The sequence below is a fragment of the Bacillus sp. NH11B genome (assembly GCF_001884205.1).
Classification (GTDB): Bacteria; Bacillota; Bacilli; order Bacillales; family Bacillaceae_G; genus Bacillus_A; species Bacillus_A proteolyticus.
The window spans coordinates 1-57,671 of the sequence record NZ_MAOG01000088.1; the positions used below are offsets into that span (position 1 = coordinate 1).

A 57,671-nucleotide genomic window follows, 5' to 3' on the forward strand; every position below is an offset into this window, starting at 1 on the left:
GGACCCGTTGCTCCTGTTGCTCCCGTTACTCCTGTCGCTCCCGTCGGACCCGTTGCTCCTGTTGCTCCCGTTACTCCTGTCGCTCCCGTTGCTCCTGTTGAACCTGTCGCTCCCGTTGGACCTGTTGAACCTGTCGCTCCCGTTGGACCTGTTGCTCCCGTTGCTCCCGTTGCTCCCGTTGGCCCAAGCTTAGGAACTGTCCCATCGCAACTAAAACAGCACGAATCAACATGTAAACCATTTTGATTATTACATCCACAATATCCATTTGCATTATTACTCCATAAAGACATGTTGACCCTCCTTCGTGTTCAATCGTTTAAGTACAGCCCACTAATTAAAAATATCTTTCTAATATAAATCAGTTTTTATTTTCCTTATCAACTACCCGCTCTGGAACAAACCTTTTATAAACAAAGTTTTTTTCCTTACATTCTAATAAATATTACATGCAATACGCTCTCCTTTCGCTTGTACTTTCGCCTTCCTCATTAAAGGAATTTCAGCTCCTTCAACTTTGATACACGTATGCATTTTAATATGACATATTAAAATCTATATAAATCGTTATTTTTAGTCTAAATTCCCAAAAAATATTGACACTTAAAATGCCCTCATAGTATGATTTGGATGTTTTAATTGATAATGACTTTCACCATCGTACATATTGCAAATAAAACATTTTATTTTTGGGCAGAAGATGAAGAAAATTATCGGTATTTTCATAGCAGTTCTTCTATTCGATGTTGGATGTGGTCAGCAAAAAGAGGAGAAAAAAGAAACAAAAGCGGACAATAAAAATCAAGCTATAGCAATTAAACACGCTGAAGGGGAAACGAAGTTAGATAAACCAGCGAAAAAAGTTGTTGTACTTGAGTGGGTATATTCAGAAGACTTATTAGCACTTGGTGTTCAGCCAGTAGGGATGGCAGACATTAAGAATTATAATAAAATGAAATAACTCGACGTTCTTGTGCTTGGCGATGATTTAGCAACCGGACTCGGGCAGCCTGTAAATAAAACGCATCTTGCTCTAATTGTGTTAGCGACACTACTTGCATCAATTAATATTGCTGCTGTCGGTACTATCGCCTTTTTAGGCCTTGTTGCACCGCACTTAGCGCGAATCGTTGTTGGCATGAATCATCAAAGACTATTCGTTTGTTCAGCACTGTTTGGAGCAATCCTTCTTTCCGTTGCTGACTTACTCGGACGAACGATTGCATATCCGAAGGAAATTCCTTCTGGGCTTGTTGTTGCTGTACTTGGAGCACCGTATTTCTTATGGTTGATGAGGAAGAGTGGGAAGAAGGTTAGTTAAAAGACGGCTTCATATATGTGAAGCCGTCTTTTTTATTATGGCATAAAATTAATATAAGCTTTGTACATAAAGTATATAACAAGTGAGTACATGATTATATTAAACACACTTCGTTTTAAAGTTAACCGTCTCTTTAATTTCTTATCCTGTAACCTTAGTTCTATTCCGTTTGCTATTTTCAATCTACCTACTATTTGAAATAACTCTCTGTAATCATCAGCATTTCCCAATAATACGTATTCCTTATCATTTTTATACTTTATATGCAGAAACTCACTTCCACCTTTACGGTCTAATATTGTTTTCATATAAGCTACTTCATTCAATACACATACTTTTAAATCAACTTCATTATAATAACGATCCATAAAAAACACATACAACCGTTTATTTGTAACGATTAACACATTATTAATACCGAAGTTCATTGAAAGAACGCCTACCCCTAAGCTCATCGCTGTTCCTGTCTGCCAATTTTTCACGCGAGGATTTTCAGCAAACATACTATATAAAATCTCTTCGCTTCCCTGTAACTCTTCTTGTACAACCTCATAACAACGTTTCATTAAAATTGTTTTTGTTACAACTTCTTTTGTACGATCTATTTTCTTTTTATCTATTTTCTCATCATTTCTATAATCATCTACAAAATTATCGCTATACTGCAAGTTATTTAATTCCTGAAGTAACTTTTCTTTATTCATTTCTTTTCCCCCCCAACATCTTCTTCAATTTTTTTCTCCCTCTTGAAAGCCTGCTATATACCGTATCTCGTGTCATACCGAATTCAAGCGCTATTTCTTGTACGCTATATTCATCTAAATACCTTTTTATAAAAATTTTCTTATCTTCTTCATTCAATTCTTTAATTAAAACGTAAAAATTATAATCTCGCTCTTCTTTTGTTAAATTGACATTTTTTCTATCTTCATATATTTCTTGCTGAAACTCTTGTAATTGATAAGCCTTATTACTTTTTCGTTTATAATCAATGGCTTTAAATTTAGCGACAGATATAAGCCAGTTTCTAAATTTCCCACGATTTTCATCATAACTACTAATGTTGTACCAAACGATTAATAAAATATCATCAACACATTCGTCCACTAACACCTTACTCTGTGCCGTATCTAAAACACTATGAACCACCTTATAAATTAAATCCCCATATCGATCAATTGCTGTATGTAATGCTAACATATCTTGCTTTCGAAGACCTTCTACTATTTCTATATCCTTCACCCTTATCACCACTCTTTATTCCATTCTTTATCCCATTCTTTATCCATTATATATACGAATGAATACATTCGTTTTCTGACACTTTTACAAATATTTTCTAATTATTTTCATATTGTAGCAATGCTTCATTAATTATTTCTTGTGGAACAGGGATTATATTATCTCTCACGAATTTAATCTATGAACAAAAATAGGAGGGATAACAATGTACCAAACAATTGAAGGCTTCTTACAATCATGGACATACGAGGCTGAGTCTACTCAAAAGATGCTCGATACATTAACAGATGAATCTTTATCACAAGAAATTGCACCTGGGCACTGGACGTTAGGGAGAGTCGCTTGGCATATCGTTACAGCACTTCCTGTTATGCTATCTGGTACAGGGCTTAAGTTTGAAGGGGAAACGAAAGATTATCCTGTTCCAACTTCAGCAAAAACAATTGCAGATGGGTATCGTAAAGTAAATGCGGCTTTTGTTGAAGCACTTCAAAGCGAATGGACTGATAAAGACTTAACTACTATTAATGATTTCTTTGGTCGCCCTATGCCGAATTCTATATTTTTAATGACGCTCATTAATCATCAAAATCACCACCGCGGACAAATGACAGTTTTAATGCGCCAAGCTGGCTTAACAGTTCCTGGCGTATATGGTCCTGCAAAAGAAGAATGGGCTGCGGCTGGAATGGAAGCTCCTAAAATGTAACTACAGAAAAAGACAAGGTGTTTACAAACCTTGTCTTTTTCTGTAACTTGTTTCATGTGAAACTATTTTCTATTAAATGGTTGTTTTATGGAAAAAACACGTTAAAATGAATACATATTATAAGGAGGCGCAACCAAATTGAATACAAAAAATAAAAAAATAGTTATGGGAACTATTTTACTAACTTCTATTATTGGAGTTATTAGTGTATCTCTTTATTTCACATATTATGGTACCCCTTGGGAAAAACAAACAGCAATTACGGAATCAAAAGAATATATTACAAAATACTTTAATCTAGATGCGGAAGTCAAAAATACTTCTTACGATGCTAAAATGGATAGCTATGCGGTCTCCTTTGAAACAAGTGGAGACGGAGAATTTACTATCGAATATAAAAGTCCTAATAACTTTAACATTTCTCCAGGAGTGCAAGAGTATTTGAGTAAACACTACAAATTTACAGAATAGTAACAAAGCATACATATACAAAAAAAGAGTTGGTGTAACGCCAACTCTTTTTTCTTATTCTTGTCACGCTGTTACATCTTCCCTCTCTATATTTTTAATTCCGTAATATGCAATCGCAACTCCAATCACTGCAAATGCTAGTTGAAGGGGAAGAAAGGTCGCTATAGGAAATATTGGTGGGTTATTAATTGCAATTAGTACAACGATAATAGACGAAACAATAGTAGTTGGCACTGAACGTTTACGCATTCCGAAGTATAGAGGAATTAAGCTTATTCCAGCAGTGGCAATGGCTAAAGGAACGAGATTTATCCCTTCTTGAATCAATTGATCTACTGTAAATGGATTAGAAAGAATCGAAAAATAACTATCTACTCCAATGAAAATTCCTACTACAAAAATATTGGATAAAATAACTGTTATGAATGTTAATATTGCTGTAATAGCCAACTTACTAATCATTATTTTCTTTCGATTAATTGGATAAGAAAACATGAGTAATATTGTTTTGTTTTTATATTCATCAATTATTAACTTAGCTATTAGTACAGCACCAAAAATAATAAATGTTGCTCTTACTATTGCACTAGCCATTAACAAAATCGCCTGCGGATCTCTTATTTCTGGATCTCCCTCTATTTGAGAAACGATGCTGACAAAAATCAATAATGCCAGTATAACAAGATTTGCAATTACTGCTCTCTTCACGTACCAGCCAAGTTTAAATTTCTTCAGTTCTAGCTTCATAAGACGTAGCATGATAGTCCTCCTCTCGTTTAAGACTTAATCAATATAAATTGCTCCTGTTTCACTTAAAATCTTCACTTCATTTGTTGCATCACCAATGATTCCTTCTATTATCTTTTCAGTATTCTTGTCTTTCTTCAATCCGTTTACATTCACCATTATGTCATTCGAATTACTTTTAGCTGTAAGTTTCAATGAAGCTGGAACACCTTTATACCTTACGCCAATATCTCCTGATTTTGTTTCTACAAATAATGATTTTCCTTCTGTCATATCTTTCAGTAATACTTCACCGGATGTTGAATTGATGTTCATATTGAAGTTGTTTACATTTGTTATATAGTTATCACCAGTCGTAGACTTTATGTTTAACTCTTGTACTGAACTATCTTTTACAGCTAACTCTCCACTTTGCGATATGAATTCGCCTTTCTCTGCCGATAGTCCTAAAATCATTTCATCTCCAGATTTGCCTTTTGTCACGATACTTTTTACTACTATATCGCTTATTTTCACATCACCAGATTTATTATTTAATACAATTTTATCTATTTCTTTCTTCGGAATAGCTATAGATATACTATTTTTCTTCCTAAACGTAAAACCATTAAAAAATCTGATCGCCTTTTGTTTTTGTTTAATCACAATTTTCTTTCCGTCATTTTCTATTTTGACAGGCTCTAAATCGTTATCTACTCGTTGACCTTGAGCAGAAATTACTATTTTGTTACCATCTGTACTTTTAAATTCAATATCCCAGTTCTCATTATCCACTTCTATTTCTTTTATATTATTTATCTCAAAAGACTTTTCTTTCTTAAAATCTTTCCCCTGAAATGTCTTAAAACCAAAAACCACACTAGCAATTGTCAGAAATAAAATTGCAATTACTATTATTTTTTTCAACATTCATACCCCAGTTCGTTGTTGTTTTAAACTTACTCTACGCCACATCAACCTTGTCGATTTTACGATATGAAAGATAACTAATAAAAATCCCTAATAAACAGAGCACTATTGGGATAGCTATAAAATTATAAAAACTTACTTGATTGTTTCCAATGTTACTGTTCATTATCATCCCAATTATTACTGCAGAAGTAATCGTTGTCGGTGTCGATTTCTTTCTCATCCCAAAAAATAAAGGAATTAAACTTATACCGGATATCATAAATGCATTTATAAAAGTAGCTGGAACGGTAGCTATTATTTCCCCCATCGTAACAGGCGTTTCAATTACTCCCATCATTGGATTCATAAAAAGTATGAGCAAACTAATAGTGAAAGTAGCAATAATCATGCTCACAAAACAAAAACTAAAAACGATTGTTAATTTCGCCCTCATTAACATTTTCCTTTGCAATGGATACATAAACAATAGTTGCATTGTTTTGTTCTTATACTCATCAATTACTAAACGTGATAAAATGACCGAACTAAAAATAAGAAATGTCATCCTAATAAAGATGTTTGCTAAGGTCATATATTTTGTAAAATCAGTGAGCGCCGCATCTTCTTCCAATTTCGCTCCCAACCCCATAAGACTTACCGCAGCAAAAATTACTATAATACAAATTGCTACACCTTTAAAGTAACTAGATAATTGATGTTTCTTCCATTCGAGCTTCATTAGTTTAAACATATAAGCCACCTCCATTAAGCATGAATACCTTCTCTATCCATTACATTCAAGAAATATTCTTCTAAGGAGCTATGCTTCTTATTAATACTTTCAATTTCTACATCATTCATAATGAGTGCTTTTGAAATTGCTTGCTGCGTCACCGCCACTTCATAAACACGAATCATGTTTCCACTCATTATTTTGTAATTTTTTATACCGAGTTTATCTTCTAGAATATAAGCTGCACGTTTTACATCAGGAACAGTGATTTCAATGTACTCTGTTTGTTTTCCATTAATACTCTTCATTGAAACTTCTTTTATTAGTTTCCCATTTTGAATAACACCAATTGTATCTGCCATTTGTTCCATCTCGCCTAAAATATGACTAGAAACTAATAAAGTAATGCCATATTCTTTGCAGAGCATTTTAAATAAATCTCGCAATTCTTTAATACCAATTGGATCTAAACCGTTAATTGGTTCATCTAAAATGAGAAGCTCTGGTTTTGTCATGATTGCTCTTGCAATACCGAGTCGTTGTTTCATCCCTAATGAAAAATCTTTTACTTTTTTATTATCAATGCCGTGCAGTTTCACTAAATTTAAAGCATGATCAATTGCATTTTTATCGTAATAGCCCATATATTCACAATGTAATTCTAAGTTTTCCTTTGCTGTTAGCTTCTCATAAAAAACCGGATATTCAATAATTGTTCCCATTCTTTTTAATACTTCATAAGAAGTGTCTGTTAACTTCTCACCGAAAATTTCAATATCACCGCTCGTCGGTTTGATTAAATTTGTGATCATTTTCATAATCGTTGTTTTACCTGCACCGTTCGGTCCTAAGAAACCGTATATCTCTCCTTTTTTCACATGCATGTTAACGCTAGAAATAACTTCTTTTCCTTTAAGCACTTTCGTTAACTGATTCGTTTTTAATATATATGTCATGTCACTGTCTCCTTTCGCACTACTTTATATTTCTATAATAGACAACGAAAATCTCTTTTTTCTTACCCGTTCCTTACAAATTTCTTACGCTGAAAAAAAGCTTGTAGAATCTACTTCTCTACAAGCTAAAACTGCATCTTTGTTAATACAACTGTAAAAATTGTTTTTTCATACGGCCTACTAGAAAGATGAATTTTTCCATCCATCGCTTCCACAAGCCTTTTTGTAATCGTTAATCCTAGACCGCTTCCTTGGTACAATCTATTTCTTGAATCTTCAAGTGTGTACATACGCTCAAACACTTTATCAATATGAGATTCATCAATTCCTTTTCCTGTATCCCATACATCTATATACACACTCGTTTCATCATCTCTTAACGTCATACCGAGTGTCTTTCCATCGTCTCCATATGTAATCGCATTTGATATTAAATTATTCAATACTCTACCTAATACTTCTACATTTCCAAGTGCATATATATTTCTTTCTGGTATATCAATATGAACATGAAAACCTTTCGTCGTCACTAAATCATAAAAAGATAAAATCTTCTCGCGGCAAACTTCATTCATATTTACTTTTGTCATCTCGATTGCCTTGTCACCAGATTCTAATTTCGCCAAATCAAAAAACTTATGAATCAGTTCCATCACTTCCAGCGTTTTCATATGCACCTTTTCAAGTAATATTCGCCGTTCTTCTTCATTTATCGTTTTATCCGCATTTAACATTTCTGTATATCCAAGAATAACGGTTAATGGCGTCTTTAAATCATGTGAAATATTTGAAAGCATTTTTCTCATCGAAATTTCTACTTTCGCATGATCGGCATTCGTTTTCTGTTTTGCATCTAATAATTGATTAATTGCTACTAATAACCTTTGCAATTCTGGATCATCTGTCATAACGAGTAACTTCTCACCTGTTTTTTCATTTACAATACTTTCTAGCTTTTCATATGTGTACCGTAAATTCCTGCTACTGTTTTTTCTCATTTTATATTGTATGTAAATGACACATAACAATATAAAAATAATGCCTATTAACAGATTGGCCATATTACATCACTTCCAACTTATAACCGATGCCCCATAGTGTTTTAATATATTCCGGATTAGATGGATCACTTTCAATTTTCTCACGTAATCTTCTCATATGAACATTAATAACATTATCATCACCATAATATTCTTCATTCCAAACAAGCGTATATATTTGTACTTTCGTAAAAACACGATTTTGATTCTTCACGAATAGCTTTAAAATCTCAAATTCTTTTAAAGTAAGTTTAAGCTGTCTTCCCTTTTTCTCCACAGTAAAATTAATTGGGTCAATTATTAAATCACCAATCTGGATGGCCTCATCTTTCGATTCCACAGCTGAATACTTTGTAGACCTTCGAATAGCGGCTTTTACACGTGCTACCAATTCAATCATAGAAAACGGCTTACAAATGTAATCATCTGCTCCAAGTCCTAACCCAACAGCTTTATCAACATCTGTATCTTTTGCCGACATCATTAAAATCGGCACCGCACTTTTTTCTCGAATGATTCGCACAACCTCTAAGCCATCTAGCTTTGGCATCATAATATCGAGGATAATCAAATCAAATGAACCTTTTAAAAATGCGTTAACCCCTTCTTCTCCATCAGATGCGATTGTAACGTGAAAACCTTCTTTTACTAAATATGTTTCAACCATCTCTTGAATTGAGATGTCATCTTCAACTAATAAAATATGATGTGACATATTTCTATCCCCTTTTTTTACAAACATTAACATTTTAATTGTATCGTAACGAAGGAATGCTGGAAAGAATTATATGAATTTTCAAACCAACTTCCCTTCCTTCCTTAACAATGATATGATAAAATTCACTACTATTGTTCATAATTAACTTTATATAAAGGAGACTTATCATGTCAGAAAACAAAAAAGTAAGCTTAGCTGATTTAATGCGCGAACAACTTGCAAAGAAAAAGCAAGGAAATGGAAATGCTGCAAACAATACGAATCAAAGCCAAGCAACGAAAAAATTACAAAACCAACAAACGAAGAAAACAAACAACCAACGTAGACGTACAGGTGTGTAAATGAACGGACAAAAACGATCTAACATTTCATCAGGTCTTGAAGTTGATATTGTATTAAAACAAGATCAACGTACAGGCAAGCTAACAAGAGGAATTGTAAAAGATATTCTAACTAACTCCCCCTCTCATCCGCACGGTATTAAAGTACGATTGCAGGATGGGCAAGTTGGCAGAGTACAAAATATCGTTCAATAAGAAAAGGAGCTCATTTAAACTTGAGCTCCTTTTTCTGTATTAACCTTTAATTTTCTCGATGAAAACTACTTTTAAATAGTCTCCCTCTTTAAACTGATCAATTGTACGGAAATCTTCTGGTAAAGAATGTTCTTCTAATATTTTATATTTTCCATTCATTTCTTTAAATGCTGTATCGATAAAACCTTTAAACTTTTTCATATCGAACGCGCTACAATTTGTAGAAGCAACGATAATACCGTTATTTTCTGTAATCGCGATTGTTTCTTTTAATAAGTTTTTATAGTCTTTCGCTGCGCTAAATGTATATTTTTTAGAGCGTGCAAAACTTGGAGGATCAAGTACCACCATATCAAATTTCATCTTTTTCTTAGCTGCATATTTGAAATATAAAAATACATCTTCTACAATAATGTCTTGTGCTTCGTAATCAATTTCATTTACACTGAACTGCTCAATCGTTTTACTTAAACTACGATTGGCAAGGTCAACACTTGTTGTTTTACTTGCGCCGCCAAGCGCTGCAAATACAGAGAACGCTCCTGTATAAGAGAACATATTTAAAACAGTTCTTCCTTGTGCATATTTATCACGAATTTGTTTTCGAACGTTACGTTGATCTAAAAATACACCAACCATCGCCCCGTCATTTAAATATACAGCAAAGTTTACACCGTTTTCTTTTACGATAAGTGGGAACTCACCGCGCTCTCCCGCTACGAAATCATCATCTTCAATGTATTTCCCTTTCGTATCAAAACGCTTTTTCTCATAGATACCTTTAAAGTTCGCTACTTTTTGAAGAGCTGCTACAATTTCATCTCTGAAAGTATAAATCCCCTCACTATACCAGCTCACCACGTAAAAACCGTCATAATAATCGATGATTAAACCGCCAAGACCGTCTCCCTCACCATTTAGGGCACGGAATGCCGTTGTATCCTTTGATTTATAGAACTGCTTTCGTTTATGTAACGCGGATTTGATTTTACTTTCAAAGAAATCCTGATTAATTTGCTCTTTTTCTTTTCTCGTTAAAATCCAGCCATACCCTTTATTTTGTTTTCCATAATAGCCTTTTCCGATAAATTGGTTCTTTTCATCTACTACTTTGATGATTGTTCCTTCTTCACGAACATCATTTAAGTTTTGAATTGCATCTTTTAAAATAAGCGGATATCCACTTTTAATTTCTTTTATAAATTTCGGTTTTATTTTTATAGTTACTTCAGATCGCATGTAATGTCTTCCTTTCCATTTGAATGCTTTCTATTAGTAGGAAGCATATAAAAAAGAGGCTAAAAAACAGCCTCGTTTCACTATACCATATTATTGCTTTGCTAGTACAACTAGCTCATCTCCTGGCATAACTGTTATATATTTATACAATGTCGAAAACGTAAGACTACCGTCATTGTGACGAATCAATAATAGTACATCCTCTGAATAGATCTCTTCTTTATTAATTTTTTGTTCTTTCTCAACTTGTATCGTTTTAAATGTATAACCATCTTCAATCTTTCTATTTAACTCTTCATAAATTTCATTTTTCCCAAACAGTAAATGCGCTTTTTTCGAAAGAGAAATGCGCTCTTGTTCAATTTTTTCCACATCATGAATTGGGAGTAAAAATGTATTATGATGTCCAAACTGCGGAACATACGTATTGGCAACCAATACGTTATATGAATCCGTATCTGTAACTGCAATTAAGTATTCATATTGATTCATATCAACTTCAAATTGCAACTGTTCTGAGAGTATTTGGCCATTATAAGTATTAAGCTCTTTTACTTTCGCACATTGCAAATGTTCTTCTGATACATCTACAATTAAACTCGGAATACTCATCTCTTTACAATGCAACGCAAAAGCAGCTGAGAATGTACTCGCGCCTGAAATTAAAATACCTGGTGGCTCAGTATTCGCCAATCCTAATTTCTTAGCTAAAAACCTAATTGAGAATCCGTGAGCGCAAACTGTCGTAATAACGAGCGCAAATGTAAGTGCCGTTAATATTGAAGCATCTTTATAACCTTCTTGTAATAACTCAGTCGCAAAATAACTAGAAACAGTTAATGCAACAATACCTCGCGGCGCAATCCAACCAACTAAAGCCCGTTCTGATTTTGTTAACTCTGTTCCAATTGTCGATACCCAAATCGATAAAGGACGAACAACAAATAGCATCATAAGTACAAAACTTATAATAGGCCAGCTAAAAATCTCCATAATAGTCGTCCTTGGAAGCGAAGCTGTTAATATGATAAAAACAGTCGACGTTAATAGTACTGAAATATTTTCGTTGAAATGTCGAATATCACCGATGGATGAAATATATTTCTTCATCCGAGCAAGCGTAATCCCCATTACCGTTACGGCTAACATACCTGTTTCATGCATCACTTCATCTGCAATACCGAAACATAATAATACCGTAACGAGCAAAAGCGGCGCCTTTAAATACTCTGGTACTTTTCCTTTTAAAATCATATAGATCATAAAAATACTACATGCATATCCGAGCACCATTGCGAATAATGAACCAGCAAAGAAATATAGTAACGTATGCAGTTGTACAGTTTCTTTCGTTAAGAAATTTACAATTTGAAAAGCAAATACAGCAAGTAAAGCTCCAAATGGATCAACGATAATCCCTTCCCACTTTAAAATGGCAGCTGTTCTTGGTTTTAATCGCGCTTGACGTAATAACGGAATAATTACCGTTGGACCCGTCACAATGAAAAGTCCTCCAATAATAAATGCAACCGCCCAATCCAGCGACGAAATGAGCTGCAAGGGATCCAGCAATCCAAGCAATAAACGCACCAACCGTAACAATACGAAATACAGGTTTTGACAATCCTCTCAGTTCACGTATATCTAAACTTAAACTACCTTCAAATAATATAATGGCAACAGAAAGTGATACGAGCGGACTAAAAATATCTCCGAGTACCTCTTTTGGATTAATAATACCGAAAATGGGACCAATCAATAACCCAGCGACGGCCATAACAACTATAGCTGGAAGCTGGAAGCGCCATGCAGTCCATTGTGAGGCGATGCCCAGTGTAATAATAATAACGATACTAAGTAAAAGTGATTCGACCATAATATCCTCCTTGTCCATAGTATTGCGACAGCAAAGTATAAACATTCTTTACTTCTACATATTTTCAATTAATTATATTCACATAATATATAACCAAGTTAAATATATAGTCAACACATTCAACAGGAGGAAACCGTACTTACATAAAAAAATATTATCATAATTTAAAATTATCATTGACAATGATAATGATTTTCATTATCATTTAATGTATATGAGTTCTCGAAAATAAAGGCTACATTTATAGGAGGAATAACACATGATTATTGTTACAAATACAGCTAAAATTACAAAGGGAAATGGACATAAATTAATTGAGCGCTTTAATAAAGTAGGTCAAGTCGAAACGATGCCAGGCTTTTTAGGGTTAGAAGTTCTTTTAACGCAAAATACAGTTGATTATGATGAAGTAACAATTAGCACACGCTGGAATGCAAAAGAAGATTTCCAAGGTTGGACGAAGAGCTCAGCATTTAAAGATGCTCACTCACATCAAGGCGGGATGCCAGAATATATTCTTGATAATAAAATCACTTACTACAATGTTGAAGTTGTACGCATGCCAATGGCTGCAGCACAATAACTTTTGGTTTAATAATTGGTATAGAAGTATGAGAAGTAATGTATCTTCTCAACTTCTATACCTTTTCTTTTTTTCAACTTCTTTTCACCAACTTCGCATGAACGACTAGTCTGCCAGCCTCTGGATCCAGTGCATAATCACACGTAGAAAGTGTTAAAATTTGATCATCCGCTGTCACTTTTGTATCTGTTTTATAGAGTGACCTTTCCTTAATTTTTTCTAGAAAAGATCCATAGTCCTCATCGCTTCCAAAATCCGTTTCAATATAATAGAAATCAGTTGTCGTTGTATATACTGAAAATACTTCTACATCATATCCTTCAAACAAAGTATCGTAATACAATTTGCGATGAGACATAAAGAAATCTTCTTCTAACATTTTTTTAAGACTCCCAAACATAGAACCGTCTTTCATACGATGTCCGTATAAAATTGTATTTCGATTTTGAGATTTCACATCGTTACGATGATCCATAAAAATACTGCCTGCCCTCATATCTTCACCTTTATAATTACGGTATAAATAGTAATCATTATCTTTCGCTTGAACAATCGGATAATTAATTTGCGTATCATCCATCGTAATCCAACCAACTATTTCTGGATTAATTTTTTGTAAAGCTTGAAACTGTGTTCGTATTTCTCCGTCTTTTGCCTTTTCCTCTATCGGACTCCGCTCATAAATTTCTTGCGCTTCAGCCAGTACTTTACGATTTTCATAGTAGTCCATAAAAATACCGCCTAATTCATACATAGAGTAGAAAAAGATACCTAAAAAGACAACTGTAAGTATTCGTTGAAAAAAAGAACTCTTTTTCTTTTCTTTTTTACTACTCAAATTATCACCTCAAAATGGATTGTTCATATATTTAAATACCCATTGGTACCATATACAACCCTGTATCCTTATCGTGCTTTACAACAACGTCTACACCATATATCGTTTTAATCATACCTTCCGTTACGACTTCACCTGGCTTACCCTTCATCACAATTTCTCCATCTTTCATAACGATAATATGATCGCTATAACGGATTGCTTGATTAATGTCATGTAATACCATAACAATCGTTAAACCATGTACTTCATTTAACTCTTTCACTAACTCTAATATTTCAAGTTGATAATAGATATCTAAATACGTCGTTGGTTCGTCTAAGAACAGCATGGGTGTATTTTGCGCTAATGTCATCGCAATCCAAACACGTTGCCTTTCTCCACCAGATAATGCATGTATTGGCTTATCACGCTTATCTTGTAATCTCGTACACGCCAATGCTCTTTCGATCGCTTCGCTATCCTCATCAGTTTGTGTAGAAAAAATATTTTTATATGGCATACGCCCAAAACTCGTTAATTTCTCAACTGTAATATCTGATGGCGCCTCATTTTGCTGATGAACGACCGCTAGCTTTCTAGCAAATTCTTTCGGCTTATACTGGCTAATGGCTTTCCCATCTAGCATTACTTCCCCGCTATGGGGATTATGATTTCGCGACATAACACCTAGTAACGTTGATTTCCCACAACCATTTGGGCCAATAATTGTTGTAATTTTTCCAACCTCTATCTCACTACTAACAGACTTTAAACGATCTGTTACATTGTCATACGAAAAGGTTACATTTTTAATTTCCATGAACTTTATCACTCTTTCTAAGCAAGAATATTAAGAATGGACCACCAATAACCGCCATAATTGTTGCTGCTGGAATTTCATTAGGTGGCACAATTAACCTCCCGATTGTGTCTGCCGTTAAAATTAATAACGCACCTGCAAGGGCTGAAAACGGAATAAGTACTTTATGATCTGATCCAACCAATTGCCTTGAAATATGCGGGATAAGTAATCCAACGAAAGCGATAACGCCCGCAATCGCAGTTGATACTGCCGCTAAAAGTACTGCAATGGCAGAAATAATAAGACGAACTCTCGTCACGTGCAAGCCTAAGTTTTTCGCAGTCTTATCTTGTAGTGATAATAAGTTACACCATGCTCCTACAAACAGAGCGAGAATAAGGCCAATCGTCCCATATGTAACCATTATTTCTACATCGCCCCACGTCTTCATTGTTATGTTAGAAGTCGTCGTTTGCTTAATACTCTTAATAAAATATCCACAAATCGTAACGAATGATTCATTTAATCCAGTAAACATCGCATTAATAGCAATACCAATTAAAATAATGCGTAGTGGACTTAATCCTGACTTCCATGAAAATGCATAAACGAGATAACATGCAAACGCACCACCTAAAAAGGCGAATACTGGTGTCCAGAAAAAGAATTGCGGGAACAACGTAATAATAACGAGTGTCATAAAACTTGCTCCAGAAGATATACCGATTACCCCAGCATCAGCAAGTGGATTTTTCATAACAGCTTGAAAAAGCACACCTGAAACAGCCAGAGCTGCTCCAGTAAATAGTGCAATAACAATACGTGGGAAACGTAAATCTTTAATCACTTCAACATCTTCATTTCCCCCTGTAAATATCCCTTGTACAAGCTCAACAATACCTACTTCTAAACTCCCTTTCATCGCTGACAATGATGTCATAACAATAAGCAATGCAGTAACAATGAGGAAACTCCAAGTTTTTTTATTCATTCCACTCTTCCTTTATATTAAAATGCATCACTGATACATCATTTTTTTCAATTCATCTAACGCTTCAATTGCTGCTAAATTACCTGTCGTTCCAAATAAACGCTCTTCTAAATCGTAAACACGGTTATTTTTAACTGCAGCGAAGTGCTTCCAAATGTCATTTGTTTTAAATTCTTTATCAAACATTTTTACAACTTCATCAGGCATACCATGAGCTGCTCGTAAAATAATATCTGGATCAGCTTTCTTTAAATACTCTGTATTAGAGGCTAAATACTCTACTTGTTCACCTTTCACAATATTTTTACCACCTAGTTGTTTCACTAAATCTCCAATATAAGAATGCTCTGTTGCTACTAAATAACTCCCCGGCACACCTAATAAAATAAGCACTGTCGGTTCTTTCTTTCCTTTTACTTCTTTTTGAATGCTAGCAACCTTTTTATCTAACTTAGTTACAACTTCTTCAGCCTGCTTTTCGCGTCCATATTTCTTACCTAAATCGCTAATGGAATTTTGCATATTTTTCAAGCTTGTTAAATCTAAAAAGTTTGCTTTCATACCCACACCATCAAAAACTGGCTTTAATTCATATTTAAGTGTTGTCACAGATAACACTTCTGACGGCTTTAATGATTTTACCTTTTCCATATCAGGACTCATCGGATTCCCAACTTCAGGTAAACCTTTATATCGCTTCGGTAAAGTTTTAGAACTTGTTGGGACACCAACTAACTCTACTTCTAACGCATCCATAATTTCAGTAACAGCAACTGTCGTTGCAACAATTCGCTCTTTACTATCACTCTTTACCTGCTTCGCTGTTTCTATTTTTGGTGATGAGCACCCAGCTATACTCATTAACAGAATGATAGCCATTAGTACACTTGCGATTTTCTTCACTCTCAATCACCACTCCTTTCCAAACAATATGAAACAAGTCTTGATGCACGCGAACACGCATCAAGACTCCAAAAATTACAATCTACCAGCTCTATATTTACGAACTAATAAAGCAAGTGACCCTAGCAGTAGCACCATGTATAAACCAAGTTGTGCTGTATCTGCAGTTTTTGAGTTTTTCTCTTTTTTCGAATCATTTTTTTGATCTTCTTTTTTCTTCTTATCATCCGCATTTCGGTTGAAATCAGGAGTACTTACTGTTTTTACATTATCTACTTTCGGTGTAGTCACTGGGGTTTTCGGTTCATTCTTTGGCTCTTCTTTTACCGTTCCTATAGCACCGATCTTCGTCGTATCAAATTGAATTTGTACGTCATAGAAGTGATGGTAGTTCATTGAATCGATATCTACTTTTACTTTTGCATTTAATTTTGCAAATAAATCAGCTACTTCAAACTCTACTACCCTTGTATTGGCAACCTTATCTTCACTTACTACTTTTGCATCAACAAATGCACCAGCGTTTTCTGTTTGGAACTTCGTAATCCATGCACTATCTTTCAGTGTCACCGCAACATATTTTTTGCCATCTTTCACTGTTAATCTCGCTGGATTTAGAACATATTGATTCATCATTGAAATCTCATCAGTTTGATCTTTTAACACTTTAAAAGCAATATCGTACTGACCGTCTTTTAAATTTTTCGGATCAACTGTTGGGTTTTCATTTAGATTATTCGTTCCATCTTGGTTATTGTTTCCGCCTTGGTTGTCATTTCCGCCTTGATTATTGTTTCCATCTTGGTTATCGTTTCCGCCTGGAATGTTGTTTCCATCTTGATTACCTAAAGCTTTAATACTACCTTTATCAAATGCAAATTGAATATCGTAGACATGATGATAGTTCATTGCATCGATATCTACTTTCACTTTTGCATTTAGCTTTTTCGATAAATCATCTACTTCCACTTCTACTACTCTTGTATCTTGCTCTTTACTTGTACCTAATACCTTTGCATCGACGAACGCGCCATTCTTTTCAAACTCAAACTTTGTAATCCATGAGCTATTCGTTAATGTGAAGGATACATACTTCTTACCATCTTTCACTTTTAATACGCCCGGACTCTTCGTATATGTGTTCATCATTGAAATTTCTTCGGTTTTATCTTTTAACACTTTAAAACCGATGCTGTATTCACCGTCTTTAAGAGCATTTGGATCAATTGTTGTGTTATTGTCTTGGTTGTTGTTTCCACCTTGGTTATTGTTTCCGCCTTGATTGTTGTTTCCGCCTTGGTTGTCGTTTCCACCTTGGTTGTCATTTCCGCCTTGGTTGTCATTTCCGCCTTGGTTATCTAACGGCTTAATGCTATCTTTATCAAATGCAAATTGAATATCGTAAAAATGGTGATAATTCATTGAATCGATATCTACTTTTACTTTTGCATTTAACTTTTTCGATAAATCCGGTACTTCTACTTCCACTACGCGTGTATCGGCTTTTTTATCTTCACTTATTACATTTGCATCAACAAACAAACCATTTTTCTCAAATTCAAACTTTGTAATCCAAGCACTATTCGTTAACGTAAATGATACATACTTCTTACCATCTTTTACTTTTAATACACCTGGATTTTTTGTATATGTGTTCATCATTGAAATTTCGTCTGTTTGATCTTTTAATGTTTTAAAATTGATGCTGTATTCACCATCTTTAATTGTTTCAGCATCCGGTTGCTTGTCTCCATCTGGTTGTTTGTCTCCGTCTGGTTGTTTATCTCCATCTGGTTGTTTATCTCCGTCTGGTTGTTTGTCTCCGTCTGGTTGTTTGTCTCCGTCTGGTTGTTTGTCTTCACTTTTAATTGGTTCAAGTTTATCTTGATCAAATACAAGTTGTACGTCATGAGTTTGCTTGTAATTTCTTGATGCCATCTCAATAAATACTTTTGTATTTAGTTTTTTTGATAAATCAGCTACTTCAAACTCTACTACTCTTGTATCTTTTTCTTTATCTTCACTCACTACTTTTGCATCAACAAATGCACCATCTTTTTCCGTTTGGAAATTTTTAATTAATGAGCTACTTTTTAGCGTTACAATCGCTTTTTTCTTACCATTTTCTACTTTCAATACCCCTGGATTTTCCATATAAGTATTCATTTTAGATTCTTCATCTGTTTTATCTTTTAACACTTTAAATGGAATGCTGTACGCACCATCTTTAATTGTGTTAGAATTTGGTTGTTGATCTGAGTCAGGCTTTTGGTCGGGCTTCTGACTTGGATCCGGATTTTCATTTGGATCTGGCTTATTAGCTGGGTCCTCTTTTTCATCTGGTTTTTCTACATGAATTGGTGTAATGCTATTTTGATCGAATGAAATACGAATATCATAGTAATGATGATAATTAAAAGCATCAATATCAACTTTTACTTTTGCATTTAATATTTTTTCTAAATCTTCTACATCAAATTCTACTACTCTTGTATCGTTTTCTTTATCTTCACTCACTACATTTACATCAACGAATTGGCTACCTTTTTCTGTTTCAAACTTCGTAATCCATGAACTATGTGTTAACGTAAAGGATACTTTCTTTTTCCCATCCTTCACTTTCAAAGTCCCCGGGCTTACAGAATATTGATTCATCATTGATTCTTCATCTGATGTATCTTTCAAAACTTTGAAACCGATTGAATATTCACCGTCAGCTAATTGGGTAGCTGCTTGAACTGCAAGTGGTTGTAGCGTTGATACGAATGTGAATATCGTTAGAAACATTGCAACAACAATTTTCAAATACCTGTTCAATAGAATGACTCTCCTTTTTTAAATTTTATTTACTTAACTTAACTTCACTTTACGAACTAAGAAAACACCTGAGATAAGAACTAACGCTGCAAATAATCCAATGCGTGCATCATCACCTGTTTTTGGGTTATCTGTTTTTTCGGCCTTGCTACTCTCATTTGTTCCTTTATTTACATCTTTGTTTGTTTCTTTACTCTCTTCTTTCTTTTGCTCTTCTTTTACTTGTCCATCTTTTTTAGTTTGATCATCAGTTTTTGTTACAACAGCTGCATTGTTATCGCCGCCTACAGCTTTTACGTTTGCATCAAATGCAAAACGAATTGTGTAATGATGGTCGTAGTTTGCACTTGGTACAACAACATGAATTTTTACTCCTAACGGTTTAGATAGATCATCAACTTTAAATTCAACTGTTCTTTTATCTGCTGCTTCGTCCTTGCTAATTACTTTTGAATCAACGAAATTACCATTCTCTGGTGCTTTAAATTCTGTAATCCAAGCACTATGATTCATTGGAACTTGTACTCTCATCTCACCATTTTTTACAATTAACTTAGCTGGTTTTTCAAAATAATCATTTGCCATTGAAGCTGAATCATCTTCCGCCTTTTTGATAACGTAGTTAATATCGTAAGTACCGTCAGCTAATTTTGCTGAAGCTTGTCCAGATGGCATTACGAGAAAAGCTAGCATACATACTAACGTTATAATAAATGCGGGTAATACTGAAAACTTTCTCATTTTGCTTACTTCCTCCTTGTTTATCTTTCGTTTTATAATTTGAAAATGATAATTATTCTCAATTTATAAGAAAAAAATAATCTCTTCTACCTTTATTTAATTGTCATTACTTTATGTAATATAAGTATTGTTGATTATCATTCTCACTAGAGGTCAAAAAATATAATATCCCTCAATAATCCCTATAAAAATCACTCTAAAATAATTCAATCACTTTACTGATTATCATTCTCAACAGACTACAAAAAAAATAAACTACCTATTCTATTCTTCTATCACCCCTTCTTCCAAAAATGATATAGTCATAGAAAACCTCTTCCCTTGCTCCCGTCACTTCCCTTCCAATATTTCCACAACTAAGTCAATCTTAGCCTAATGCTAATTTTTTTGTCAACTATATTACGTATAAAATTTTTAATATCTGAATTTCTCTATGTATGACTTTTTCTACAAAAAAAGAGACTTTCTATTATAGAAAGCCTCTTTTCTCTATTTTTCTACAGCAACTTCTTGTTTCTTGAACATAGAAATTACATAGCCAATCGCTACACCAACTATAGCGGGAATTAACCAGCCAATTCCTACACTGTATAATGGTATCTTATCTAAAATAGGTGCTAATGCTACAATTTGAAGGTTTGCATTGTGCAATCCATCAAAGAAACTGATTGCGAACGCTCCTACAATACCGCCTACATACATTGCTAATGGAAGACGAACGTAATTTTCAACAAGTGATAATACGATAAGTACGATACCAATTGGATAAATTGCAATTAAAATTGGTAATGCTAATGCGTTTAACTGAGTTAAACCAAGATTTGCTACCATAAATGCTAATACACAGAAAACAAAAATGACTTTTTGATAAGAAAGCTTCGGTAATAACGAAGAGAAATATTCCCCACAAGCTGCAACAATACCTACAGAAGTTGTTAAACATGCTGCTGTAATCGCGATACCTAATAATAAAGTTCCGTAACTTCCAAATAAATGATTCACAACGTTTGTTAAAATAATTCCTCCGTTTGCACCCATTCCAAGAGATACACTAGAAGCCCCAAGATACGCAAGCGCTAAATACACAAGTAGTAAACCAAGTGCTGCAATAAATCCTGCAAAGATTGTTACTTTCGCAATACTATTCTTATTTGTAACACCTTTCGCTTTTAAAGCATTAATGACAACATTTCCAAAAACAAGTGCTGCAAGTCCATCTAAAGTTAAATATCCATCAATAAAACCTTTAAAGAGTGGAGCACTATATGCTTCTGTCGGTGCACCAAACTCTCCAATTGGTGTAATAAGTGCTTTCGCTACAATAATTGCAATAACAGCTAATAAAATTGGAGTTAACACTTTACCAATGCGCCCCACTAATTTCGATGGGTTTAAAGCTAAATAGAAAGTTACTGCAAAGAAAATAAATGTAAAGATAACAAGTGGATATGATTGACCAGCTACCTCACTTGGTAAAAACGGTGCAATGCTCATCTCATAAGCAACTGTTCCTGTACGCGGTACACTTACAAATACACCTAAACATAAATAAATTACTGTGATAAACACTAGTGCGAATAATGGATGCACACGTCCAGCTAGCTCATTAATATCTCCTTTTAGAGCTATAACAATAACCCCTAATAAAGGTAGTCCCACACCTGTTACGATAAAACCAAACAACGCGATCCATACATCTGTTCCAGCACCTTGTCCTAACGCTGGTGGGAAAATCATATTACCCGCACCGAAAAATAGTGCAAATAACATTAAACTTATTGCAAACATCTCAGAAAACTTTAAAGATGATTTCATTTCTACTAACCTCCTAATTAATCATTTAATTAACAAAATATTCTGAATTTAAATCCGTCACATATCCTCTTTCAAACATACTTCCCTATAAAAGAACGCAAAAAACACCCGTCCCTAACAAAGGGACGAGTGCTGAAATCGTGGTTCCACCCTTATTCTAATAAAATGAATTTATAACGAAATAAGCTCATTTTATAGCTCGTGTAAATTGATAACGGTTTTATCCGCCAAGAATTACAATGCATCATGCAGTTCACTCTTGAAGTTTAGAGGTGGTAAGTATGTCTTTTCGTATTAGGAAGCTCACAGCCTAGGCTTCCCTCTCTGAGAATCGTAAAATACAACTCATGTCCTCATCATTACTTTTATAAAATATCTTGTCGAAACTTGTTGTTTTTTATTATATGGGCTATTTTTTAAAAAATCAATAGTTTTATTTTTTCTGACAACAAAAATATAGGGAGAAAACTTTTCTCCCTATAACTGCCCTATTAATATTTCTAATTCCTCAGTTGTAATATCTCGCCATTTTCCTACTTCAAGTTCATTTAACTCTATATTCATAATGCGCTCTCGCTTTAGCTTTGTTACAGTAAACCCGAAAGCACGGCTCATTCTACGAATTTGTCTATTCATTCCTTGCGTTAAGACGATGCGAAATGTAGATTGATCGACTCTCATCACTTTACATGGCTTCGTCATACCACCTTTAATCTTTACACCGCTGGACATCTCATCAATAAACCAATCAGTAAAAGGCTTATCGACCGTAACAACATATTCCTTCTCATGCTCATGATCACCATGCAAAATCTGGTTAGCAATAGAGCCATCATTCGTTAATAAAATAAGTCCTTCCGATGCCTTATCTAATCGCCCAACAGGAAAGATTCGCTCTGGATAATTGATATAATCAATAATATTATCTTCAATATGATCGGCGGCTGTACAAGTAATTCCGACTGGTTTATGGAAGGCTATGTACACCTTTTCTTTCTCTTCGTTTGCAATAACCTGCCCATCAATCGTTACAACATCACCATCGCTCACAAGTGCACCGTGCGTACATATTTCGCCATTAATAGCCACGCGTCCAGCTTTAATAAGGCGATCTGTTTCACGTCTTGAGCAGGATTTTGCTTCGCTTATGTATTGGTTGATTTTCATAGCTTATTCCTTTTCGTATATATTAAAAGCGTCAATCTATGGCAATATCACTCTGCCACGATTGACGCTCTTTCACTTCGCAAAAACAACTAAATAAATAACCCCAATCACCAAAAATATTCCACAACAAGCTAACAATGCTTTTGCAAGTTTGTCCATAAACATATAATGGTTTCCCCTTTTGTTTGGTTGTTTGCTATTTTAATTCGACAACTGTTACGCCTAGGCCTCCCTCGCCCATGTCACCGTAGCGGTAGTTTTTCACGCCGCGATGTTTCTTCAAGTAATCTTGTACACCTTGGCGAAGTGCTCCTGTTCCTTTACCGTGAATAATTGATACGCGCGGATAGCTTGCAAGCTGTGCATCGTCTAAATATTTTTCAACGCGCATCATTGCATCTTCATAACGTTCACCGCGAAGATCAAGCTCTAACGAAACGTGATAATCTCTACCCTTCACACTTGCAACTGCTTTTTTCTCTGTTTGTTTCGGTGTATTAATGTATTCCATATTGGATTCTTTCACTTTCATCTTCAGAATACCAATTTGTACGCTCCACTCTGTATCACTTACTTTTTCAAGTAGTTGACCTTTTTGACCGAACGTTAACACTTTTACTTCATCGCCTGCTCGTAATTGTTGTTTCGGCGCAGTGTTTTTCACGTTTACCTTTTGTTTCTTCACAAGCTCTGGCGCTGCTCCTTCTAGACGGCTCTTCGCTTCAATAAGCTCATGGTCTTTCACGTTTACAAGCTGTGCTTTACGCAATTGACGAAGTTCTTGAATAATGCCTTCAGCTTCTTTCTTTGCAGCTTCGACTTTTTCTTCTCCTTCTTTTTGCGCTTTTAATAATTTTTCATCGCGCTCATCGTTAAATTCAATAATTTGACGCTGTAATTCGCGATGAAGTTTTTCAGATTGCTTGCGAAGTGCTTCTGCTTCGTTCCAGTCACGCTCTGCGTTCTTTTGACTTTCTTCTAACTTCGCAATCATATTTTCAATTTTATTTGTATCTGTACTAATATGGTTACGTGCTTGATCGATAACTCGATCAGATAATCCAAGACGTTTCGAAATTTCAAAGGCATTACTACGTCCTGGTACACCGATTAATAATTTATACGTTGGGCTTAATGTATTCACGTCGAACTCAACGCTCGCATTAATAACTTGCTCACGATTATATCCGTATGCTTTTAATTCTGGGTAATGCGTCGTAGCAACAACGCGAGCACCACGATTACATACTTCATCTAAAATTGAAATTGCTAGTGCAGCCCCTTCTTGCGGGTCTGTTCCAGCACCTAATTCATCGAATAAAACTAAGCTTTCAAAATCAGCTTTTTCTAAAATATCAACAATGTTCACCATATGTGAGGAGAACGTACTTAAACTTTGTTCAATCGATTGCTCATCACCGATATCAGCAAAGATATTTTTAAATACACAAATCTCTGACTCATCCATTACTGGAATGTGAAGACCAGATTGCGCCATTAATACACAAATACCCACTGTTTTCAGCGTAACTGTTTTACCACCTGTATTCGGTCCTGTAATAACAATTGTCGTGAAATCTTTACCTAACATAATGTTATTTGGCACGATAATTTCTGGATCAATAAGCGGATGACGAGCTTGTCTTAAATCCATATAGCGCTCGTTATTTACGATTGGCTTCGTTGCTTTAATACGCTTCGCATAAAAAGCTTTCGCAAAGATGAAGTCAAGATTCGCAACTACTTCTACGTTAGATAAAACGATATCCGCTTCTACTGCCACTTCTTCTGTTAACATCAATAAGATGCGTTCAATTTCTTGTTTTTCTTTCACTCGTGCTTCTTGAAGCGCATTATTTAACTCTACAATGACTTGTGGTTCAATAAATAACGTTTGCCCAGAAGCTGATTGATCGTGAACAATACCGCCATATACGCCGCGGTATTCTTGTTTTACTGGGATTACGTAACGTTCGTTACGAATCGTTACAATCGCGTCAGATAGCATCTTTTGCGCGTTTGAAGAACGCGTCATATTTTCTAACTTTTCACGAATACGGCTTTCCGCAGTACGAATTTGAGTACGAATACCACGTAGTTTATCACTCGCACTATCGACTACTTCTCCGCCGTCACCAATGCAATTTGTAATTTTCTTTTCTAAATCATATAAAGATACAATTTGAGCGACATGAGTTTCTAAAATTGGCAACTCGACACCATTATCAACCATATCTTCAATGAAACGTTTCATATTGCGACTACCATACATCGTATTGGCAATATCAAGTAGTTCATTTGGGCTTAACATACTTCCAATCTTTGCACGCTTCACATTTGAGCGAATATCCGTAATACCACCTAATGGTGCACTACCTTTTAAACGAATGACTTTCGCAGCTTCATCCGTCGTATCTTGCAGTTCTACAATTTCTTCAAAATCTGTGCTTGGTACTAAATTCTTCACCTTGTCACGGCCAAGTGAAGAGGCTGTATGTTCAAGTAATTGTTCTTTTACTTTATTGTATTCTAATACACGCAACGTTCTTTCTAACATGTTGCAGGTCCCCCTTGTGTTACTTATTACGTTTAATATAGTCTAATAAACGTTCAATATCCCATGTGTTAATTACATTATCTTTTTGAATCCAACCTTTACGTGCTGCTGCTACACCTGTTTCCATATCTTCTAACATTTCAAGTGTATGAGCATCCGTATTAATCGCTACTTTTACACCAGCATCTTGTGCTTGTTTTAATAATTTCGCGCTTAAATCTAGACGGTTTGGGTTTGCATTTAATTCTAAAACTGTATTTGTTTCTTTTGCGAGCTGGATTAATAAATCTGTATCTACATCGTAACCCTCGCGGCGCCCAAGAAGACGACCTGTCGGATGGGCAATCATTGTGACATGCTTATTCTCAAGCGCAGTGCGAAGACGTTTCATAATCGTTTCACGGTCTTGTGAGAAGCTAGAGTGAATCGCTCCAATGACATAATCTAATTCTGCTAATACTTCATCATCAAAATCAAGCGAGGCATCTGGTAAAATGTCCATTTCAATTCCGCGTAAAATTGTAATGTCTGGATACTTTTCATTCATACGCTCAATTTCTTTCGCTTGCTCGCGAAGACGCTCTTTCGTTAAACCATTCGCTACTTTCAAGTATTGTGAGTGGTCCGTAATCGCCATAAACTTATATCCACGAGCGCGGCATGCTTGTACCATTTCTTCAATTGAAAAGGCACCGTCACTCCATGTTGTATGCATATGTAAATCACCTTGTATGTCAGAGAACTGAATTAAGTTCGGATACTCTTTAATTAATTCAATTTCCTTTCCATCTTCACGTACTTCTGGCGGAATAAACGGAAGACTGAAATGAGCAAAGAACTCCTCTTCTGTTTCAAATGTTTTTATTTCACCTGTTTCCAGATTCTCTACACCGTACTCACTAATTTTCTCACCTTTATCTTTGGCGATTTGGCGCATTTTTACGTTATGGTCTTTTGATCCTGTGAAATGGTGAAGAGTTGTAATAAACTCTTCTGGTTTTACTAAGCGGAAATCAATTGAAATATCGTATTCATATTGAAGACGAACAGAGACTTTCGTATCTCCACTTGCAATCACTTCAATCATATTATCAAACTGTAATAAATGTTCACGTACTACTGCTGGCTCCGTCGTTGCAATAATGAAATCTAAATCTTTCACTGTCTCACGAACACGGCGTAAGCTACCAGCGCGAGAGAAACGAATCACTTCAGCAATATTCGACAATTTCTCCTCTATTTCCCCGGCAATAGGCAATACCATTGCAATTGGTAAACGCTCTGGACGAGATCCCACTTGATCAATTGCTTCTAATATTTTCTCTTCTGTTTTCTTACCGAAACCTGCTAAAGCTTGTACTTTATTTTCCTCGCAAACAGCTTTTAGCGATTCCATATCAACAACACCAAGTTCTTTGTATAACTTAGCTACCTTCTTACCACCAAGGCCCGGAAGTTTTAATAACGGTAATAAACTGCTTGGTACTTCTTTTTCAAGTTCCTGTAATACTTCAGATGTTCCCGATTCTATATATTCTTGAATAACTGCTGCCGTTCCTTTTCCGATGCCGGCAATCTTTGTGAAATCTTCAATTTCAGAAAGACTACGATCATCACTTTCTAGTGCTGCTGCTGCTTTACGGAATGCAGATATTTTAAATGGATTCGTCCCCTTTAATTCCATAAAAAGCCCGATTGTCTCTAGTAATTTAATAACTTGTTTTTTATTTACTTTCATCATTGTCCCGCCTTTCTTTCATAGAAAAAAACTTCTCTTTCCGAAAAAAGAGAAGTTATACTTTGCTACCTGTCTGCCATAGTTCCTTCACCTTTTCAGAAAGAATCGGTGTATCGTCTACAATTATTTTGCTAATTGATGATTTTTGTAATGGTGTTTGTATTTGCTCAATCGGAAGAATGTTTCCAACGATAATTAAGACAAATAAAATAATATACACTTCTAAAAATCCGAGGATTGCCCCCGCAAACGCATTTACTTGCTTTAAAACCGGTATTTCTGCAAACATATTTAACAAATTACCAAGTAATGAAAGTGCGATTTTTGTAATAATAAATAATAAGATAAACGCAATTGCTTGATAAAATACTGTTTCAATATTATTTGCATCAATCCATTCTGGAACAGATACATTTTTATCAAATGGATACGGAATAAATTTCGCTAGTGCTGGCGCTAAATCTTTACAGTACCAGTATGCAACAAGGTATGCGATAATAAAGCTTGTTAACTTTACAAGTTGCAGAATAAACCCTCTGCGTAAGCCAAGGAAAAATCCCATAACAAGCAGTAAAATGATAATAATATCAATCATGTTATTCCATTCCTTTTTGTGTCATACTTTCTTTCAATTTCTCATGTTCTTCTTTTAATTTTATGTAATCGTGTATGACGTTTACCGCCGTCAATACCGCTAGTCTACTCGTATCAAGCGAAGGATTCTTGGCATTGAGTTCGCGCATTTTATCATCCACAATCGCTGCTACCATGCGGATATGACTTGTACTTTCATCGCCAACAACTGAATACTGTTGGCCATATATTTCTACATTAATTCGACTTTTTTTTCCCTTTTGTTGTGACAACTCACCGGCCTCCAATCACGTACAGAATCCTAAAGTTTATAATACCATGAACCATCATAATATGGAAACAGAAAGAACAATCCGATATGATAAAAATAACAATATAAAAAAAGGAGCGAACATATTGTCAAATTCTATCGTAATACAAACAAGTTCTACAGTAATTGAAGACATGAAACAACAATATAAACAAGCACTAAGCCCGAAAATTCCACAAGGCGGTATCTTTATGGCAAAGGTGCCATCTTGCACGATTACAGCGTATAAATCTGGAAAAGTAATGTTCCAAGGTGGACGTGCTGAAGCAGAAGCTTCTCGTTGGCAAACTGTCTCTCAAACACCGAAAACAGCTGTAAAAAAATCGGTCGATTCACACCGTTATGCACCACCTGCTTCCATCGGTACAATGTCTATCGTAGGGTCAGATGAAGTTGGTACTGGTGATTTCTTCGGACCGATGACAGTAGTTGCTGTATATGTTGACGCAAAGCAAATTCCACTTTTAAAAGAGCTTGGTGTAAAAGACTCTAAAAACTTAAATGATGATCAAATTACCGCTATTGCGAAACAACTTCTACACGTTGTTCCTTACAGCTCTCTTGTCCTTCATAATGAAAAATATAACGAGCTATTTGATAAAGGAAACAACCAAGGTAAGCTAAAAGCTTTACTACACAATAAAGCTATTACAAACTTATTAGCTAAAATTGCCCCTACAAAACCTGAAGGCGTCTTAATCGATCAATTCACACAACCTGATACATACTACAAATATTTAGCAAAACAAAAGCAGGTTCAGCGTGAAAATGTTTACTTCGCGACGAAAGGCGAAAGCGTCCATTTAGCAGTAGCCGCTGCTTCTATTTTAGCTCGTTACTCATTCGTAAAACAATTCGACGAACTAAGTAAAAAAGCTGGTATGCCGCTTCCAAAAGGTGCTGGTAAACAAGTTGATATTGCAGCCGCTAAATTAATCCAAAGGCTTGGTAAAGAAAGATTACCTGAGTTTGTGAAACTGCATTTTGCTAATACGGAGAAGGCGTTTCGCTTATTAAAATAGTATCGACAAAAACAGGAGCCTACAAACTCCTGTTTTTTGTTTCACCCTACTATCACCCTTATATTTTTGTTACAATATAAATATACAGATTATTCAAACTAAAGAGGGGGTCCCATTGCTACTTCTACAAATGATTCTAAATATTTTACTAGGCGATCCACACGAAAGACAGTTCGAAATTAGAGAAAACATTCAGCTACTAAGTGAACAACCAGCCTTCAACGATTTAATAGAGCGCTATGGCCGATCTTTCTTATTAAACTTTCGGATTCGAAGATTTATCGGGAAACACGATGCCCGCTTGTTAATACATAATCCAGCAAAACTACAACACTTCTGTGAGGAACTCGAATTTATGATTAGAAGAAAAGGATTGTTTGCATAAGGAGGGAATTCATATGAACGCTGTAAAAGTTATTATATGTTCTAGTACACCTCGTGGGCCCGCTTTCTTTCCTCACTATTTCTATCATTTGGGGAGCTTTTTTCACTACTAAATCCACATTCGAAAATATATCTGATAGTCTTTGTGTGATGGCCATCTATTACGTGCTCATGAGCTTAATGTGGTTTTTCTATTTAGATCGATTAGACAAAGATGTAGATAAAGTGAAACTTTAATCAGTGGGGGTTTTGTTCCTCCCCCACTGATTATTAGCCCACACCAATCGGGCTTTTACGAGCAGTTGATCCCCCACCTAACTTCTTCGCTTTCGCTGAATTTTGAGGTGGTGGTCTTACTGCCCGCTAATGCGGGATAAAATTACAAAAGAGATTCATGATAATAAGATGTAATACATAAAAAAGGAGAGCCGCCAAGACTCTCCCTTTTTATGTTAGCTTCGTTTCTGCTTCTTATTTGATGAAGATACTTTATGAGAACCTGTTTCATGTGTCGTCGTTCCTTGTCCTTCTACTTCTGGAGAACCTAGGCTCGATCTTGAATGATCTTTTTTCACTTTTTTACTCATTTATATTCACCCCTTCGCGTTACTTTTTGCTACGAGGTAATAAACTATTCAAAATAAAAAGCGAGAGGAAATCCTCTCGCTTTTGTATATTTTAGAATTCAGAAGAACCTGGAGTTCTTGGGAATGGAATTACGTCACGGATGTTAGCCATACCAGTGATGTACATTAGGAAGCGCTCGAAACCTAGACCGAATCCAGCGTGTTTTGTACCGCCGTATTTTCTAAGTTCTAAGTACCACCAGTAGTCCTCTTCGTTCATACCTAATTCTTTAATTCTGTCTACTAAAACGTCCATTCTTTCTTCACGTTGGCTACCGCCGATTAATTCGCCGATGCCAGGAACTAGAAGGTCAGTAGCAGCTACTGTTTTACCATCTTCGTTCATACGCATGTAGAATGCTTTAATGTCTTTCGGATAGTCTGTTACGAATACAGGGCGTTTGAAGATTTCTTCTGATAAGTATCTTTCGTGCTCTGTTTGTAAGTCAATACCCCATTCTACTGGGTATTTAAAGTCAGCACCTGATTCTTGAAGTACTTTAATTGCTTCTGTATAAGTGATACGACCGAAGTCAGAGTTAATTACGTTGTTCATGCGCTCTAGAACTGTTTTATCAACGAAGCTGTTGAAGAAGTCCATTTCTTCTGGTGCATGTTCTAATACATATTTCATTGCATATTTCAGCATATCTTCTGTAAGATCCATTACATCGCCTAATTCAGCAAATGCAATCTCAGGCTCAACCATCCAGAACTCAGCTGCATGGCGAGTTGTGTTTGAGTTCTCCGCACGGAATGTAGGTCCGAATGTGTATACATCACGGAATGCTAATGCATAAGCTTCAGCGTTCAGCTGTCCACTTACTGTTAAGTTTGTTTCTTTACCGAAGAAGTCTTTTGATTCATCAACTTGTCCGTCTTCACCTTTTGGTACGTTGTTTAAATCTTGCGTTGTTACGCGGAACATTTCGCCAGCACCTTCTGTATCACTACCAGTGATGATTGGTGTGTGAACATGTACGAATCCACGCTCTTGGAAGAATTGGTGAATCGCAAATGCTGCGATAGAACGTACACGGAACGTTGCAGAGAATGCATTTGTTCTTGGACGTAAGTGAGCGATTGTACGTAAGTATTCAAACGTATGACGCTTCTTTTGAAGTGGGTAATCAGAATCTGATAAGCCCTCGATATCAATTTTTTCTGCTTTAATTTCAAATGGTTGCTTCGCTCCAGGCGTTGCAATTACTTTACCTTCTACTTTAACTGAAGAGCTAAGTGGAAGTTTTGCAATCTCTTTGAAGTTCTCTAATTCTGTATCGAAAACGATTTGAACGCTTTTGAAGAAGCTACCATCGTTTAATTCGATGAAACCAAATGCTTTTGAATCACGTAAGTTACGAATCCACCCTGATACTTGTACTGTTTGATCTGCATACTTTTCTGTATCTCTATACAGACTTTTTACTAATGTGTTTTCCATAGTGAAATTCTCCTTTGCTGATATATTTAAATACAAAAAAACCTTTCATCCATAAAGGGACGAAAGGTTAAACTTCGCGGTACCACCCAATTTGTCATAAAGACCAACTTTAACTCGTATGTAATACATACTTCCCGGTTTGTAACAGGCCGGATTCCCGTCTAAGTCTACTCTTGAATACAAGATCCAATTTCGGTTAGCAACTCCAAGGTGTTCTTCATATATACCGCCTCATCAGGCTCTCACCGTCCCTGACTCGCTATGGATTATAGTATATACTACTTTTCCTTATCATCGTCTTTCATTTTGTTAAACTAAAATTAATGTACTACATTCGAGAGAAAGATGCAAGATGCCAGAAAATATATCGGCGATTTTTATAATATATCGACCGTAACTTCAAATATATCAGCGATTTTTATAATATATCGACTTACCGACAACTTTCGACATTCGCATCATAAAAAAAATTGCCGGAATTAATCCGGCAATCTTTTATTACTTACGTAACTCCGCACCAAATTTCTCTTCTACCGCTGTTAATACACGGTTATGTGCTTCTGTTACTTCTTCATCTGTTAATGTACGTTCTGCATCGAAGTAGTTCATAGAGAATGCAAGTGATTTCTTGCCTTCTTCCATTTTCTCACCTTCATATAAGTCGAATAGTGTTACGTCTTTCAGAAGTTCTCCGCCAGCTTCAGCAATGACTTGCTTCATTTCACCAGCTTTTGTTTCTGTTGTTACGACAACAGCCATATCACGTGTCATAGATGGGAAACGTGGAATTGCTGAGTAGTAAGTTTCCTCTGCGTCTGCACCGAATACTTTTACAAGAGATAGTTCGAATACGAATGTATTTTTCACATCTAATTGTTTTTCTGTTTCTGGGTGCAATTGACCGATGAATCCGATTACTTCGCCATCTAATACGATGTCAGCTGTACGACCTGGGTGCATACCTTCACGTTTTGCTGGTGCATATGTGATTTGGTTTGCAACGCCTAGTACGTCGAATAATCCTTCTAGCACACCTTTCACAACGAAGAAGTCTACAACTTTCTTCTCACCTTGCCATGCATGGTGAAGAGCCAGACCTGTCATAACACCTGCAAGATGTTGTTCTTCTTTCGGAAGTTCTCCTGCTTCTGTTGGTAAGAAGACAGAACCTACTTCGTATAAAGCAACGCTATCGTTTTTACGTGCAACATTGTATGAAACTGCTTCTAACAATTGTGGCACTAAGCTTAAACGAAGTTGGCTACGCTCTTCGCTCATTGGAAGTGCAAGATTTACAGGAGCTTTTTCGTTTGGCTCAACCATATATTGTTTCGCTTTGTCAGCGCTTGTTAATGAGTACGTGATTGCTTCATATAAACCAGCGCCTTCTAGGAAGCGGCGTACTTTACGACGTTTCGTCTGTGCTGATGTTAATTTACCACGTGTCATCGTTCCAGAAGGTAATGTAACTGGAATGTGATCATAACCGTACAGACGACCTACTTCTTCTACTAAGTCTTCTGAAATTGTAATGTCAGGACGACGTGCTGGTACATTTACAAGGAATGTTCCTTCTACTTCTGTGAATGGGAATTTTAAGTTTGTGAACATTGTACCCATTTCACTTGCAGAAATATCTGTTCCTAATACACGGTTGACTTTCTCAGCTGTAACAGATACTGTACGCTCTTCTACTTGTAAGTTATCAGCTTCTACTACACCTTCAAGTGCTTCACCGCCAGCGTATTTTGCCATTAAAGCAGCTGCATGTTGAATCGCTTCAAATGTGCGTGTTGGGTCAATCCCTTTTTCGAAACGTGCACTTGATTCACTACGAAGACCTAAGTCTTTTGATGTACGGCGCACAGTTTGTCCTGCAAAGTATGCAGACTCGATTAGAACGTTTACTGTGTCATTTGTAACTTCAGAATCAGCTCCGCCCATTACACCAGCAACAGCTAAAGCTTTTGTGCCGTTTGTAATTACAAGGTGGTGGCTTTGTAATGTACGTTCTTGATCATCTAACGTTTCAATTTTTTCGCCTTCTTTTGCAAGACGAACAACGATTTCTTTTGAACCTAATTTATCGTAATCAAATGCATGTAACGGTTGACCGTATTCCATTAAAATGTAGTTTGTAATATCAACTACGTTGCTAATTGGACGAATGCCAGCTGCCATAAGACGAGTTTGCATCCAGATTGGTGATGGACCAATCTTTACGTTTTTAACCATTTTTGCAATATATAATGGGTTTTCTTCTTTCGCTTCTACACTTACAGAAATGTAATCAGAAGTTTTTTCTGCTGTTTCTTGTAAGTCGATAGCTGGAAGTTTCACTTCACGGCCGTAAATAGCAGCTACTTCATATGCAACACCTAACATGTTTAAGCAATCTGCACGGTTTGGTGTTAAACCAAGCTCAAGTACTTCATCGTGTAAGTTTAAAATTTCAAGTGCATCTGCACCAACTTCAGCGTCACTCGGGAAGATGAAGATACCATCTGCATATTCTTTTGAAACTAACTTTCCATCAATACCAAGCTCTTGAAGCGCACAAACCATACCGTGAGAAGCTTCACCACGTAGTTTTGCTTTTTTAATTTTGAAGTTACCAGGAAGTACAGCGCCAACTTTTGCAACCGGTACTTTTAAACCTTTTGCAATATTAGCAGCTCCACAAATAATTTGTACTGGCTCTTCTTCACCGATATCGATTAAGCATTTGCTTAATTTATCAGCTTCTGGGTGTTTTTCACATTCTAATACGTGACCAACTACAACACCTTTTACACCTTTATTTAATACTTCAACACCTTCTACTTCAATACCACTTTTCGTGATTTTGTCTGCTAGTTCTTGTGCTGTTACATCTTTAATATCTACATACTCTTGTAACCAACGATATGATACGAACATATTTATCCTCTCCTTCCCTTACGCTCGTTTGAATTGTTGTAGGAAACGTACATCATTTGTATAGAAATGACGAATGTCATCTACGCCGTATTTCAACATTGCGATACGCTCTGCGCCCATACCGAATGCGAAACCTTGATATTCTTTTGAATCATAACCAGCCATTTCAAGTACGTTCGGGTGAACCATACCTGCGCCTAAAATTTCAATCCAGCCAGTTCCTTTACATGTGCCGCAACCTTTACCGTGACACATCATACAAGAAATATCCATCTCTACAGATGGCTCTGTGAATGGGAAGAAACTTGGACGAAGACGGATTTCACGATCTTCACCGAACATCTTTTTCACGAATACTTGCAGTGTACCTTTTAAGTCACTCATGCGAATGTTTTTATCAATTACAAGACCTTCAATTTGCATGAACTGGTGTGAATGCGTCGCATCATCGTCATCGCGGCGATACACTTTACCAGGACAAATAATTTTGATCGGGCCTTTTTCTTTATTATTTTCCATCGTACGTGCTTGCACAGAAGATGTATGTGTACGTAGTAACGTTTCTTCTGTAATGTAGAATGTATCTTGCATATCACGCGCTGGGTGATCTTTCGGTAAGTTTAATGCTTCGAAGTTGTAGTAGTCTTTTTCTACTTCTGTTCCTTCAGCTACTTCATAACCCATACCGATAAATACATCTTCAATTTGTTCAACAACAGCTGTTAACGGATGGTGACAACCTGTTTCAACAGGACGACCTGGCAAGGTAACATCAATTGTTTCAGTAGCCAATTTCGCTTCAATTACTGCTTTTTCTAAGTTACCAATTTTGTCGTCTAGACGCGTTTGAATCGCTTCACGTACTTCATTTACTAATGCTCCCATACGTGGACGCTCTTCTGCTGATAATTTTCCCATGCCGCGTAATACTTCTGTAATTGGGCCTTTCTTCCCTAAATACGCTACGCGTACATCGTTTAAGCCTTTTAGCTCTTTCGCTTCTTCAATAAGCTCTAACGCTTTTTGCTTTAGCTCTTTTAAACGTGCTTCCATTTGGAACCCTCCTAATTTTAAAAATAAAAAAACCTCGCTCCCAAAAAGGGACGAGGTAAATTCGCGGTACCACCCTAAATTGACAGAACAAGTCTGCCCACTCATTAGTTATAACGATCAATTCTGACCGGAACGCCTTTACATATAAATGGTCCTGGCGTCAACTCCAGAGGTGAATTCACTTCCGTCTACCATAAGAATGCTTTCAGTCTAAGGCACTCTCTCCCTATATGGCGATTTTGTAAGCTACTCTTCTCTATCAACGTTTTTCGTTATTTAACTTTTATTGTATGTTCATTACGAACGTATACTTCAACTTATTATAAGAAGTTTTTTATTTGTTCGCAACTGGGCTTTGTAAATAATACGTTAAAATCCCTGCTGCAACCGCAACATTTAATGATTCTGCCCCGCCATAAATCGGAATATACAAGTTTTGATCAGTTTTTGCAAGAATTTCTTGGCGTACGCCGCTTCCTTCATTTCCTACAATTAATGCAAAACTTCCGGCCGGTGTTACTTCAACGTGCGGAACTCCATTTTCAAGAGCTGTTCCATATACAGGAACGTTATTTTCTTTTAACTTGTCTACCCATTCTTCTAAGTTCCCTTTTACAACCGGTAAGTGGAAAATAGAACCTTGTGTAGATCGTAGTACTTTACTATTATAAACATCAACGCACCCTTCTCCAAGCACAACGGCATGAATACCAGCTGCATCAGCTGTACGAATAATTGTTCCTAAATTACCTGGGTCTTGAAGGCCGTCTAATAAAAGAAATTTCCCATCAATAAGAGCTACTTCTTTCTCATGTTTCTCACAAACAGCAAATACTCCTTGCGTTGTTTCTGTTTCGCGAAGTACTTTTACAATTGCTTCAGGCACGATATACATTTCAACATCATTAACTGTCCAATCTTTCGGAAGATCTGTCTGATCTGAAACGATAAGTTCTGTTACAACTCCCGCCTTTAAAGCTTCCTCTACTAAATGGAATCCTTCTACAAAAAATAAACCTTTTTTATCGCGCTCTTTTTTCGTCTGCAGCTTCTTCCACTGCTTCACACGCGGATTTTGTACTGAATCAATGTTTTTCATAATATGTATTTCCCTCTCTTCTTGTCTTATCATTATAGCCTATTTTTCATACATATTTACATAAAAAAGAACAAAAACTAACGTCAGTTTCAATTCTGAAGAAGAGGTGAAAATCATGAGTTTTAATTTACGCGGCGCTGTATTAGCGAATGTGACTGGAAATTCACAAGACCAATTACAAGAAACGATTGTCGATGCAATTCAAAGCGGTGAAGAAAAAATGCTTCCAGGTCTTGGCGTTTTATTCGAAGTCATTTGGAAAAATGCTGGTGAAAATGAAAAACACGAAATGCTAGAAACACTGGAGCAAGGATTAAAAAAATAAGTAATTTGAAAATCACCTTAGCATAAGCCGAGGTGATTTTTTTACGAAAAAAATTTTTTTCTTCTCCTAAACATTTCTACTTTACTAACGCTGATTGATGGAGTACAATGTTCAAAATACATTTAAACCGATCGATTTTCTTTATAGACACCATTAGATAAAGTGAAACTTTAATTAGTGGGGAGGGGTGTTAATCCCCACTAATTATTAGCCTTCACCAATCGGGCTTTTACGGGCAGTTGATTCCCCACCTAACTTCCTCGTATTCGCCGAATTTTGAAGTAGGAATCTTACTGCCCGTTAAAGCGGGATAAAAGGAGTGAATGTTTTATGCATCGTATTACGCTTGAACAAGTTTTTAAACATCACATTACACAAAAATATGTAAACCGTTCTGGAATGGTCCACGCGATTGCTGTCGCTTACCATGCGTTTCACCTAGCTAAAAAGCATCACGCCTCAGTCGATGCTGCGACAAAGGCTGGTTTCCTTCATGATATCGGACACCATACGTGGTACACAGGTGGCGAATGGGACTATGATTTGTATAAAAAGAATGATATACATGCAATTAAAGGAGCAGAAAGAGCTCATAAATTGCTTATTAGATTAGGAGAACATCCGAAACTAGCAAAAGAAATTTCCGTTGCCATTCTTCTGCACACCGATTCTTTCCTACTAGAACAAACGCTTGAAAGAACACCTCTACAAAACGTTATTAAGTGGGCGGATGAAGCCGATGAAGAACCGGGCGGGGCACATCATTATAGAACGATTTCTTATGAAAAAGCATTGAAAGCAATTCAACAATTAGACCGGTTGGTAGAGCGTGAATTGCAAATAGAGCAATCGAAATCGAATAACAAGGCAGAACGCATTTACCAATGAGAAAGAGGCATCACTACAGTGTGATACCTCTTTTATTATTTTCCCCTAAAAAATACACGGAATATTTCAAATTTGAATCTTGTATGTAATATTTAAACGTAACATTCCAAATTCAAATCAATTATAATTTTATATATAAATATAAAGAGGTGATTTGAACATATGCAACCCGCTACACAAATTCCACACGAACAGAACAACTCCATGTCATGGTTACAATTTCTTGGAGTTTTATTCATTCTCTTCCCATGTCTCTCATTAATAAATATACTCCTTACACTTTTACCTATTGAGTTATATGGATACATTAACCCAGATACAAATAAATTTTTGCTTGATTCTATAGAAAATGTAAGTTATGAATTAGTTGCCTTACTTTTACTAATCGTATTTATCACGAAATATAAACCACTGAAAGAACTAGTATTACCTATATTTGATTTTCGAGTTTTAAAATCTTTTCAGATGTACATCTATGTTCTCATTTATTATGTACTCACCCTATTTGTAGATATGCTTGTGTTAGATAAATTATTCCCTTCATCCGTACAAGAACAGTCTGATGCATTGCAACTTTCAACACTAGAGCACTATCCACTTCTCTTACTTCTAGCTGGTGGGATTTTTGCACCTATTTTTGAAGAGCTTGTATGCAGAGGTATTCTTCTTCGTTTTTTCGAAGAGAAGTTTACCTTTTGGCCAGCTGTAATTCTCTCAAGTTTAATTTTCGGTATTGCTCATACGTACTCTGTGGGAATTATGGTTAGCGCATTTATGACGGGAATATTTGCTTGTTTATTGTACAAACAAACTAAATCTGTTATTCCAGCTATACTATTACATATTTTGACTAATATAATCGCCTTTTCAACGTAAAAAAGAGGTATCATCACGATACCTCTTTCACTCTTTTATAACAACTTCAAACGCTTCTCCCGTCACACTATCCCCTAGCTTTTCTAAGAGCCAATAACACATCATCCATACATTCCTATCAAATTATTCATTTTCATTAATAATATCCAAAATAAACCTCATATAGTAAAATATTACTTAATTAACATAAAAGGAGTTTACATATGTTCAGTATTATTTGGATGCTTTTCATGCCACTTCTCATGTTGTGCGGAATTGCTGGTGGTATTTTTTTAGTGGTAACCGGAATTATTCATCGTAAATTCCTTGCTATTTTAATGGGGATTATTTGCTGCTCATTCGTTATAATGCCTTTTATTTTTTTGAACAAAGGTATAAACGGAGAGGATGTTCTTCATATTCCAGCGGTTCTATATTGGATGCTTTTCTCTCTAGCTGGTTTATTAGCAGGGATTAATGGGGCACGTTCAAAAATTAAAAGTATACGTAATATGGGATTCATTATTTTCTCGTTAGGACTGTTCGCAGCTATTTGTTATCAGCTCATGTCTATACCTGATTCATATTTCATTCGTTAAGGAGTTATTACACATGGAAGTTACCGGATTGTTAGTTTGGATTATCTTAGGCCCTATTTTGATGCTATGCGAATTCATCGTGGGTATTTTTTTAATTGCTGCCGGAATTAAATACCGAAAATTACTTACCTTTATAGCGGGATTGATTAGTATATTGCTTATCGTTGTTCCTATCATTTGTATAAGCTATGGAATAGATTTAGAGCGGATGCTCCCAATTTCAGGAACTTTATATTGGAGCTTCTTCCCTTTAGCCGGACTATCAGCTATTATAAGCGGGAGACAATTCACACATATTCGTTCTATGGGGATAATTTTGTTTATAACGGGATTATGCTCTTTGACTGCTTATCACCTTTTATATTTAACTACATAAAAACATAGAAAAGCAGGGAAATTAATTCCCTGCTTTTCTATTTCGTTTATTGCCTGATGGTAAGAAGAACGATAACACCCAAGCAATACCTGCTAATATTGTTGCAATTAAGAAGGCATCGTTAATGCCGTTAATTGCAGATAGCTTTGAAATTTGTCCGAATAATAGTTGCGTGCTCATCGCATCTCCTGCTTGAGCTGACCCGGCTAATGCCGCTAAGCTTTGACCCATACCGTGTACTTTATCAACTAAAATTGGGTTTGACGTTGTTAACATATTGCCGTAATCCGCTACGTGAGCAGTAGTTTGTTGCGTCATAAGCGTGATTAATATCGCTGTTCCAATTGAACCAGCTACTTGTCTTGACGTATTTTGCGTTGCTGTACCGTGAGAAATTAATTTCATCGGTAACGCGTTCATACCAGCTGTCATAATTGGCATCATAATGAATGACATACCAATTGAACGTATAATATAATCTGTCATAATAACGCTATACGGTGTATCCATCGATAACGTTGTAAATTTATATGTCGCAAATGTTGTAATGGCTAATCCAACAATTGCTAACGGACGAATACCATACTTATCAAATAGTTTACCTGCAACTGGTCCCATAATCCCCATAATTAATGATCCTGGAAGTAATAATAAACCTGATTCCATCGGTGTAAAACCGCGAATGTTTTGCAAGTATACTGGAAGTAATAACATACCTCCGAATAATGCCATCGTTACGATTGCGTTAATTACTAATGTGAAAGTGAACGTTGGATATTTAAATACTTGCAAATCAAGCATTTTATTGTCCGTTGTTAACTCTCTCCAAATAAATACTGTTAAACCAATGACACCGATGATAAGTGTTATAATAACTTCTGCACTAGTCCAGCCATTATTTCCAGCCTCACTAAATCCGTACAGTAAGCTTCCTAGTCCAATACTTGAACTAATAACACCAAATACATCTAACTTTGTTTTAGACACCGGCTGTGCCAGTGTGAAGAATTTTAAAGATAAGAACGTAATAATTAAACCGATCACAAACATACCGTAGAACATTAAGTTCCAGCTATAATTTTCAATCACCCAACCTGTTATAGTTGGTCCAATAGCTGGCGCTAAAATCATTGCTACCCCTAGTAATCCCATCGCTGCTCCGCGCTTATGAGGCGGGAATAATGTCATGAAGATATTCATACCAACCGGCATTAAAATACCTGCACCGACCGCTTGAATAATACGGCCCGTCATCATCATTGTAAAGTTACCTGATGTAGCACAAATGATAGATCCTACTGTGAAGAATAACATTGCCGCTACGAATAATTTACGATACGTAAATCGTGAAACTAAAAAGGCACTAATCGGTACTAAAATTCCGTTTACAAGCATGAAGCCTGTAATTAACCATTGGGCCGTTGAAGTTGATACGTTAAATTCGTTCATTAATGGAGGTAATGCAACATTAATGATCGTTTGATTTAAAATAGAAATGAACATACCAAGAATTAATACAGTTACAACTGCCTTTACATTCACATTCTCTACCGGCAATTGTCTCTTCAGCATTTCTTTTTCCTGTTTCACTTGCTCTTGCTTCCCTGTTTCTAATTCCACTACGTTAGAAGCTTCTGTTTCTTGTTTTTGTTCAAGTTCTGTTTCTGCTTTAGTTACCTCTATTTTACTTACGGCTGGGACTTGTTCTTCTCCCATATTCGTTTTTTTCTTTCGTAAAAGACGATTTACAAGGAAGAAGACGATTATACAAAATAGTGCATATCCTACAATTGCAATTGAGGACATCTCATCTCCCCCTTACTTATGAATACGAACTGACACATTCATTCCAGGAACAATATTTACTGATTTACTATGGTCTAAAGAAATTTTAACTGGTACAACTTGCTTTACTTTCGTATAGTTCGCTGTTGCGTTACTTGATGGTAACATCGAGAATGTATTCGCTGTTGTTAATCCAACTTGTTCTACTTTTCCTGTTAACGTTGTATCTGGGTATGCATCCACATATACATCTACTGTTTGACCTTTTTGAACATCATCAATAGTTGTCTCTTCAATGTTTGCTGTTACCCATAAGTTATTCATATCAAATGCGTAAGCAATTGGGCTTCCCGCTCCAACGAATGCATTTGTTGTTGCGTTTGATTGTACAACCGTAGCATTTTGCGGAATTGTTACGTCTACTGTTTGTTCTCCATTTGCTGCCGCTACAGTAACAGCACCTAATTTATCGTTCTCATTGTAATTTTTGCCTACTTCAGCTTTCCAGTCGGTTAATTTACCCGCTACTGGTGACGCAATTGGAATTACCTTTCCGTCAATTTTTGCATTGTCTGTTTTTAAATAGTTTTCCGTTTGATTGTAGTAGTAATAACCGCCAATACCGCCGCCAACTAATACAATTAATGTGATAATGTTGATAATTACCATTCTTCGAAACTGATTCATTGCATTCCTCTCCTTATATCGCATATAATTTTTTTCTAAACTATTTACATCCTTATTGTTTATATTGTTTAATTGTTAATTATATTAACTTTTAAACAAAAAAATCACACCCTTTGCAGTACAAACCTTATTTCGTCTGTCTGCGAGCGGTGCTGATTTCTGAAGGACTATCGTTTATAATTATAAATAATTATGCCGAATCTACAACCAACAATTTAAACCTATATGTTGTTTAAGCAACATTACACTATATATGTGTTGTTTAAGTTAAAAAAAATAAACGGGGTGAAGTAAAAATGTCTATTAAAAATACAAATGATCCACGTGTAAAACGAACGAGACAACTCATACAGGATGCTTTTGTCGCTTTAGTAGGCGAAAAGGGCTTCGAAAATGTAACTGTGCAACATATCGCGGAACGTGCTCCTGTAAATCGCGCTACATTTTATAGCCATTACCATGATAAATATGATTTATTAGACAAAAGCATTGAAGAAATGTTAGAGAGCTTAACGGAAGTAATTAAACCGAAAAATAAAAATAAAGAAGAGTTTCAACTTACATTTGATTCTCCAAATCCAACCTTTTTAGCTTTATTCGAACATATTGCAGCAAATGTAAATTTCTATAACGTTATGCTTGGTGATAAAGCAGCTGGAAATTTCTCTTATAAAATGATGAAAACAATCCAAACACATTTAACATTGAGTTTATCTATTTCACAGCCAGATGATGAAGAACTTATGGTTCCCCGTGATATTCTCATTAGTTACGTTACCGGTGCTCACATCGGAATGATTATGTCATGGTTAAAAAGAGGCATGATTTATACCCCTCATTTCATGGCAATGCAATTAACTCGCTTAATTATTTTAGGAGCTCATACTGCAGCAGGGTTAGAAAGACCATTTTAAAATGCAAAAAGCGAAGGAAAAAATCCCTTCGCTTTCTCTATTAATTAAAAGTAATGTTATGTACAGCCTCTTTATCAAGACGTTTAATAACTTCTACAATTAACTTCACTGCATTTTCATAGTCATCACGGTGTAACATTGCCGCATGCGAATGAATGTAGCGTGTCGCAATCGTAATTGCCATAGACGGAATACCGTTTACAGAAATGTGAATTGCTCCTGCATCTGTTCCCCCGCCCGCTACAGAATCATACTGATACGGAATTTGTAATTCATCAGCAACATCAACAACGAAATCACGTAAACCTGTATGGCCAATAACAGAAGCATCATATAAAATGATCTGCGGTCCATCGCCCATTTTACTTTGCGCTTCTTTTGACGTTACACCCGGTGTATCTCCAGCGATACCAACATCTACTGCGAATGCGATATCTGGTTTGATATAATTCGCAGATGTTTTTGCACCACGAAGACCAACCTCTTCTTGTACAGTTCCAACGCCGTATACAACGTTTGGATGTTTTTCATCTTTTAATTGTTTTAATACGTCAATTGCAATCGCACAACCGATTCGGTTATCCCATGCTTTTGCAAGTAACATCTTTTCGTTCTTCATTACTTGGAATTCAAAGTAAGGCACAACTTGATCCCCTGGTCTTACGCCCCACTCCATTGCCTCTTCTTGGCTAGAAGCACCAATATCGATGAACATGTCTTTAATGTCAACTGGCTTTTTACGAGCTTCTGGAGGTAAAATGTGCGGTGGTTTCGAGCCAATCACACCTGTTATATCTCCTTTACGCGTTACAATTGTTACGCGCTGTGCAAGCATAACTTGCGACCACCAGCCACCAACCGTTTGGAAACGAAGGAAGCCTTTGTCATCAATTTGCGTAAGCATAAAGCCAACTTCATCTAAATGACCTGCAACCATAATTTTCGGGCCATTTTCTTCCCCAACTTTTTTCGCAACTAAACTTCCTAAATTATCAGTAGAAAGTTCATCTGCAAACGGCTCAATATATTTCTTCATTACTTCACGTGGTTCGCGCTCATTACCCGCAATACCGCGTGCGTCTGTTAATTCTTTTAGCATTGTCAATGTCGCGTCTAATTTTGTCATTGCCAACACCCTCCTTTTTCTTCAGTCACTTTATTATACAAAAGGAAATTGAAATATTCAAAAATTAACTTAGTATCCTTGTGTTTGACGCTGATGATTTACTTCATTTTTGTCTAAATACGCTTTTTCAATCTCCTCTTGTTCAAACTCAAGTGCTTGTCCAAGTCGAAGGTAGCTTGTAAATAATTCAATATAGTTTGTAATAGATGGTTGATCTGTAAAACGAATCACTTTCGCATATGTGTCTAAGAAAATTTCCACTTGTGTTTTATTCGTTTGCGCACATTTATAGAATAAGAAGTTTTTATCAATTCCTAAATCGATTCCGATTGATAAGATAAAATGCAAACCATCTACGTATTCTTCTAATATTACTTCACGCTCTGATGCTGGTTTATTGCTCCAATATTTAAAACAACGTGTTTCATTTGCAAGTTCTCCAATTTCTACAAGTAGAGCTAACATTTTTTCTTTTAACAACTTTTTCGGTTGTAAGTCATGTTCTTTCACAATACGGTCATCTAATTCTTTTTGTAATTTAAATAGTTGTAGTAAGTCCATTCTATTGTCCTCCTCCAACATCGCATTTTATGCAACAATGTTGTTTCATCTCAAAGTTCATTATAATTTTTCAGTTCTTATTAACAAGTCAGCTACCTAACTCTTTATAAAATAGCTTGTCCTTAATTTGCAAATACGTTTCAATCATCGCTATTCGATTGTTCACCTCATTGGTGATGGCTAATACTTAGCCGAGGATAACACCCCACTGATTAAAGTTTTACTTTATCTGATGAAAGTTCCATATCATCTTTCCATTATAGCAGTGTCGTTTCCGCTAGGAAAGATACTCTTCTTTCCAAAGGAACATAAATAAAAAAAGCCAGGAGGATTCTCCCGACTTTATACACATATTCTTCTATATCACTATAGTTTTCGCATTGATTTTGTCATATCGATAACGATAATAAGTAAAGGATTTTGCAAATCATTGAATATTTGCAAGGAATGTAAATAAAAAAACCTTAGAAGAAAAATCTTCTAAGGTTTCAACTAATTAATTAGTTAATGTTGTTTTTTGCAACTGTTGCTAATTCAGCGAAAGCTTTTTCGTCATGAACAGCTAAGTCAGCAAGCATCTTGCGGTTAACTTCGATGCCAGCATTTTTAAGACCGTGCATTAAGCGGCTGTAAGAAAGACCATTCATACGAGCTGCTGCGTTGATACGTGTAATCCATAATTTACGGAAGTCACGTTTCTTTTGGCGGCGGTCACGGAATGCATACATTAGAGATTTCATAACCTGTTGGTTAGCAACCTTGAATAATGTATTTTTAGAACCGTAATAACCTTTTGCTAATTTTATTACTTTTTTACGACGTTGACGAGTAACTGTACCACCTTTTACTCTTGGCATAATATTACCTCCTAGTTTGTTCTATATATCAGCCGAACTTATTTTAAGTTGTCAAGCATTTGACGAATGCGTTTGAAGTCACCAGCGCTTACTACACCAGCTTTACGTAGTTTACGTTTAGCTTTTGTAGATTTGTTAGCGAATAAATGGCTTGTGTAAGCGTGAGAACGTTTCAGTTTACCTGATCCAGTCTTTTTGAAACGCTTTGCAGCGCCGCGATGAGTTTTTTGTTTAGGCATAGGTATTTCCTCCTCTATCTATTACTTATCGTTTTTCGGTGCTAAAACTAAGAACATACTACGTCCTTCCATTTTAGGCTTAGATTCAATTGTACTAACTTCAGCACAAGCTTCTGAGAAGCGATCTAAAACACGTTGACCGATTTCTTTATGAGTAATGGCACGTCCTTTAAAGCGAATTGACGCTTTAACCTTGTCGCCTTTCTCTAAAAACTTGATAGCATTACGAAGTTTTGTGTTAAAGTCGTGTTCATCAATTGTTGGACTTAAACGAACTTCTTTCATGCTGATTACTTTTTGATTTTTGCGCTGTTCTTTTTCTTTCTTCTGTTGCTCAAAGCGGAATTTACCGTAGTCCATAATGCGGCATACTGGCGGTTTCGCATTTGGAGCAACTAATACTAAATCAAGATTAAGATTTGCAGCTAAGTCTAAAGCGTCATTACGAGACTTGATTCCAAGTTGATCGCCATTTGCACCAACTAAACGTACTTCACGTGCACGAATTTGCTCGTTAATCATCATATCCTTGCTAATAGTAAGCCACCTCCAAGGTTTTTTCAGAATATGTTTTGTAATTGTAGAACCCGAACAAAAAAAGTGCGGGCATACGGCACCCACACTTGTAATATCTTAAGTAAGAAATACATTTACCTGCTAACTGCGAATGCGTCCATCAGGTGAGAAGCGGGTGCTTCTACTTGTTCCAAAACCATATTCTATTATCCTTGATGAGTTTATCATAGGACATGACGTCTGTCAAGAAGACGCGATGTGTTTTACTAACAACAAGAAATATTGTAACAAACAACTAACATACTTGCAATACTTTTTTATGATAAGTGTTACATGGTTATTTTTTCTAATTCTCTTTACTTATATTACATAGAAAAGCCGCGGTATACCGCGGCTCTTTCTTATCGTTTTCCTTCTACTTTAATCATGTCAACAAAAGCATCTAATGCAATTGTTTCTGATTTTTGTTCACCATATTTACGTACGTTTACGCCGTTTTCAGCCACTTCATTGTCACCTACTACAAGCATGTACGGGATTTTTTGCATTTGTGCTTCACGGATTTTGTAACCAATTTTCTCTTCACGAGTGTCTAATTCAACACGGATACCAGCACGTCGTAATTCATCTTGTACTTTCTTCGCATAGTCTAAATGCACTTGCGGAGAAACAGGAATTACTTGCGCCTGAACTGGAGCTAACCAAGTTGGGAATGCGCCTTTGTATTCTTCAATTAAGAAGGCTACGAAACGTTCCATAGTTGATACAACACCACGGTGGATTACAACTGGACGATGTTGTTTACCGTCTTCACCAACGTAAGTTAATTCAAAGCGTTCCGGAAGTAAGAAGTCTAATTGTACAGTTGAAAGTGTTTCGTCTTTTCCAAGAGCAGTACGAACTTGAACGTCAAGTTTTGGACCGTAGAATGCCGCTTCACCTTCAGCTTCATAGTAATCAAGACCCATTTCATCCATAGCTTCTTTTAACATACCTTGTGCTTTTTCCCACATCTCATCATCAGCATAATACTTTTTAGTATCTGCTGGGTCGCGATAAGATAGACGGAATGAATAGTTTTCTAAGCCGAAATCTTTGTACACTTCTAAAGTTAAGTTTACAACACGTTTTAACTCTTCTTTAATTTGATCTGGGCGAACGAAAATGTGCGCATCGTTTAAAGTCATTCCGCGTACACGTTGTAGTCCAGATAACGCACCTGACATTTCGTAACGGTGCATTGTTCCAAGTTCCGCAATACGGATTGGTAATTCACGATAGCTGTGAATATCATTTTTATAAACCATCATATGGTGAGGGCAGTTCATTGGACGAAGAACTAATTCTTCATTATCCATTTCCATTGATGGGAACATGCCGTCACGGTAGTGATTCCAGTGACCAGAAGTTTCATATAGCTCTCTGCTTCCTAGTACTGGAGTGTATACGTGATCATAACCTAAGCTTGCTTCTTTATCAACGATATAACGCTCGATAATGCGGCGAATTGTTGCACCTTTTGGTAACCAAAGCGGTAAACCTTGTCCTACTTTTTGGCTATTAGTAAATAGTTTTAATTCTTTACCTAATTTACGGTGATCGCGCTCTTTTGCTTCTTCAAGCATACGTAAGTGCTCATCTAATTCTGCTTTCTTAACGAATGCAGTACCGTAAATACGTTGTAACATTTTATTATTGCTATCGCCGCGCCAGTAAGCACCTGCAACGCTTAATAATTTAAATACTTTAATCTTTCCTGTAGATGGAAGGTGAACACCACGGCAAAGGTCGAAGAATTCGCCTTGCTCATAGATTGAAATAACTGCATCTTCTGGAAGATCGTTAATTAAATCTAATTTTAACTCATCGCCGATTTCTTCAAAGCGACGAAGCGCTTCTGCACGTGGTACTTCATGACGAACGATTTCTAAGTTCTCGTTCACGATTTTTTGCATTTCTTTTTCGATTTTCTTGAAGTCTTCAACTGTAATTGCTTCTTCCATATCAATATCGTAGTAGAAGCCATTTTCGATTACTGGACCAATGCCAAGCTCAAGCTTAACATCTTTATATAAACGTTTTAACGCTTGTGCTAAAAGGTGAGCTGTTGAATGGCGTAAAATATATAAGCCATCTTCAGAATCTAATGTAATAATAGAAACTGCACCATCTTCTTCGATTGGTGTAACAAGATCGATCATCTCATCGTTTAATTTTCCAGCCACAGCTTTTTTCTTTAAGCCTGGGCTAATAGAAGCTGCGATTTCTTCAGTTGTTACGCCTTTTGGAAACTCCTTCACAGCTCCATCAGGGAAAGTAATTTTAACTACATCTGCCATCACTGGTCACTCCTCTTTTTCTCAAAATAAAAAACACTCATCCCGTAAAAAGGGACGAGTGTTGAATTCGTGGTTCCACCCTTGTTCCAATTAACATGATTGTTAATTGCTCAAGTTCAACATAACGGTGTTGTCCGTTAGCAATTACTAGAAAAATCGTTCACTGCTAAAGTTTAGAGGTGGTAAGTAATAATCCCGTACTAGGAAGCTCACACCCTAAGGCTTCCCTCTCTGAAAATCGTAGATAACTACTCATGTCCTCATCATGACATTTCAATATATTTCATTTATGTAGGTAATTATATGCTCAAAAACTCAGAAAATCAAGGGCGTTACCTTTATTTTTAAAATTTTTCACATTGCGCTCAAACTCATGTAATCCATGTAATTGGACCCGTTCTTGAAATACATTTCGCAAAGTAACAATCATGTTATGATCTTGTTCTTTCGTATATAAGTAAATCTTTTTCGGCGAAATAGAAAGAAGCGGTGCAATTACTTTCGTATCAATATATACATCCTTTTGCTTTAATAATTCCTCATCTATATATTGGACCAACCTCTCCTGTTTTAAACGTCTACCTTTATCATCATAGAAAATAAAACTTTCATCGAAAATAAGATGCACACAGGACAACCGTGATTTCCGGCCACTTACTTGTTGACGAAGGGTCTCAATGAACATTTGATATTCTTGCTCCATTTTGTACTCATCAATTGCAACTTCAGCAAGTCTGGCTACCATTTCCCTATATGTACGAAGGCGAAAACGAACATATGATGAAAACGAGAATGAAAGCGGATCACAAAGCCAATCATTTAAAGATGACATAATATAGGTCTCAAACTTATGACGCGTTAAATCACGAGCCACTCCTTTTCTTCTTTCTTTTAATATCTCCTGTGCCATATGCAAGATTTGATGACACTCTTCTTGTTCTTCGTAAAAAAACTTTTCCTTTAAAATGGTATGAATCCATTCATTTTGTTTCACATTCATAATGAAATATAGTAGTACTGGCAATAAAATCTTTTCAATATAATTCGATTCACATAATGGTATATGAATAATAACCTTTTTCCCATCTAAATATATACTTGTTTCCTTGTATAAAGATTCCGTTCTTTTCTTTAGTTGTCTGTATACGTGCGCAGCATCATTTTTTTCTTCGAAGCAAATTTCAATCACTTTTGTCCCCCCTTTTATCCCCGCTCTAAAGGATTGCATCTATACGTTACAAATCCTATAAGAGTCCGATCTGTGGAAGTTCACTCTTAGTAGAAATATATCTCCCATCGTTAGAAAATCCACTCGATATGGCTTGCTAATTTTATATATATTAAGGGGGAGAGAAAAAAATGATACAAGCCACTATGAATTTTCAACAATTTGACCATTATGATAAAGTGAAACTTTAATCGGTCGGTTTTTTGTTCATCCCCACTGATTATCAGCCCTCACGAATTAGGATAAACGGACGGTTTTCAAATGTTTGAGTATATACATTATAAAAATTAAATCGAAAGGTTTCTTCTTCATATGTAAACCGCTTAAGAGTTACTACATTGTTATGAAGAAAGCGTTAGTTTTAGACACCTTGAATACTTTGATCTTATCTCCAAAAAATCATCACTATAACAAAAAAAGAGCAAGCTTCTCAGCTTGCTCTTTTACTTATGACGACGGTTCTTCCCACCAATTGGAATTGGCTTCGCTAAATATTTAATTCGTTCCATAATACGTGCTGCTTTCATTTGTTCTGCTTCACCGCGTTGTGTATACGTCAAATGATGTTCCAACTCCTTGAAATCAAAGTTAGACGTAAAGAACGTCGGTAAGTTTTCTAACATACGGAACTGCAAGATTGCGCCAAGCACATCATCACGCACAAAACTTGACATCGCTTCTGCTCCGATATCATCTAACATTAATACTTGTACCCGTTTAACTGCATCAATCTTTTCACCAATCGAATTATCTTGAATCGAACTTTTAATTTCACGTAGAAATTCAGGGAAGTATACGAGCATCGAACTAATTTTCTTTCGAGCAAGCTCATTTGCAATTGCGCCTAAAAGATACGTTTTCCCTACACCAAATTTACCGTACAAATATAAACCTTGTACTTTTTTACCCGGTTCGTATGTGTTTAAAAATTCATTCGCTGCACCTATTGCATCAATACGTGCATCTAACTCTGAAGGGTCTAAATTTTCCATAGTTGCCTGTAAAATGTCAGCTGGCATATATACACTTTGAACAAGTTTTTCATATTTTTTTCTCTCATCATACGCTACTTTTCTAATGCAACGATCGTATTGAATATCAATCATCTTACCTTGGATGACGAGCTTCGGCTCATATCCTTGTAGCATGTTTTTACATGACCCTAAATCCGGACAATCCGCACACCCTACACTTTGTCCAATATATTCATACAACTTCACAAGGCTACGCTCAATCATAGAAGTCGTTACTTCACCTTTATGTTCGTCTATAAATGCTTTCACACGCGGATGCGCCATCACTTCTGTCTTTAAGACTTCATATCTATTTTTAAAATTTTTATTTTCCATTAATTTCGTAAATGAATTTTGAATATGCTCCATTTCCTCACCTCAAAGAGCGTTCATTCTCTTTTATTAATCACGCTTATATTTTTTCAACACTTCTTCTAATCGCTTCCGTTCATCTTCTAACGAACTTGTATTTTTCTCAACACTCACGTCCGTTTTCACAGTTTCTTTCACTTCTTCTTTCGGCTCTTCTTTAAGCCAATCTGGCACCATTTCTCTTCGCACTGTTTTCTTCGCCGTACGACCTTTTTTCTTCGTCTCAGCCCACTCTTGATATTGACGGTTTTCTTCTTTCGCTAACGCCATCGCTTCAGCTACTGTACCGACCTTTTTTCGTGCCCAATGTCCAGCAATCTTCTCAACATACGTTTTCGCAAGTTTCATATCTGAGCGTAGCATAACATAATAAATAAGTACATTCACAACCCCTGGCGTTAACTTTTGGTTTATCATTACATCCTCAACAATTTGCAAGTCTGCTTTCGTTGCTTCTGCACCACCTGAAATTTCTTTCAATAGTTGTTTTGGCGATATTTCCTCTAACTGCTTCATTAGCATTTCTTCTTGCGTAGATGGCTCTTTCTCTTTCATAGTACGTGCAGCATGAGGTTGCACTCTTTCACTTAATACTGGTAATGCTTGACCATTTTCAAATTGATACCAATCACGAGCTCCTTTTCGAAGTCTTTCAATATCAATTGTTTGCACCTCTGTCACCGTACCAAGAACGATATTTTGCATTGATAACACATCCACACCATACACATAAGCAAGTGTAATGATACACTCTCGTACTTGATCTGTAATTGCCTTTTTAGGAACTAGCGCTGATAATCCTTCCATAAATAAAGAGAAATCAAAGAAATCATTCCAAACTTTCGGAACATCCCCCTTCTCGTTACTTGGCATAGTTGTCGTTTTGGGGATACGAAGTTCTTCTTGCGCATGCTCAAACTGACCTGGGTTAAATGAATCAAATACATCATTGAAGGAGCGCGTAACATTTTCATAAGAAGCAAAATCGAATTCTTCTTCTAAGAAATATTGCTTTACTTGGTTATATTTTGTCCGACTCAATCGATTGTATAAAAAGATACTTAAAACAATATCATCAAAAAACTGCTTCGGAGATAACGGTGGTTGCAACTCATATATAAACATTCGAATGTCTTTTTCTTTTTTAATATATACATTTAAAAGCCCAATCGCCTCTAACTTTACTCGTTCCTCATATATTTCAGGAAGTTGCATTTGCATGGTCACCATAAGGGAGTGATGTGTATTCTCTTTTCCAAATACACGATCTTGCTCAAGCTCCCCCCATAGCGTCATGTATAAGCTAAAAGCTCTACTACCTATTAACGGCTGATACAACATTGTTAAAACTTTCCGGTCGTAATTATGTAACAACCCTTTCGCACTTACCTTATAACGATCAATCGGCAATAGCTCCATCCATGACTGTTTTTCCATTCTTGCTTTCCCTTTCTCTCATCCAATCTAACCTATATTTCACTCGTTCATCTTTATTATATAATTTCTTAGCGAAAAAGAGCTATTAGCTTCCGCTTCTAGCTCTCTTATCTCATTTACTTACAGTATATAAAGAGAATATACTACACCTTCTACTCTCTCTCTTTTTGCAGTATATCTTTTAATTCTTCAATAAATACATTTAAATCTTTAAATTGACGATACACAGAAGCAAAACGTACATAAGCAACATCATCAATATCACGAAGTTCTTCCATAACAATTTCACCAATCATATCACTTTTCACTTCTGAAATACCTAAGTTACGAAGTTCACGCTCCACACTTTGTGTCACTTCTTCTAACTGCCTTAAAGATACAGGTCTTTTTTCACACGCTTTAATTAAACCGCGTAAAATCTTCTCTTTATTAAACTCTTCTCGTGTTCCTTCTTTTTTAACAACGATAAGAGGTGATTCTTCTACTCTTTCAAATGTTGTAAAGCGACTTAAACAGCTTTCACACTCTCTTCTTCTTCGAATAGAGCGCCCCTCGTCTACCGGACGCGAATCTAACACTCTTGTGCCATTATGAAAACAGGATGGACAACGCAATTCATTCACTCCTTTACACTATAATCTTTATTTTTTCGCTACTCACCTACATGTGAAAATATATATACAATATTATATAACTCATTCTTATACACTGACCACTCTAAGTTATTACATATCATGATCCTATTTTATATAAACTAAAAAAGAGGTGCATTATACACCTCTTTACATTTTAAATCAATTATGTTCTTTTTTAAAGAGCTTTTGTTTCTCTCTGCTTAATTTCGAAGCTACCAGTGCCTCGAGGAAGCTCGATGCTCTCACGCGTTTTCGCGTTTAAACCTTCTGCAATATATTCTGCAGCAACATTTGGATCAATACGATCCCCACAAGTATAAACATCAATACTTGCGTAACCGTGCTCCGGAAAGCTATGAATTGTTAAATGTGATTCCGAGATAATTACTACTCCACTTACACCTTGTGGTGCAAATTTATGAAAAGCAACCTCACGTACTTCAGCACCAGCTCTTAGTGCTGCATCCACAAATAATTGTTCAATATACGGCATGTCATTAAGCTTGTCGAAATCGCAATCCCAAAGTTCAGCGATCACGTGACGACCCATCGTATCCATAGTATCCATTCTACAGTTCCCCCTTGTAAATTTATTCTAACTGTTCGAATTGAAAACTAATTTGCAATTTGGCTTGCTCCACTACCACGGGGGAAAGTTAGTCCAGAGAGGTCCTAACCCTTTAAGTAGTGACTACGTACCTCAGCTCTTAAGTTTACGAGTGTTAGTATACTTTGTTTATTTTCATTTTGCAACAACAGTTTTTTCGATTTTCTGTCATATTTTCCTCTTTACTTTTCCCTAAAAAAAATTATTGATTCACAAATACAGTAATCCCAACGTTTCGTGGTATGTCCACTATTTGAAGATATACTCATATAATTTTTATCCTTTTCAGAAAAAAATAAAAAAAGAGGGCAAATTTCCACTTGCCCTCTCCCTCGTTCACTTAAATATGTTGCACATTTTTTTGTTTCGCTAATTCATCAACAACTAACGTTACAAGATCTACAACACGACGAGAGTAGCCCCACTCGTTATCATACCAAGCAAGTACTTTCACTTTACGATCACCCATTACCATTGTAGATAAACCATCAATAATAGCTGAGTGTGTATTTGTATTAAAGTCGATAGACACTAAAGGCTCTTCACTGAATTCTACAATTCCTTTTAACTCACCGTTTGCAACAGTTTTGAATGCTTCATTAATATCTTCAACTGTTACATCACGTTTTACATCTACTACTAAGTCAACAAGAGACACGTTTGGTGTTGGTACACGAAGTGCCATACCATGAAGTTTTCCATCTAAATGCGGAAGAACTTTTGCAAGCGCTTTCGCAGCACCCGTCGTTGTCGGAATGATTGACTGTCCGCAAGCACGTGCTCTTCTTAAATCTTTATGTGGGTTATCAATATTTTTTTGGTCATTTGTATAAGCGTGAACAGTTGTCATTAAACCGTTTTCAATTCCGAACTGCTCATCTAACACCTTTACAACAGGTGCTAAACAGTTTGTTGTACAAGATGCATTTGAAATAACGGTATGTTTTGTAATATCTAATTGATCTTCGTTCACACCAACTACAATTGTTACATCTTCATTTTTACCAGGCGCTGTTAAAATAACTTTTTTCGCTCCAGCTTCAACGTGAAGAATTGCTTTTTCTTTTGAATTAAATTTACCAGTTGCTTCAATTACAACTTCAACACCTAGATCTGTCCAAGGCAATTCCTTTGGATCACGGTTGTTTAAAAGACGAATCATTTTCCCATCTACTAATAAGTGATCTTCAAATGCTTCCACTGTTCCGGCAAACTTACCGTGTACTGTATCATATTTAATTAAATGTGCTAACGTTTCGGACGGATAGCTTGCATTGATTGCTACAATTTCGAATGCGCTTTCTTTTATTGCTTGACGAAACACCATTCTCCCAATACGTCCAAATCCATTAATTGCCACACGAGTCATAATATGTTATCCCCCTTGAATGCGTTATACTATTTATCTCTAATCCCAATAATAGTATAACACAAAAAGGAGGAATGTCACTAAGCATTTTCATTAATTTCACAATTTTTTAGTTAATAATGTTCCACTTCTTTAAAATCACCTGTAATTGTGTTTTCGTTCCCATAATTGTGCCATCATTATTTATCACTTCATCTGCACGCTTTACTTTTTCTTCTAATGGCATTTGAGATTGAATACGTGCCGTTGCTTCTTCTTCTGAAAAATTATTACGTTTCATTAAACGTTTTAATTGCGTACTCGGCATAACTGCTACAACTAAAACACAATCAACGAGATTTGTTAATTTACTTTCAAATAAAAGAGGGATGTCTAACACAACCGCTTGCATACCTTCTTTTATGTACATCTCCTTTTGCGCATTCATTTCTTCACGTACCGCAGGATGCACAATTTTGTTTAACTGCAATCGTTTTTCTTCATTATAAAAAACGACACTTCCTAATTTAGGTCGATCAAGCTCCCCATCTTCTTGTAACACTTCCGTTCCAAACACCTCTACAATTTTGTTATATGCTGGCTTTCCTCGTTCTACAACTTCTCGCGCAATAATATCAGCATCAATAACTGGTATATTTAGTTCACGAAACATTTCTGATACCGTACTTTTTCCGCTTGCAATGCCTCCCGTTAATCCAATTACTACTGTCATAATAATCCTCCTCATATTAAAAGGCGCGAAACTAATGTTCCACGCCCATACTTACATTTTCCAAATTCCAATAATAATGAGTAATACCCCAGGCAGGAATGTAAATTTTTGTAACCATTTCATATTCGATAAAACCGTACCAAGTTTCATTCCAAGAAATAAAAATAAAGAACTCATAACCGCGACTAATATCGCCATCATAGCGGGTGCATACCCTAATAAAGATGCACCAATTCCAGCACCGAATGAATCTACAGAAAGAGCTATACCAAGAAGCAATGCTTCTCCTGCAGAAATGGTGCCTGATTTATCAAAATCTGCTACAGTCGGTTTCCGTAAAATTTGAATCACTAGCCCAAGCGAGGCAATCTCTAATTTCCAGACCTTCTCCTCTTGCTTCGGTTCTTCTTTTTTCTCACTTCGAAAAAATTGATATAATACCCAAATCCCTATTCCAATAAGAACAAGCCCACCGATACGCGTTGCGATAACAGGTGAAAATATTTTCGCGATCATATGTCCAATTCCCATTGAAACGAGCATAACAGCCGCTGAACACATTCCAATAATTACAATTGATCTTAGTGGAATTCTTACGCTTCTTAAACCATATGTTAGCCCTACACTACAGCTATCCAAGCTTAATGTAAAAGCTAATAAAATAAGAGATAAATAAAGGTACATCGGTAAACTCCTCCCTTATACATAGCTCTGCTGTATGTATATGACAAATGCCTATCCGATGTTATCTCTTTTCTATATTCTTGGCTGACAAATTGGGCAGTAATGCGTTCCTCTTCCGCCAACAACTGTTTTTTCTAGTATCGTACCGCAAGTTACACACGGTTCTCCTTTTTTTCCGTATACATTTAGGAGTTCTTGGAACGAACCAATTTGCCCCTGCGAATTGATATACGTTCTAATTGTACTTCCGCCTCGCTTTACTGCTTCGCCTAGCGTTGTAACAATTGCTTCGTACACTCTTTCTATTTCTTCTTCTGTTAAAGACGCAGCTTCTCGTTCTGGGTGAATTTGAGAACGGAATAACACTTCATCTACATATATATTTCCAAGCCCCACTAAAAGACGCTGATCTAATAATACAACTTTTATTTTACGGTTTGTTTTTTGCAATCTTTCTTGTAAATACCGCGGTGTCAATTCAGCATCAAATGGCTCCGGGCCTAAGTCAGCAAGAGGCATTTGATTCAACTCTTCACCTTTCTTAAAGAGATGCATCGTACCAAACTTTCTCACATCTTTATAATGCAATTCAGTTCCATCTGTAAATAAGAAACGGACGTGCGTATGTTTATCAATTGGCTCATCCTCTTGATGAAGTAAAAACTTACCTTCCATACGCAAAT

Annotated in this window: 57 protein-coding genes, 4 pseudogenes and 5 other annotated features (1 of these 66 running past the window's edge); of the genes and pseudogenes, 16 read left to right on the forward strand and 45 right to left on the reverse strand. The window is 36.1% G+C overall.

Translation table 11 applies throughout. The features are described from left to right. Positions 1–293, reverse strand: a pseudogene (locus BAU27_RS12260) (BclA C-terminal domain-containing protein); the annotation flags it as partial. Positions 294–700: 407 nt separating this feature from the next. Here BAU27_RS12260 and BAU27_RS31810 point away from each other — a divergent pair. After that, positions 701–952 (forward strand): annotated as a pseudogene (locus BAU27_RS31810) (ABC transporter substrate-binding protein); the annotation flags it as partial. 9 nt (positions 953–961) lie between these two features. Next, positions 962–1,321, forward strand: a pseudogene (locus BAU27_RS12265) (FecCD family ABC transporter permease); the annotation flags it as partial. 35 nt (positions 1,322–1,356) lie between these two features. On the opposite strand, the gene BAU27_RS12270 reads toward BAU27_RS12265, so the two are convergent. Then, on the reverse strand, positions 1,357–2,025 hold the full coding sequence (locus BAU27_RS12270) for a septation ring formation regulator EzrA (RefSeq protein ID WP_071771014.1): 669 nt from the start codon (positions 2,023–2,025) through the stop codon (positions 1,357–1,359). Further along, positions 2,018–2,572: a sigma-70 family RNA polymerase sigma factor gene (locus tag BAU27_RS12275; protein ID WP_071771015.1), complete on the reverse strand. Its 555-nt coding sequence runs from the start codon at positions 2,570–2,572 to the stop codon at positions 2,018–2,020. The genes BAU27_RS12270 and BAU27_RS12275 overlap by 8 nt, the downstream gene beginning before the upstream one ends. A 196-nt stretch (positions 2,573–2,768) precedes the next feature. Here BAU27_RS12275 and BAU27_RS12280 point away from each other — a divergent pair, with 196 nt between their 5' ends. Beyond that, the gene (locus BAU27_RS12280) at positions 2,769–3,272 is read left to right on the forward strand and encodes a DinB family protein (protein WP_071771016.1); all 504 of its coding nucleotides are present in this window, start codon (positions 2,769–2,771) and stop codon (positions 3,270–3,272) included. A gap of 138 nt (positions 3,273–3,410) precedes the next feature. Continuing rightward, a complete protein-coding gene (locus tag BAU27_RS12285; protein WP_071771017.1) occupies positions 3,411–3,743 on the forward strand; it encodes a YfjL-like protein in 333 nt (110 codons plus the stop codon). 63 nt (positions 3,744–3,806) lie between these two features. On the opposite strand, the gene BAU27_RS12290 is transcribed toward BAU27_RS12285, so the two are convergent. From BAU27_RS12290 to BAU27_RS12315, 6 genes are all read right to left on the reverse strand, one after another. Further along, complete coding sequence (locus BAU27_RS12290) at positions 3,807–4,502, reverse strand: ABC transporter permease (RefSeq protein ID WP_071748238.1); 696 nt, start codon at positions 4,500–4,502, stop codon at positions 3,807–3,809. 24 nt (positions 4,503–4,526) lie between these two features. Continuing rightward, positions 4,527–5,399: a DUF4097 family beta strand repeat-containing protein gene (locus BAU27_RS12295; RefSeq protein ID WP_071771018.1), complete on the reverse strand. Its 873-nt coding sequence runs from the start codon at positions 5,397–5,399 to the stop codon at positions 4,527–4,529. 34 nt (positions 5,400–5,433) lie between these two features. Next, positions 5,434–6,132, reverse strand: coding sequence for an ABC transporter permease (locus BAU27_RS12300; RefSeq protein ID WP_071771019.1), 699 nt, complete (start codon positions 6,130–6,132; stop codon positions 5,434–5,436). A gap of 14 nt (positions 6,133–6,146) precedes the next feature. Next, positions 6,147–7,070 (reverse strand): ABC transporter ATP-binding protein, encoded by a 924-nt coding sequence (locus tag BAU27_RS12305; protein WP_071748241.1) that lies wholly within the window; start codon positions 7,068–7,070, stop codon positions 6,147–6,149. Positions 7,071–7,195: 125 nt separating this feature from the next. Beyond that, positions 7,196–8,131: a HAMP domain-containing histidine kinase gene (locus BAU27_RS12310; protein ID WP_071771020.1), complete on the reverse strand. Its 936-nt coding sequence runs from the start codon at positions 8,129–8,131 to the stop codon at positions 7,196–7,198. A 1-nt stretch (position 8,132) separates the two neighbouring features. Next, positions 8,133–8,825, reverse strand: a complete 693-nt coding sequence (locus tag BAU27_RS12315; RefSeq protein WP_071771021.1) for a response regulator transcription factor — start codon at positions 8,823–8,825, stop codon at positions 8,133–8,135. Positions 8,826–8,995: 170 nt separating this feature from the next. Between BAU27_RS12315 and BAU27_RS32335 the strand changes: the two genes are divergently transcribed. Together BAU27_RS32335 and BAU27_RS12325 are read left to right on the forward strand one after the other, a co-directional pair. Continuing rightward, complete coding sequence (locus BAU27_RS32335; protein WP_071748244.1) at positions 8,996–9,169, forward strand: hypothetical protein; 174 nt, start codon at positions 8,996–8,998, stop codon at positions 9,167–9,169. Next, positions 9,170–9,364, forward strand: coding sequence for a YwbE family protein (locus BAU27_RS12325; protein WP_001014316.1), 195 nt, complete (start codon positions 9,170–9,172; stop codon positions 9,362–9,364). A 39-nt stretch (positions 9,365–9,403) separates the two neighbouring features. Here BAU27_RS12325 and BAU27_RS12330 read toward each other — a convergent pair whose 3' ends face one another. After that, a complete protein-coding gene (locus BAU27_RS12330) occupies positions 9,404–10,603 on the reverse strand; it encodes a class I SAM-dependent rRNA methyltransferase (RefSeq protein WP_071771022.1) in 1,200 nt (399 codons plus the stop codon). A gap of 90 nt (positions 10,604–10,693) precedes the next feature. Further along, a pseudogene (locus tag BAU27_RS12335) lies at positions 10,694–12,479 on the reverse strand (cation:proton antiporter). 259 nt (positions 12,480–12,738) lie between these two features. Here BAU27_RS12335 and isdG point away from each other — a divergent pair. Then, positions 12,739–13,062 carry a heme oxygenase gene (isdG, locus tag BAU27_RS12340; protein ID WP_000587825.1) on the forward strand — a complete coding sequence of 108 codons (324 nt, stop codon included), beginning with the start codon at positions 12,739–12,741 and terminating at the stop codon, positions 13,060–13,062. Between the two features lie 73 nt (positions 13,063–13,135). Here the strand turns inward: isdG and srtB are convergent, their stop codons facing one another. The 12 genes from srtB to zapA all read right to left on the reverse strand — a co-directional run bounded on the left by srtB (position 13,136) and on the right by zapA (position 28,279). Next, on the reverse strand, positions 13,136–13,900 hold the full coding sequence (srtB, locus tag BAU27_RS12345) for a class B sortase (RefSeq protein WP_071748247.1): 765 nt from the start codon (positions 13,898–13,900) through the stop codon (positions 13,136–13,138). A 31-nt stretch (positions 13,901–13,931) separates the two neighbouring features. Then, positions 13,932–14,702 (reverse strand): ABC transporter ATP-binding protein, encoded by a 771-nt coding sequence (locus tag BAU27_RS12350; protein WP_071748248.1) that lies wholly within the window; start codon positions 14,700–14,702, stop codon positions 13,932–13,934. Then, positions 14,692–15,675 carry a FecCD family ABC transporter permease gene (locus BAU27_RS12355; protein ID WP_071771023.1) on the reverse strand — a complete coding sequence of 328 codons (984 nt, stop codon included), beginning with the start codon at positions 15,673–15,675 and terminating at the stop codon, positions 14,692–14,694. Before BAU27_RS12355 ends, BAU27_RS12350 begins: the two co-directional genes overlap by 11 nt. A 27-nt stretch (positions 15,676–15,702) precedes the next feature. Continuing rightward, complete coding sequence (gene isdE / locus BAU27_RS12360; protein ID WP_071771024.1) at positions 15,703–16,584, reverse strand: heme ABC transporter substrate-binding protein IsdE; 882 nt, start codon at positions 16,582–16,584, stop codon at positions 15,703–15,705. Positions 16,585–16,653: 69 nt separating this feature from the next. After that, positions 16,654–19,365 carry an NEAT domain-containing protein gene (locus BAU27_RS12365; RefSeq protein WP_071771065.1) on the reverse strand — a complete coding sequence of 904 codons (2,712 nt, stop codon included), beginning with the start codon at positions 19,363–19,365 and terminating at the stop codon, positions 16,654–16,656. A 63-nt stretch (positions 19,366–19,428) separates the two neighbouring features. Next, a complete protein-coding gene (gene isdC, locus BAU27_RS12370) occupies positions 19,429–20,136 on the reverse strand; it encodes a heme uptake protein IsdC (RefSeq protein WP_071771025.1) in 708 nt (235 codons plus the stop codon). A gap of 489 nt (positions 20,137–20,625) precedes the next feature. Next, positions 20,626–21,951, reverse strand: a complete 1,326-nt coding sequence (gene brnQ6, locus BAU27_RS12375; RefSeq protein WP_071771026.1) for a branched-chain amino acid transport system II carrier protein BrnQ6 — start codon at positions 21,949–21,951, stop codon at positions 20,626–20,628. A 118-nt stretch (positions 21,952–22,069) separates the two neighbouring features. After that, positions 22,070–22,320, reverse strand: a binding site (T-box leader). A gap of 108 nt (positions 22,321–22,428) precedes the next feature. Next, positions 22,429–23,118: a 23S rRNA pseudouridine(2604) synthase RluF gene (locus BAU27_RS12380; RefSeq protein WP_071771027.1), complete on the reverse strand. Its 690-nt coding sequence runs from the start codon at positions 23,116–23,118 to the stop codon at positions 22,429–22,431. 196 nt (positions 23,119–23,314) lie between these two features. Beyond that, positions 23,315–25,675 (reverse strand): endonuclease MutS2, encoded by a 2,361-nt coding sequence (locus BAU27_RS12385; RefSeq protein ID WP_000893738.1) that lies wholly within the window; start codon positions 25,673–25,675, stop codon positions 23,315–23,317. 19 nt (positions 25,676–25,694) lie between these two features. Next, the gene (gene polX / locus BAU27_RS12390) at positions 25,695–27,413 is read right to left on the reverse strand and encodes a DNA polymerase/3'-5' exonuclease PolX (RefSeq protein WP_071771028.1); all 1,719 of its coding nucleotides are present in this window, start codon (positions 27,411–27,413) and stop codon (positions 25,695–25,697) included. A gap of 55 nt (positions 27,414–27,468) precedes the next feature. Next, the gene (locus tag BAU27_RS12395) at positions 27,469–28,008 is read right to left on the reverse strand and encodes a CvpA family protein (RefSeq protein ID WP_071748256.1); all 540 of its coding nucleotides are present in this window, start codon (positions 28,006–28,008) and stop codon (positions 27,469–27,471) included. A 1-nt stretch (position 28,009) separates the two neighbouring features. Beyond that, positions 28,010–28,279: a cell division protein ZapA gene (gene zapA / locus BAU27_RS12400; RefSeq protein ID WP_071748257.1), complete on the reverse strand. Its 270-nt coding sequence runs from the start codon at positions 28,277–28,279 to the stop codon at positions 28,010–28,012. A gap of 124 nt (positions 28,280–28,403) precedes the next feature. Here zapA and rnhC point away from each other — a divergent pair, with 124 nt between their 5' ends. The 3 genes from rnhC to BAU27_RS12415 all read left to right on the forward strand — a co-directional run bounded on the left by rnhC (position 28,404) and on the right by BAU27_RS12415 (position 29,960). Beyond that, positions 28,404–29,339: a ribonuclease HIII gene (gene rnhC / locus BAU27_RS12405; RefSeq protein ID WP_071748258.1), complete on the forward strand. Its 936-nt coding sequence runs from the start codon at positions 28,404–28,406 to the stop codon at positions 29,337–29,339. 115 nt (positions 29,340–29,454) lie between these two features. After that, positions 29,455–29,724, forward strand: a complete 270-nt coding sequence (locus BAU27_RS12410) for a hypothetical protein (protein ID WP_071748259.1) — start codon at positions 29,455–29,457, stop codon at positions 29,722–29,724. A gap of 53 nt (positions 29,725–29,777) precedes the next feature. Next, positions 29,778–29,960, forward strand: coding sequence for a hypothetical protein (locus tag BAU27_RS12415; RefSeq protein WP_083595983.1), 183 nt, complete (start codon positions 29,778–29,780; stop codon positions 29,958–29,960). 215 nt (positions 29,961–30,175) lie between these two features. Here the strand turns inward: BAU27_RS12415 and BAU27_RS12420 are convergent, their stop codons facing one another. The 5 genes from BAU27_RS12420 to BAU27_RS12440 all read right to left on the reverse strand — a co-directional run bounded on the left by BAU27_RS12420 (position 30,176) and on the right by BAU27_RS12440 (position 36,897). After that, a complete protein-coding gene (locus BAU27_RS12420; RefSeq protein ID WP_000039594.1) occupies positions 30,176–30,310 on the reverse strand; it encodes a YuzL family protein in 135 nt (44 codons plus the stop codon). Between the two features lie 91 nt (positions 30,311–30,401). Next, entirely contained in the window at positions 30,402–31,793 is a 1,392-nt protein-coding gene (gene asnS / locus BAU27_RS12425) for an asparagine--tRNA ligase (RefSeq protein ID WP_000432181.1), read from the reverse strand. A gap of 52 nt (positions 31,794–31,845) precedes the next feature. Continuing rightward, positions 31,846–32,097, reverse strand: a binding site (T-box leader). Positions 32,098–32,291: 194 nt separating this feature from the next. Further along, complete coding sequence (gene pheT / locus BAU27_RS12430) at positions 32,292–34,712, reverse strand: phenylalanine--tRNA ligase subunit beta (protein ID WP_071748260.1); 2,421 nt, start codon at positions 34,710–34,712, stop codon at positions 32,292–32,294. A gap of 18 nt (positions 34,713–34,730) precedes the next feature. Further along, positions 34,731–35,765: a phenylalanine--tRNA ligase subunit alpha gene (gene pheS, locus BAU27_RS12435; RefSeq protein ID WP_000388217.1), complete on the reverse strand. Its 1,035-nt coding sequence runs from the start codon at positions 35,763–35,765 to the stop codon at positions 34,731–34,733. A gap of 43 nt (positions 35,766–35,808) precedes the next feature. Continuing rightward, positions 35,809–36,037: a binding site (T-box leader), on the reverse strand. Positions 36,038–36,099: 62 nt separating this feature from the next. Beyond that, positions 36,100–36,897 carry a TrmH family RNA methyltransferase gene (locus BAU27_RS12440; protein WP_071748261.1) on the reverse strand — a complete coding sequence of 266 codons (798 nt, stop codon included), beginning with the start codon at positions 36,895–36,897 and terminating at the stop codon, positions 36,100–36,102. A gap of 82 nt (positions 36,898–36,979) precedes the next feature. On the opposite strand from BAU27_RS12440, the gene sspI reads away from it, so the two are divergent. From sspI to BAU27_RS12465, 5 genes are all read left to right on the forward strand, one after another. Continuing rightward, on the forward strand, positions 36,980–37,189 hold the full coding sequence (gene sspI, locus BAU27_RS12445) for a small acid-soluble spore protein SspI (protein ID WP_071748262.1): 210 nt from the start codon (positions 36,980–36,982) through the stop codon (positions 37,187–37,189). A gap of 330 nt (positions 37,190–37,519) precedes the next feature. After that, positions 37,520–38,077, forward strand: coding sequence for an HD domain-containing protein (locus BAU27_RS12450; protein WP_071771029.1), 558 nt, complete (start codon positions 37,520–37,522; stop codon positions 38,075–38,077). 162 nt (positions 38,078–38,239) lie between these two features. Next, the gene (locus tag BAU27_RS12455; protein ID WP_071748264.1) at positions 38,240–38,953 is read left to right on the forward strand and encodes a CPBP family intramembrane glutamic endopeptidase; all 714 of its coding nucleotides are present in this window, start codon (positions 38,240–38,242) and stop codon (positions 38,951–38,953) included. Between the two features lie 203 nt (positions 38,954–39,156). After that, on the forward strand, positions 39,157–39,531 hold the full coding sequence (locus BAU27_RS12460; protein ID WP_071771030.1) for an ammonia permease: 375 nt from the start codon (positions 39,157–39,159) through the stop codon (positions 39,529–39,531). A 13-nt stretch (positions 39,532–39,544) separates the two neighbouring features. Continuing rightward, positions 39,545–39,907, forward strand: a complete 363-nt coding sequence (locus BAU27_RS12465; RefSeq protein WP_071771031.1) for an ammonia permease — start codon at positions 39,545–39,547, stop codon at positions 39,905–39,907. A 21-nt stretch (positions 39,908–39,928) separates the two neighbouring features. Here the strand turns inward: BAU27_RS12465 and BAU27_RS12470 are convergent, their stop codons facing one another. Together BAU27_RS12470 and BAU27_RS12475 are read right to left on the reverse strand one after the other, a co-directional pair. Beyond that, positions 39,929–41,713: a DHA2 family efflux MFS transporter permease subunit gene (locus BAU27_RS12470; protein ID WP_071748267.1), complete on the reverse strand. Its 1,785-nt coding sequence runs from the start codon at positions 41,711–41,713 to the stop codon at positions 39,929–39,931. 12 nt (positions 41,714–41,725) lie between these two features. Continuing rightward, positions 41,726–42,379: an HlyD family secretion protein gene (locus tag BAU27_RS12475; protein ID WP_071771032.1), complete on the reverse strand. Its 654-nt coding sequence runs from the start codon at positions 42,377–42,379 to the stop codon at positions 41,726–41,728. A 296-nt stretch (positions 42,380–42,675) separates the two neighbouring features. Between BAU27_RS12475 and BAU27_RS12480 the strand changes: the two genes are divergently transcribed. Further along, positions 42,676–43,293, forward strand: coding sequence for a TetR/AcrR family transcriptional regulator (locus BAU27_RS12480; RefSeq protein ID WP_071771033.1), 618 nt, complete (start codon positions 42,676–42,678; stop codon positions 43,291–43,293). A 40-nt stretch (positions 43,294–43,333) separates the two neighbouring features. Here BAU27_RS12480 and BAU27_RS12485 read toward each other — a convergent pair whose 3' ends face one another. The 15 genes from BAU27_RS12485 to mutM all read right to left on the reverse strand — a co-directional run. After that, a complete protein-coding gene (locus BAU27_RS12485; protein WP_000163562.1) occupies positions 43,334–44,419 on the reverse strand; it encodes a M42 family metallopeptidase in 1,086 nt (361 codons plus the stop codon). A 69-nt stretch (positions 44,420–44,488) separates the two neighbouring features. After that, positions 44,489–44,980: a dUTP diphosphatase gene (locus tag BAU27_RS12490; protein WP_000365057.1), complete on the reverse strand. Its 492-nt coding sequence runs from the start codon at positions 44,978–44,980 to the stop codon at positions 44,489–44,491. 500 nt (positions 44,981–45,480) lie between these two features. Continuing rightward, complete coding sequence (gene rplT, locus BAU27_RS12495; RefSeq protein ID WP_001138362.1) at positions 45,481–45,837, reverse strand: 50S ribosomal protein L20; 357 nt, start codon at positions 45,835–45,837, stop codon at positions 45,481–45,483. A 38-nt stretch (positions 45,838–45,875) separates the two neighbouring features. Beyond that, on the reverse strand, positions 45,876–46,076 hold the full coding sequence (gene rpmI, locus BAU27_RS12500) for a 50S ribosomal protein L35 (protein WP_001125945.1): 201 nt from the start codon (positions 46,074–46,076) through the stop codon (positions 45,876–45,878). 21 nt (positions 46,077–46,097) lie between these two features. Continuing rightward, positions 46,098–46,601 (reverse strand): translation initiation factor IF-3, encoded by a 504-nt coding sequence (gene infC, locus BAU27_RS12505; protein ID WP_000973214.1) that lies wholly within the window; start codon positions 46,599–46,601, stop codon positions 46,098–46,100. A 63-nt stretch (positions 46,602–46,664) separates the two neighbouring features. After that, positions 46,665–46,785, reverse strand: a sequence feature (ribosomal protein L20 leader region). Between the two features lie 208 nt (positions 46,786–46,993). Further along, positions 46,994–48,931, reverse strand: a complete 1,938-nt coding sequence (thrS, locus tag BAU27_RS12515) for a threonine--tRNA ligase (protein ID WP_071748270.1) — start codon at positions 48,929–48,931, stop codon at positions 46,994–46,996. 47 nt (positions 48,932–48,978) lie between these two features. Continuing rightward, positions 48,979–49,207: a binding site (T-box leader), on the reverse strand. A gap of 31 nt (positions 49,208–49,238) precedes the next feature. Beyond that, positions 49,239–50,120, reverse strand: coding sequence for a putative sporulation protein YtxC (gene ytxC / locus BAU27_RS12520; RefSeq protein ID WP_071771035.1), 882 nt, complete (start codon positions 50,118–50,120; stop codon positions 49,239–49,241). 482 nt (positions 50,121–50,602) lie between these two features. Continuing rightward, the gene (dnaI, locus tag BAU27_RS12525; protein ID WP_071748272.1) at positions 50,603–51,541 is read right to left on the reverse strand and encodes a primosomal protein DnaI; all 939 of its coding nucleotides are present in this window, start codon (positions 51,539–51,541) and stop codon (positions 50,603–50,605) included. A gap of 33 nt (positions 51,542–51,574) precedes the next feature. Beyond that, positions 51,575–52,981 carry a replication initiation and membrane attachment family protein gene (locus BAU27_RS12530; RefSeq protein ID WP_071748273.1) on the reverse strand — a complete coding sequence of 469 codons (1,407 nt, stop codon included), beginning with the start codon at positions 52,979–52,981 and terminating at the stop codon, positions 51,575–51,577. A 152-nt stretch (positions 52,982–53,133) separates the two neighbouring features. Then, a complete protein-coding gene (nrdR, locus tag BAU27_RS12535; protein WP_001203686.1) occupies positions 53,134–53,595 on the reverse strand; it encodes a transcriptional regulator NrdR in 462 nt (153 codons plus the stop codon). A 196-nt stretch (positions 53,596–53,791) separates the two neighbouring features. Continuing rightward, positions 53,792–54,175, reverse strand: coding sequence for an adenosylmethionine decarboxylase (gene speD / locus BAU27_RS12540; RefSeq protein ID WP_002003660.1), 384 nt, complete (start codon positions 54,173–54,175; stop codon positions 53,792–53,794). A 388-nt stretch (positions 54,176–54,563) separates the two neighbouring features. Then, entirely contained in the window at positions 54,564–55,592 is a 1,029-nt protein-coding gene (locus tag BAU27_RS12545; RefSeq protein WP_071748274.1) for a glyceraldehyde-3-phosphate dehydrogenase, read from the reverse strand. Between the two features lie 109 nt (positions 55,593–55,701). Further along, positions 55,702–56,304, reverse strand: coding sequence for a dephospho-CoA kinase (coaE, locus tag BAU27_RS12550; RefSeq protein WP_071771036.1), 603 nt, complete (start codon positions 56,302–56,304; stop codon positions 55,702–55,704). A 51-nt stretch (positions 56,305–56,355) separates the two neighbouring features. Next, a complete protein-coding gene (gene ytaF, locus BAU27_RS12555) occupies positions 56,356–56,988 on the reverse strand; it encodes a sporulation membrane protein YtaF (RefSeq protein WP_071748276.1) in 633 nt (210 codons plus the stop codon). 72 nt (positions 56,989–57,060) lie between these two features. Further along, a protein-coding gene (mutM, locus tag BAU27_RS12560) for a DNA-formamidopyrimidine glycosylase (RefSeq protein WP_071748277.1) crosses the window boundary here: on the reverse strand, positions 57,061–57,671 show its 3' portion. The gene runs 220 nt beyond the window's last position; 611 of the gene's 831 nt are visible here — the last part of the coding sequence; the start codon falls outside the window, past its right edge; it ends in the stop codon at positions 57,061–57,063.

Coding starts and splice junctions, on each gene's coding strand:
- rpmI (WP_001125945.1), bottom strand. CDS start 46,076: ATGCCTAAACAAAAAACTCATCGCGGCGCTGCAAAGCGTTTCAAAAAG.
- BAU27_RS12470 (WP_071748267.1), bottom strand. CDS start 41,713: ATGTCCTCAATTGCAATTGTAGGATATGCACTATTTTGTATAATCGTC.
- coaE (WP_071771036.1), bottom strand. CDS start 56,304: ATGACAGTAGTAATTGGATTAACGGGAGGCATTGCAAGCGGAAAAAGT.
- BAU27_RS12310 (WP_071771020.1), bottom strand. CDS start 8,131: ATGGCCAATCTGTTAATAGGCATTATTTTTATATTGTTATGTGTCATT.
- isdG (WP_000587825.1), top strand. CDS start 12,739: ATGATTATTGTTACAAATACAGCTAAAATTACAAAGGGAAATGGACAT.
- polX (WP_071771028.1), bottom strand. CDS start 27,413: ATGAAAGTAAATAAAAAACAAGTTATTAAATTACTAGAGACAATCGGG.
- BAU27_RS12490 (WP_000365057.1), bottom strand. CDS start 44,980: ATGGACTTACTACAACTATTTAAATTACAAAAAGAATTAGATGACCGT.
- pheT (WP_071748260.1), bottom strand. CDS start 34,712: ATGTTCGTATCATATCGTTGGTTACAAGAGTATGTAGATATTAAAGAT.
- BAU27_RS12350 (WP_071748248.1), bottom strand. CDS start 14,702: ATGGAAATTAAAAATGTAACCTTTTCGTATGACAATGTAACAGATCGT.
- BAU27_RS12440 (WP_071748261.1), bottom strand. CDS start 36,897: ATGATAAGACAAGAAGAGAGGGAAATACATATTATGAAAAACATTGAT.
- BAU27_RS12355 (WP_071771023.1), bottom strand. CDS start 15,675: ATGAATAAAAAAACTTGGAGTTTCCTCATTGTTACTGCATTGCTTATT.
- BAU27_RS12270 (WP_071771014.1), bottom strand. CDS start 2,025: ATGAATAAAGAAAAGTTACTTCAGGAATTAAATAACTTGCAGTATAGC.
- BAU27_RS12290 (WP_071748238.1), bottom strand. CDS start 4,502: ATGCTACGTCTTATGAAGCTAGAACTGAAGAAATTTAAACTTGGCTGG.
- BAU27_RS12300 (WP_071771019.1), bottom strand. CDS start 6,132: ATGTTTAAACTAATGAAGCTCGAATGGAAGAAACATCAATTATCTAGT.
- rplT (WP_001138362.1), bottom strand. CDS start 45,837: ATGCCAAGAGTAAAAGGTGGTACAGTTACTCGTCAACGTCGTAAAAAA.
- BAU27_RS12295 (WP_071771018.1), bottom strand. CDS start 5,399: ATGTTGAAAAAAATAATAGTAATTGCAATTTTATTTCTGACAATTGCT.
- BAU27_RS12545 (WP_071748274.1), bottom strand. CDS start 55,592: ATGACTCGTGTGGCAATTAATGGATTTGGACGTATTGGGAGAATGGTG.
- BAU27_RS12380 (WP_071771027.1), bottom strand. CDS start 23,118: ATGAAAATCAACCAATACATAAGCGAAGCAAAATCCTGCTCAAGACGT.
- BAU27_RS12465 (WP_071771031.1), top strand. CDS start 39,545: ATGGAAGTTACCGGATTGTTAGTTTGGATTATCTTAGGCCCTATTTTG.
- BAU27_RS12305 (WP_071748241.1), bottom strand. CDS start 7,070: ATGACATATATATTAAAAACGAATCAGTTAACGAAAGTGCTTAAAGGA.
- asnS (WP_000432181.1), bottom strand. CDS start 31,793: ATGGAAAACACATTAGTAAAAAGTCTGTATAGAGATACAGAAAAGTAT.
- BAU27_RS12315 (WP_071771021.1), bottom strand. CDS start 8,825: ATGTCACATCATATTTTATTAGTTGAAGATGACATCTCAATTCAAGAG.
- BAU27_RS12385 (WP_000893738.1), bottom strand. CDS start 25,675: ATGTTAGAAAGAACGTTGCGTGTATTAGAATACAATAAAGTAAAAGAA.
- dnaI (WP_071748272.1), bottom strand. CDS start 51,541: ATGGAGCATATTCAAAATTCATTTACGAAATTAATGGAAAATAAAAAT.
- BAU27_RS12365 (WP_071771065.1), bottom strand. CDS start 19,365: ATGTTTCTAACGATATTCACATTCGTATCAACGCTACAACCACTTGCA.
- BAU27_RS12420 (WP_000039594.1), bottom strand. CDS start 30,310: ATGAGTAAAAAAGTGAAAAAAGATCATTCAAGATCGAGCCTAGGTTCT.
- BAU27_RS12530 (WP_071748273.1), bottom strand. CDS start 52,981: ATGGAAAAACAGTCATGGATGGAGCTATTGCCGATTGATCGTTATAAG.
- BAU27_RS12280 (WP_071771016.1), top strand. CDS start 2,769: ATGTACCAAACAATTGAAGGCTTCTTACAATCATGGACATACGAGGCT.
- speD (WP_002003660.1), bottom strand. CDS start 54,175: ATGGATACGATGGGTCGTCACGTGATCGCTGAACTTTGGGATTGCGAT.
- infC (WP_000973214.1), bottom strand. CDS start 46,601: ATGATGATTAACGAGCAAATTCGTGCACGTGAAGTACGTTTAGTTGGT.
- BAU27_RS12460 (WP_071771030.1), top strand. CDS start 39,157: ATGTTCAGTATTATTTGGATGCTTTTCATGCCACTTCTCATGTTGTGC.
- pheS (WP_000388217.1), bottom strand. CDS start 35,765: ATGGAAGCACGTTTAAAAGAGCTAAAGCAAAAAGCGTTAGAGCTTATT.
- sspI (WP_071748262.1), top strand. CDS start 36,980: ATGAGTTTTAATTTACGCGGCGCTGTATTAGCGAATGTGACTGGAAAT.
- ytaF (WP_071748276.1), bottom strand. CDS start 56,988: ATGTACCTTTATTTATCTCTTATTTTATTAGCTTTTACATTAAGCTTG.
- BAU27_RS12455 (WP_071748264.1), top strand. CDS start 38,240: ATGCAACCCGCTACACAAATTCCACACGAACAGAACAACTCCATGTCA.
- BAU27_RS12395 (WP_071748256.1), bottom strand. CDS start 28,008: ATGATTGATATTATTATCATTTTACTGCTTGTTATGGGATTTTTCCTT.
- brnQ6 (WP_071771026.1), bottom strand. CDS start 21,951: ATGAAATCATCTTTAAAGTTTTCTGAGATGTTTGCAATAAGTTTAATG.
- BAU27_RS12475 (WP_071771032.1), bottom strand. CDS start 42,379: ATGAATCAGTTTCGAAGAATGGTAATTATCAACATTATCACATTAATT.
- BAU27_RS12450 (WP_071771029.1), top strand. CDS start 37,520: ATGCATCGTATTACGCTTGAACAAGTTTTTAAACATCACATTACACAA.
- BAU27_RS12325 (WP_001014316.1), top strand. CDS start 9,170: ATGAACGGACAAAAACGATCTAACATTTCATCAGGTCTTGAAGTTGAT.
- isdC (WP_071771025.1), bottom strand. CDS start 20,136: ATGAGAAAGTTTTCAGTATTACCCGCATTTATTATAACGTTAGTATGT.
- BAU27_RS12330 (WP_071771022.1), bottom strand. CDS start 10,603: ATGCGATCTGAAGTAACTATAAAAATAAAACCGAAATTTATAAAAGAA.
- BAU27_RS32335 (WP_071748244.1), top strand. CDS start 8,996: ATGTCAGAAAACAAAAAAGTAAGCTTAGCTGATTTAATGCGCGAACAA.
- BAU27_RS12480 (WP_071771033.1), top strand. CDS start 42,676: ATGTCTATTAAAAATACAAATGATCCACGTGTAAAACGAACGAGACAA.
- thrS (WP_071748270.1), bottom strand. CDS start 48,931: ATGGCAGATGTAGTTAAAATTACTTTCCCTGATGGAGCTGTGAAGGAG.
- BAU27_RS12485 (WP_000163562.1), bottom strand. CDS start 44,419: ATGACAAAATTAGACGCGACATTGACAATGCTAAAAGAATTAACAGAC.